This window comes from Enterococcus sp. C76 (genome assembly GCF_040886985.1).
Classification (GTDB): Bacteria; Bacillota; Bacilli; order Lactobacillales; family Enterococcaceae; genus Enterococcus_B; species Enterococcus_B lactis.
In genome coordinates this window covers 1-57,671 of the sequence record NZ_JBFOEY010000010.1, presented here as the reverse complement: position 1 = coordinate 57,671, position 57,671 = coordinate 1, and the positions used below count along the sequence as shown (strand labels likewise).

The 57,671-nt window shown below is 36.5% G+C and carries 50 protein-coding genes, 1 tRNA gene, 4 pseudogenes and 1 other annotated feature (1 of these 56 running past the window's edge); of the genes and pseudogenes, 10 read left to right on the top strand and 45 right to left on the bottom strand.

All coding sequences use genetic code 11. The annotated features are described in order from the left end of the window. Positions 1-1,659 carry the 3' portion of a GH92 family glycosyl hydrolase gene (locus tag AB3I00_RS12225; protein ID WP_368025331.1) on the top strand. It extends 495 nt beyond the left edge of the window, so only the last 1,659 of its 2,154 coding nucleotides appear in the window; the start codon falls outside the window, past its left edge; it ends in the stop codon at positions 1,657-1,659. Positions 1,660-1,871: 212 nt separating this feature from the next. Here AB3I00_RS12225 and AB3I00_RS12220 read toward each other — a convergent pair whose 3' ends face one another. From AB3I00_RS12220 to AB3I00_RS12185, 8 genes are all read right to left on the bottom strand, one after another. Beyond that, positions 1,872-3,317: a response regulator gene (locus tag AB3I00_RS12220; protein WP_368025329.1), complete on the bottom strand. Its 1,446-nt coding sequence runs from the start codon at positions 3,315-3,317 to the stop codon at positions 1,872-1,874. Between the two features lie 2 nt (positions 3,318-3,319). Further along, positions 3,320-5,044: a sensor histidine kinase gene (locus AB3I00_RS12215; protein ID WP_002292278.1), complete on the bottom strand. Its 1,725-nt coding sequence runs from the start codon at positions 5,042-5,044 to the stop codon at positions 3,320-3,322. After that, the gene (locus tag AB3I00_RS12210) at positions 5,037-5,651 is read right to left on the bottom strand and encodes a YesL family protein (protein WP_024635791.1); all 615 of its coding nucleotides are present in this window, start codon (positions 5,649-5,651) and stop codon (positions 5,037-5,039) included. The genes AB3I00_RS12215 and AB3I00_RS12210 overlap by 8 nt, the downstream gene beginning before the upstream one ends. A 255-nt stretch (positions 5,652-5,906) precedes the next feature. Beyond that, positions 5,907-7,367, bottom strand: coding sequence for an ABC transporter substrate-binding protein (locus AB3I00_RS12205; RefSeq protein WP_002310831.1), 1,461 nt, complete (start codon positions 7,365-7,367; stop codon positions 5,907-5,909). Between the two features lie 34 nt (positions 7,368-7,401). Beyond that, positions 7,402-8,322, bottom strand: coding sequence for a carbohydrate ABC transporter permease (locus AB3I00_RS12200; protein ID WP_002316111.1), 921 nt, complete (start codon positions 8,320-8,322; stop codon positions 7,402-7,404). 11 nt (positions 8,323-8,333) lie between these two features. After that, positions 8,334-9,281 (bottom strand): sugar ABC transporter permease, encoded by a 948-nt coding sequence (locus AB3I00_RS12195; protein ID WP_002341420.1) that lies wholly within the window; start codon positions 9,279-9,281, stop codon positions 8,334-8,336. Positions 9,282-9,881: 600 nt separating this feature from the next. After that, a complete protein-coding gene (locus tag AB3I00_RS12190; RefSeq protein ID WP_368025328.1) occupies positions 9,882-10,601 on the bottom strand; it encodes a pseudouridine synthase in 720 nt (239 codons plus the stop codon). Positions 10,602-10,649: 48 nt separating this feature from the next. Further along, complete coding sequence (locus AB3I00_RS12185) at positions 10,650-12,296, bottom strand: polysaccharide biosynthesis protein (protein WP_002316108.1); 1,647 nt, start codon at positions 12,294-12,296, stop codon at positions 10,650-10,652. Positions 12,297-12,474: 178 nt separating this feature from the next. Between AB3I00_RS12185 and AB3I00_RS12180 the strand changes: the two genes are divergently transcribed. The 3 genes from AB3I00_RS12180 (at position 12,475) to AB3I00_RS12170 (ending at position 15,183) form a co-directional block, all read left to right on the top strand. Beyond that, a complete protein-coding gene (locus AB3I00_RS12180) occupies positions 12,475-13,065 on the top strand; it encodes a YitT family protein (protein ID WP_002292268.1) in 591 nt (196 codons plus the stop codon). Positions 13,066-13,156: 91 nt separating this feature from the next. Further along, positions 13,157-14,662, top strand: coding sequence for a UDP-N-acetylmuramoyl-L-alanyl-D-glutamate--L-lysine ligase (locus tag AB3I00_RS12175; RefSeq protein ID WP_368025327.1), 1,506 nt, complete (start codon positions 13,157-13,159; stop codon positions 14,660-14,662). Between the two features lie 221 nt (positions 14,663-14,883). Then, positions 14,884-15,183, top strand: a complete 300-nt coding sequence (locus AB3I00_RS12170; protein WP_025477394.1) for a hypothetical protein — start codon at positions 14,884-14,886, stop codon at positions 15,181-15,183. A gap of 218 nt (positions 15,184-15,401) precedes the next feature. Here the strand turns inward: AB3I00_RS12170 and AB3I00_RS12165 are convergent. From AB3I00_RS12165 to AB3I00_RS12155, 3 genes and pseudogenes are all read right to left on the bottom strand, one after another. Then, positions 15,402-15,950: pseudogene (locus AB3I00_RS12165) on the bottom strand (PTS transporter subunit EIIC); the annotation flags it as partial. 52 nt (positions 15,951-16,002) lie between these two features. Beyond that, a pseudogene (locus tag AB3I00_RS12160) lies at positions 16,003-16,675 on the bottom strand (IS6 family transposase). 234 nt (positions 16,676-16,909) lie between these two features. Further along, on the bottom strand, positions 16,910-18,010 hold the full coding sequence (locus AB3I00_RS12155; protein WP_368025326.1) for a YhgE/Pip domain-containing protein: 1,101 nt from the start codon (positions 18,008-18,010) through the stop codon (positions 16,910-16,912). A 146-nt stretch (positions 18,011-18,156) separates the two neighbouring features. Between AB3I00_RS12155 and AB3I00_RS12150 the strand changes: the two genes are divergently transcribed. After that, the gene (locus AB3I00_RS12150; RefSeq protein WP_368025324.1) at positions 18,157-18,651 is read left to right on the top strand and encodes an Rrf2 family transcriptional regulator; all 495 of its coding nucleotides are present in this window, start codon (positions 18,157-18,159) and stop codon (positions 18,649-18,651) included. On the opposite strand, the pseudogene AB3I00_RS12145 reads toward AB3I00_RS12150, so the two are convergent. The 6 genes and pseudogenes from AB3I00_RS12145 to AB3I00_RS12120 all read right to left on the bottom strand — a co-directional run. After that, positions 18,650-18,772 (bottom strand): annotated as a pseudogene (locus AB3I00_RS12145) (IS3 family transposase); the annotation flags it as partial. The gene AB3I00_RS12150 and the pseudogene AB3I00_RS12145 overlap by 2 nt on opposite strands. Before the next feature lie 234 nt (positions 18,773-19,006). Further along, a complete protein-coding gene (locus tag AB3I00_RS12140) occupies positions 19,007-19,906 on the bottom strand; it encodes a nucleotidyl transferase AbiEii/AbiGii toxin family protein (RefSeq protein WP_368025323.1) in 900 nt (299 codons plus the stop codon). A 15-nt stretch (positions 19,907-19,921) separates the two neighbouring features. Beyond that, positions 19,922-20,515 carry a type IV toxin-antitoxin system AbiEi family antitoxin domain-containing protein gene (locus AB3I00_RS12135; protein WP_368025322.1) on the bottom strand — a complete coding sequence of 198 codons (594 nt, stop codon included), beginning with the start codon at positions 20,513-20,515 and terminating at the stop codon, positions 19,922-19,924. A 212-nt stretch (positions 20,516-20,727) separates the two neighbouring features. Continuing rightward, positions 20,728-21,237, bottom strand: a pseudogene (locus tag AB3I00_RS12130) (IS6 family transposase); the annotation flags it as partial. Positions 21,238-21,343: 106 nt separating this feature from the next. Continuing rightward, positions 21,344-23,761 (bottom strand): leucine--tRNA ligase, encoded by a 2,418-nt coding sequence (gene leuS, locus AB3I00_RS12125; RefSeq protein WP_368025321.1) that lies wholly within the window; start codon positions 23,759-23,761, stop codon positions 21,344-21,346. Between the two features lie 145 nt (positions 23,762-23,906). Beyond that, positions 23,907-24,113 (bottom strand) — a binding site (T-box leader). A 69-nt stretch (positions 24,114-24,182) separates the two neighbouring features. Next, on the bottom strand, positions 24,183-26,189 hold the full coding sequence (locus tag AB3I00_RS12120; RefSeq protein WP_368025320.1) for a LysM peptidoglycan-binding domain-containing protein: 2,007 nt from the start codon (positions 26,187-26,189) through the stop codon (positions 24,183-24,185). Between the two features lie 369 nt (positions 26,190-26,558). Here AB3I00_RS12120 and AB3I00_RS12115 point away from each other — a divergent pair, with 369 nt between their 5' ends. From AB3I00_RS12115 to AB3I00_RS12105, 3 genes are read left to right on the top strand one after another with little or no spacing between them, the layout of a single operon-like run. Then, entirely contained in the window at positions 26,559-27,215 is a 657-nt protein-coding gene (locus AB3I00_RS12115; RefSeq protein ID WP_070770624.1) for a phosphatase PAP2 family protein, read from the top strand. Further along, positions 27,215-28,171 (top strand): TIGR01212 family radical SAM protein, encoded by a 957-nt coding sequence (locus AB3I00_RS12110; protein WP_104764539.1) that lies wholly within the window; start codon positions 27,215-27,217, stop codon positions 28,169-28,171. Before AB3I00_RS12115 ends, AB3I00_RS12110 begins: the two co-directional genes overlap by 1 nt. Further along, positions 28,171-28,737 (top strand): class I SAM-dependent methyltransferase, encoded by a 567-nt coding sequence (locus AB3I00_RS12105; RefSeq protein WP_002292250.1) that lies wholly within the window; start codon positions 28,171-28,173, stop codon positions 28,735-28,737. The genes AB3I00_RS12110 and AB3I00_RS12105 overlap by 1 nt, the downstream gene beginning before the upstream one ends. Positions 28,738-29,241: 504 nt before the next feature. Here AB3I00_RS12105 and AB3I00_RS12100 read toward each other — a convergent pair. The 4 genes from AB3I00_RS12100 to AB3I00_RS12085 form a co-directional block, all read right to left on the bottom strand. Next, positions 29,242-29,574, bottom strand: a complete 333-nt coding sequence (locus AB3I00_RS12100) for a putative quinol monooxygenase (RefSeq protein ID WP_086325069.1) — start codon at positions 29,572-29,574, stop codon at positions 29,242-29,244. A gap of 465 nt (positions 29,575-30,039) precedes the next feature. Beyond that, positions 30,040-30,432, bottom strand: coding sequence for a hypothetical protein (locus AB3I00_RS12095; RefSeq protein WP_368025319.1), 393 nt, complete (start codon positions 30,430-30,432; stop codon positions 30,040-30,042). Continuing rightward, positions 30,393-31,067: a helix-turn-helix domain-containing protein gene (locus AB3I00_RS12090; protein WP_368025318.1), complete on the bottom strand. Its 675-nt coding sequence runs from the start codon at positions 31,065-31,067 to the stop codon at positions 30,393-30,395. Before AB3I00_RS12090 ends, AB3I00_RS12095 begins: the two co-directional genes overlap by 40 nt. Next, positions 31,068-31,424 (bottom strand): hypothetical protein, encoded by a 357-nt coding sequence (locus tag AB3I00_RS12085; protein ID WP_025478046.1) that lies wholly within the window; start codon positions 31,422-31,424, stop codon positions 31,068-31,070. A gap of 257 nt (positions 31,425-31,681) precedes the next feature. On the opposite strand from AB3I00_RS12085, the gene AB3I00_RS12080 reads away from it, so the two are divergent. Next, complete coding sequence (locus AB3I00_RS12080; protein ID WP_368025316.1) at positions 31,682-31,984, top strand: DUF5960 family protein; 303 nt, start codon at positions 31,682-31,684, stop codon at positions 31,982-31,984. Positions 31,985-32,522: 538 nt separating this feature from the next. Here AB3I00_RS12080 and bsh read toward each other — a convergent pair. Next, entirely contained in the window at positions 32,523-33,497 is a 975-nt protein-coding gene (gene bsh, locus AB3I00_RS12075; RefSeq protein WP_368025315.1) for a choloylglycine hydrolase, read from the bottom strand. 162 nt (positions 33,498-33,659) lie between these two features. Between bsh and AB3I00_RS12070 the strand changes: the two genes are divergently transcribed. After that, the gene (locus tag AB3I00_RS12070) at positions 33,660-33,917 is read left to right on the top strand and encodes a hypothetical protein (protein WP_086325318.1); all 258 of its coding nucleotides are present in this window, start codon (positions 33,660-33,662) and stop codon (positions 33,915-33,917) included. Between the two features lie 298 nt (positions 33,918-34,215). Here the strand turns inward: AB3I00_RS12070 and AB3I00_RS12065 are convergent. The 23 genes from AB3I00_RS12065 to AB3I00_RS11955 form a co-directional block, all read right to left on the bottom strand. Beyond that, positions 34,216-34,289, bottom strand: a tRNA-Ile gene (locus tag AB3I00_RS12065). Positions 34,290-34,483: 194 nt separating this feature from the next. After that, on the bottom strand, positions 34,484-35,548 hold the full coding sequence (locus AB3I00_RS12060) for a GH25 family lysozyme (protein WP_368025313.1): 1,065 nt from the start codon (positions 35,546-35,548) through the stop codon (positions 34,484-34,486). Beyond that, the gene (locus AB3I00_RS12055) at positions 35,545-36,081 is read right to left on the bottom strand and encodes a phage holin family protein (RefSeq protein ID WP_368025312.1); all 537 of its coding nucleotides are present in this window, start codon (positions 36,079-36,081) and stop codon (positions 35,545-35,547) included. Before AB3I00_RS12055 ends, AB3I00_RS12060 begins: the two co-directional genes overlap by 4 nt. Before the next feature lie 154 nt (positions 36,082-36,235). After that, positions 36,236-38,227: a hypothetical protein gene (locus tag AB3I00_RS12050; RefSeq protein WP_368025311.1), complete on the bottom strand. Its 1,992-nt coding sequence runs from the start codon at positions 38,225-38,227 to the stop codon at positions 36,236-36,238. A gap of 7 nt (positions 38,228-38,234) precedes the next feature. Next, positions 38,235-39,971 carry a hypothetical protein gene (locus AB3I00_RS12045; RefSeq protein ID WP_368025309.1) on the bottom strand — a complete coding sequence of 579 codons (1,737 nt, stop codon included), beginning with the start codon at positions 39,969-39,971 and terminating at the stop codon, positions 38,235-38,237. Positions 39,972-39,975: 4 nt separating this feature from the next. After that, positions 39,976-40,338 (bottom strand): DUF6711 family protein, encoded by a 363-nt coding sequence (locus tag AB3I00_RS12040; RefSeq protein WP_368025308.1) that lies wholly within the window; start codon positions 40,336-40,338, stop codon positions 39,976-39,978. Between the two features lie 22 nt (positions 40,339-40,360). Beyond that, positions 40,361-45,343, bottom strand: a complete 4,983-nt coding sequence (locus AB3I00_RS12035; protein ID WP_368025306.1) for a transglycosylase SLT domain-containing protein — start codon at positions 45,341-45,343, stop codon at positions 40,361-40,363. A 10-nt stretch (positions 45,344-45,353) separates the two neighbouring features. Then, positions 45,354-45,728, bottom strand: a complete 375-nt coding sequence (locus tag AB3I00_RS12030; RefSeq protein ID WP_368025304.1) for a hypothetical protein — start codon at positions 45,726-45,728, stop codon at positions 45,354-45,356. A gap of 23 nt (positions 45,729-45,751) precedes the next feature. Next, positions 45,752-46,159, bottom strand: a complete 408-nt coding sequence (locus AB3I00_RS12025) for a DUF6096 family protein (protein WP_121262102.1) — start codon at positions 46,157-46,159, stop codon at positions 45,752-45,754. A gap of 95 nt (positions 46,160-46,254) precedes the next feature. Beyond that, complete coding sequence (locus AB3I00_RS12020) at positions 46,255-46,674, bottom strand: phage tail protein (protein ID WP_368025303.1); 420 nt, start codon at positions 46,672-46,674, stop codon at positions 46,255-46,257. Positions 46,675-46,686: 12 nt separating this feature from the next. Next, a complete protein-coding gene (locus tag AB3I00_RS12015; RefSeq protein WP_010749493.1) occupies positions 46,687-47,049 on the bottom strand; it encodes a hypothetical protein in 363 nt (120 codons plus the stop codon). Then, the gene (locus AB3I00_RS12010) at positions 47,049-47,591 is read right to left on the bottom strand and encodes an HK97 gp10 family phage protein (protein ID WP_368025302.1); all 543 of its coding nucleotides are present in this window, start codon (positions 47,589-47,591) and stop codon (positions 47,049-47,051) included. The genes AB3I00_RS12015 and AB3I00_RS12010 overlap by 1 nt, the downstream gene beginning before the upstream one ends. Beyond that, positions 47,581-47,931, bottom strand: coding sequence for a hypothetical protein (locus tag AB3I00_RS12005; protein ID WP_368025301.1), 351 nt, complete (start codon positions 47,929-47,931; stop codon positions 47,581-47,583). Before AB3I00_RS12005 ends, AB3I00_RS12010 begins: the two co-directional genes overlap by 11 nt. Continuing rightward, complete coding sequence (locus AB3I00_RS12000; RefSeq protein WP_368025299.1) at positions 47,928-48,263, bottom strand: phage head-tail connector protein; 336 nt, start codon at positions 48,261-48,263, stop codon at positions 47,928-47,930. The genes AB3I00_RS12005 and AB3I00_RS12000 overlap by 4 nt, the downstream gene beginning before the upstream one ends. Positions 48,264-48,425: 162 nt before the next feature. Continuing rightward, positions 48,426-49,445 (bottom strand): major capsid protein, encoded by a 1,020-nt coding sequence (locus AB3I00_RS11995; RefSeq protein ID WP_368025297.1) that lies wholly within the window; start codon positions 49,443-49,445, stop codon positions 48,426-48,428. 22 nt (positions 49,446-49,467) lie between these two features. Then, positions 49,468-49,794 carry a hypothetical protein gene (locus AB3I00_RS11990; protein WP_368025296.1) on the bottom strand — a complete coding sequence of 109 codons (327 nt, stop codon included), beginning with the start codon at positions 49,792-49,794 and terminating at the stop codon, positions 49,468-49,470. Between the two features lie 18 nt (positions 49,795-49,812). Further along, the gene (locus AB3I00_RS11985) at positions 49,813-50,463 is read right to left on the bottom strand and encodes a DUF4355 domain-containing protein (protein WP_368025295.1); all 651 of its coding nucleotides are present in this window, start codon (positions 50,461-50,463) and stop codon (positions 49,813-49,815) included. Positions 50,464-50,645: 182 nt separating this feature from the next. Then, positions 50,646-50,903: a DUF6275 family protein gene (locus AB3I00_RS11980; RefSeq protein ID WP_368025294.1), complete on the bottom strand. Its 258-nt coding sequence runs from the start codon at positions 50,901-50,903 to the stop codon at positions 50,646-50,648. 2 nt (positions 50,904-50,905) lie between these two features. Next, positions 50,906-52,051 (bottom strand): minor capsid protein, encoded by a 1,146-nt coding sequence (locus AB3I00_RS11975; RefSeq protein WP_368025292.1) that lies wholly within the window; start codon positions 52,049-52,051, stop codon positions 50,906-50,908. Between the two features lie 11 nt (positions 52,052-52,062). Next, a complete protein-coding gene (locus AB3I00_RS11970) occupies positions 52,063-53,502 on the bottom strand; it encodes a phage portal protein (protein WP_368025291.1) in 1,440 nt (479 codons plus the stop codon). Positions 53,503-53,515: 13 nt separating this feature from the next. Further along, positions 53,516-54,811 carry a PBSX family phage terminase large subunit gene (locus tag AB3I00_RS11965; protein ID WP_368025290.1) on the bottom strand — a complete coding sequence of 432 codons (1,296 nt, stop codon included), beginning with the start codon at positions 54,809-54,811 and terminating at the stop codon, positions 53,516-53,518. Beyond that, positions 54,796-55,491, bottom strand: coding sequence for a phage terminase small subunit (terS, locus tag AB3I00_RS11960; RefSeq protein WP_368025289.1), 696 nt, complete (start codon positions 55,489-55,491; stop codon positions 54,796-54,798). Before terS ends, AB3I00_RS11965 begins: the two co-directional genes overlap by 16 nt. Before the next feature lie 1,420 nt (positions 55,492-56,911). Further along, positions 56,912-57,403: an ArpU family phage packaging/lysis transcriptional regulator gene (locus AB3I00_RS11955; RefSeq protein WP_368025288.1), complete on the bottom strand. Its 492-nt coding sequence runs from the start codon at positions 57,401-57,403 to the stop codon at positions 56,912-56,914. Positions 57,404-57,671: the final 268 nt, after the last annotated feature.

Here is a 57,671-nt window from a genome sequence, read left to right as displayed (position 1 = left end):
TTTGCTGGTTCAGAAGATCCTGATTTTTCTTTTTATTTCATATTGAGATTTGAATATCCTTTAACAATTGATGAGCTAGCTGTTTCCAACAAAAATAGCGATTCGATCCCGTTGTATTTTGAACAGACAAAAAAACAAACCATCCGATTCGGGACATCTTTTATCAGCCCGGAACAAGCAGCTTATAACTTGGAACTAGAACAAAACCAAAGCAAAGAGACTTACCTTGCTAACAGCCAGAAACAATGGCAATCCTATTTTAATCGTATACAGCTCACACACCATGATCAACAACAATTGCGGACGTTTTATCATAACTTCTATCGGGTGTTTTTATTTCCGCAAACATTTTATGAAATGGATCCTAGTGGGCAAAAAATCCACTATGATACGACTAGCCGATCTGTGAAACCTGGCGTTCTCTATACAAATAATGGGTTCTGGGATACGTATAAAACGGTTTATCCTCTTTATTCTTTGATTGCTGTAGAAAAGTACGAAGAAATGCTGGAAGGTTTCTTGAACAGCTATAGAGAAACTGGTTATTTGCCAAAATGGCTGTCTCCTGACGAACGTGGACTAATGCCTGGGACATTGATTGATGCAGTCATTGCAGATGCTGCTGTAAAAGGTATTCGGCCAGACTTGATGCAGGAATTTCTAACAGCAATGAAGAAAGGCGCTACAGTTCAAAGTAATCATCCAAATTATGGACGACAAGGGACAGAGGATTACTTGACATACGGCTATGTTCCTAATCACTACCATGAATCGGTCAATCATACGCTAGATTATGCTTACAGCGACTTTTGTATTAGTCAAGTTGCCAAAGTACTAGCAGAGGATGAAACGGTGAAAAAATATCAGCAACGATCATTGAACTATCAACATATTTTTGACTATGAGACAGGATGGATGCGTTCCAAAGATAAAAATGGCAAATTCAGAGAACCATTTTCTGCTCATCGTTGGGGACAAGATTATGCAGAAGGCAGTGCTTGGCAAAGCAGCTTTGCTGTTTATCATGATTTTGCAGGGTTGATCGAAAAATATGGCGGCAGTGAGAGATTCAAAGAAAAACTCATTGATTTGTGCAATCAGTCTCCGACATTTGAAACAGGAGGATATGGTTTTGAGATTCATGAAATGAGCGAGATGGCTGCGATAGAATTTGGGCAGTTAGCTATCTCCAATCAGCCAAGTTTTCATTACCCATACTTGTTCAGCTATATTGGACAACCCGAAATGGCACAGCCATTGCTTAAACAATTGATGACTCAAACCTTCGACGATTCTTCAACGGGTTACCCTGGAGATGAGGACAACGGAAGTATGGCTGCTTGGTATATCTTCAATAGTCTGGGATTCTATCCTGTCACACCAGGGACCGGTGAATATGTTATCGGTATGCCTTTAATGGACAAGGCTGTTGTGCTTTTGTCAAATGGAAAGGAATTGACGATTGAAGCCACTCCTAATCGGCCACAACAGCAATTTATCCATAAAATCAATCGGATGGACAAAGAATATACGAAATTATATTTTACCCATCAAGATTTGCTGAAAGGCGGCAAGATCTCTTACCAATTAGGTATCGTCCCTCATCCTAAGAAGTATCGATCAAAAGATTTGCCTTTTTCTTTATCAAACGATGAATAACAAAAGGTTGTGAAATCAGCGTTTTGACCTGAGTGTTAGAGAAACAAACGGCAAAATAGTTCCTCATATTTTGCCGTTTGTTGAGCTAATACTGAGGGTTAGCTGATTCAGAGGTTGTGAAAAAGCTGCCCTGCATCAAATAATAAAAACTCTCAAAAGTTAGCTTTCTAGACAAACTTTTGAACATTGATTCATTCCATACGATCCTTCTTTTAGGATTTTCCTCTCTTTTCCCGATACTCCTTAGGGGATCTGCCGACAATCTTCTTGAATAATTTAGAGAAATACGTGGTATTGTTGTAGCCAATCTCACTTGCTATTTCATTGACGTTTTGATTACTGTGCAAAAGCAGCTGCTTTGCTTTTTCCATACGTAAATGGTTCAAATAAGCTGAAAAACTTTTTTTCGTTTCTTTTTTGAACAACTGTCCTAAATACATGACATTTAAATGCAAACTTTCTGACACTTCTTTGAGTGTAAGTGGTTCTTGATAATGCTGATGCAGGATTTCGATTACTTTTTCTACATTGCCACTGTATTTTTTCTGTCTCTGGTGCTTTTGGACGAACGACAGAAGTAGCTGGTGGAGTTCTTGCACCGTTTTTGCCTGATGAATTTTTTCGATTCCTTGTAAATATTCCTCATCTTCTAGATCAATCAATTCCCGTTGAATCTCCATAAACAGTAAAAAGCTGGAGTACCGGATGTCTTCCGGCATCATGGCTGCTAACTGAAATTGCTCGAAAAAATCAGTGATCATTTTTTGGGCATCATCTAATCGTTTATTTTGCAACACACGTCTGAAACTTGAAAACTCGATGGTTTGCCCTTTTGTTGTTGCTTGTACTGCATAAAAAACATGCTCGTCTTTATCTCCATAAAATTGATGCAACTGTAGATTGTCTTTCGCTTGTTGAAATGTTTCAGGGATCTTGTCCAATGAATCTGTCTCTTCCCCGATACTGATCAGCCATTCCTGATCAGGGATGTTTTCTTGGATAAAACAGCAGAATCCATCAACTTCGTCTGCCTCCAACAACAGCGTAATCAATATACGGTCTCCGTAATTTCTTTGATAGTAAAAGATTTGCTGGTGTTCTTTCAACCATGTATTGATAAGAGGATCATGAATTCTTGATAATTGGATCAATACTATTCTATGCTGTTTCTCACTGATTTGTCCTATTATTTCTTCTTCACTTGCTTCATCTAACTCTTCATTCAACCATTGACTGAATAATAGTTCCTGATAGATTTCTTGCTGATTTTTTTGTTCATTTTGCTGGTCTAACCGTGTTTTGATTTTCTTGAGGCTTTCAATCAATTCGAACTTATTCACGGGTTTCATCAAATAATTCACCGCACCTAATTGCATGCCTCCTTTCAAATAATCAAATTCTTGGTACCCGGACAAAATCATAAATTCAAAATTATGATGTTCTTTTTGAGCTGCTTCAATAAATTCCAGTCCGTTTATTTCTGGCATCGTCACGTCCGTTACCACTAGATCAATCCGTTGTTGTTCAAGGACAGATAGTCCTTCTTTGGCATTCTCCGCTGTTGCTACTATTTGGAACCCTAAACTTTTCCAATCAATTATCTTTTTTAACCCATTCAAAATCATATATTCATCATCTACCAATAACACCTGGTACATGTTCACCCCTCCTTGAATGTAATAGAAACAGTCAGTCCACCTGTCTCATTATTCTCAAGCGACATGTAATAACTGCTGCCGAAGTTGGCACGTAAACGTTCATTCACGTTTTGCAGACCGATTGATTCGTGAAGTTCCACTTTGGGATGAGACAGTTTTTCTTCCACCTGTTTTAGCCGTTTTTCAGTCATCCCTCTTCCATTATCTTTGACGATGATCCTTACCCGCTTGTCTTCCTGTAAGACTTTGACACTTAGGGCATTATCAAATCGAGTAAAATCAATACCATGTTTAAAATAATTTTCAACTAATGGTTGAATCACAAATTTAGGTACTTCAATCTTTTCCAAATCAGGATCGATCATAAAATGATAGGCCACTCGATTAGGATAACGCATTTGATATAAATAGACATATTTTTCGCAAAAGTCCAATTCTTCTTTCAAAGTGATCGTCTTCTCTTGATTTGTGTTGTTTCGGAGCAAGGCAGAAAAAGCATATACAACATCTGCTAATTCTTCGCTTCCTTCGCTGATTGCATACATTCGGATATATTCTAATGTATTGTATAAAAAATGCGGATTGATCTGTGCTTGAAGCGCCCGCATATGTGCATCTTGCTGTTTGATTTCTAGTTTGTAGATGTCTTCGACAAATTGATTGATGCTATCCAACATTTCGTTGATACCGATTGAAAGTTCCTTTAGTTCATATTCCGTTTTTGTTGTATCAATCCGTGTTTCTAAATTCCCTGCTGCTGTTTGCTCCATTGCCTGCATGACGACGGATATTTGCTGTGAATATCGTTTGAATGTTTTATAAAGAAAGATAAGCAATATACTGTCTAAAACAATGATACCGACAATCAGAGGGGCAAGGTTTTTCCCCGTTTCGGTTTTTACGCTTTTTTTATCTAATACAGCTAATATTCGGTAATCATCTGACAGTTCTTGATGCTGAACAAAATTATTTTTTCTCAGATTAGCAATTGGCAATTGTGAATTTTTCTGAAGACTCTCTGAGATAATCGTTTCTTGTCTTCCAAATGTTTCTTTAGCTATTTTATTATCATGGAACGTATACAAGCGATTTGTCGTACCAGAAATCATGTATAAAGAGAGTCCGTTGAATGACGTTAGATTCTCTAAAATCGTATCTAGCTCTTTCTTTTGGAAACCGATAAAAATACTGCCTGACTCAGCTCCTCCTTGGGTGATAGGCAACTTGATATAAAAGGCGTCTAGTAATTTCGGCGTTCCGGCTTTTACTTCTCCGCCTTTGTTTTCTCTAGAGGATTCATAGTACTCCGGTAGCTGATTCAACACGATATATATCGCACTTAGTTCTTCATAATTTATATAAAGATCTTTGATTTGATTTGGGAAAGAAACTAATTCGTCGGTACTGTTTTGCTGCTCATATACATACATCAAATACTGATCTATGGGTTTTGTTAAGTAGGTAGTGACATTTTCGATTTTTTCGGAATCACCTACAAGCTGGTTTTTAATGATCCTACTCAAAGTTGTTTTGTCATTCAGCATTCTGCTTGTACTTTGAACGGCATCACTTGTCATGTTTTCTGCCTGCTTTTGGTTTTGATCCCACGTATGGACACTAAAAATAACAGTAGCAGTCATCGTTACACCAATCATGATAACCGCATATTTCCGTAATAGCCGATTCAGTAAGGTTCCTTTTGAAAATAGAATACGGATCTTATTCATAACTTTCCAACTGTTTATCTAACTCTTCACGCCACTGTTTCGTCATCGTACCATTCCAAACCGTCAAAAGACCAATGACACCAAATAAAATCAATCCTTTGAATTGCCAAGTCACAGCTATAATTACACTGCTACCAATAATTATTTTTAGAAAAGACGAAAAGCTGGAAAAAACCGAAATAAAACTCAGCTTTAGCAGATTAGGAACAGAGATCGTATATTCACTGTCTAAAATCATACTGTATTGATAAGTAGCAAATAGGCAAAATAAGGCAAAAAGCAAAATAAAATCAATAGCTAAAAAAATGAGCCCTTTGATTTGAACAGATAGATATAGATTGTAGCTCAATAAAGCAGTACTAGATAAAAATAAACTAAATAGCAGATTTCCTCTTAAAAAATTTCTTTTATATATATTCCAGCCTCTTTTTAACGTGATTTCTTTATACTCGAATCCATATAAATAAAATAACTCATTGACTGTTTTCCATGCCGTACCTAATCCAAAGATGATTCCGCCGACAAACGTGTATATCCAGAAATATAAGGTTAGTTTTATAACGACCCAGATCCGGATAAACAACTCTTCCAAAACCTTCCCTAACATATCTTCTCCTCCAAACATTAAGTTTATACTTTCTCATTATACAAAAAAAGGTTGGGCAATCAGCACCATGGCCTGAGTATTAAAGGTTGTAAAAGAGCTGCCCTGCATCAAGTAATAAGAACAGCCGAACAAAAATAGCTCTCTACGTTTTTCGTTCGGTTGGGCTGATTGCCGCAGATACAAGGTTTTGAACACCATTCATTCGGAACAAGAGGTTGCGACACGTTTTTGTCACAACCTCTTTGTCTTTATTCATTATTGTTCTTGTCGAAACTCGTCATATTGTTTTTGCATTTCTTTCAATACCTTGTCATAACCAGCTTTATCTAAAGCTTCTTTTAATTTCGGCAATGTTTCATCTGGATCAACAGTTCCTGTATTCAATCCATCCAAATACTGGTTCATGACATTTGAAATATTACTTAATTCTGTTTTTACATTGTCCGTGTTGAAGCTGAATCCTAAAATCGGTGAAGTTTCTGCTTCAGCAATCGATTGGTCGCGTTTGGCAATCATGTCATCCGTAATGGACTCTTGTGTATATAGAATCTTATTGTTTCCTGTATTCCAAGCAGACATATGTGTGTTTGGCTGATAACCATCTAGCAATTTGATTTTATCCTCTGAACCATCGACTTTTTCCCATGCTTCTCCTTCGATTCCCCAAACAAGTCCATTCAATAATTCTGGATCACTGTTAAGTAGGCCTAGAAGTTCTACTGATTTTTCTTTATTTTTTGAAGTATTGGATACGACAAAATTTGCCATTTGTGCTTGAGCTGTAGATTTCAATGGAACAGTAATTGCTTTTGAAACTAGTTCTTGTTTTGCTGCATTTGTCAAAATCGTATCGCCATAATCATAGGGTCCTTGTGTTTCTCCACGCATCAGCCAAGTATTTCCTTCTAGCGGATAGTCCTTATTGCTCGTTGCAGCGTCACTTGGAATGAGTCCTTGTTTGTACCAGCTATGCATCGTACGCAACAGTCCGATATACGTTTCATTGTCGTATTGGTTGATGATTTTTGAATCATCTCCATCCAGATCAATAGCAAATGGTAAAGTGTTCCCTAAAGGATAGTCAAAGTTTCCTTGGACTTTGAATCCTTGTCCAATGGCAAAAGCGGCCGTGTTTGGTTCTTTTTCATGGAATTCCTTCAAAACTTTTTCTGCATCAGCGTAAGATTGGATTCCATCAATTGAAAGATCATATTTATCTAGTAAAGCTTTGTTAAAAGTAAGTACTTGTTGAGCAAAGACATTTCCATTTACTGGAAAGGCATATAATTTCCCATTCACCAAATTTCCTTTGATATAAGCTTCATCTAAATCATTATACGCTTTTTCAGCATACTTAGGCGCTAATTCAGTCAAATCAGCAAAGGCTCCTTTTTGAGCATTGGAAACATAGTTGTTCGCAAAGGCGATATCGTAATTTTCTCCGGAAGAAATGATGACGTTCATTTTCTTTTCGTAATCGCCCCAACCAATGTAATTGATATTGACTTTTGCACCAATCTCTTTTTCGATTCGTTTGTTTGCCACTTCCATCAATTGATCGAAATTATCCGGTTTATCACCGATTTGATACATCTGCAAAGTATCCGAATCACTAGCTTCTGCTTGCTCTTTAGAACCAGAACCTCCGCATGCCGCTAATGTACCTACCAATAATGCTGAAACACCTGTAAAGGCTAGTTTCTTCCATAACTTCATTTTTCTTCCTCCTAGTTTTATGATTTATATTTTTTTATTCTTTTACTCCACCGATCGTTAGACCTTTGACAAAATGTTTCTGGAAAAATGGATAGCTGATCGCAATAGGCAACGTAGAGATAACTACGATCGCCATTCTGGCGGATTCTCCTGGAACTGAAGCTAGCCCACCTGTCAATTGGCTTCCTGCTCCTGAATTTTGCGTCAGATATTGAATATTACTTTGGATTTTCATCAAAAGATACTGTAGTGGAACTAGCTTATCATCTTGAATGTATAGTAAAGCATTGAACCAGTCATTCCAGTAACCCAATGCGGCAAATAAGCTGATTGTCGCGATACCTGGAACAGCTAACGGTAAAACGATTTGAACGAATATTCGAAGTTCGCTAGCTCCGTCGATCCGCGCCGATTCAATAATCGAATCAGAGACCGAACGTTTAAAGAATGTGCGCATCACAATAATATTGAAGGGGCTGACAGCCATTGGCAAGATCAATGCCCAAATCGTATCTTTTAACTGGAGAAGATTTGTCATAACAAGATAATTGGCTACCATTCCTGGTGAGAACAACATCGTAATCAAACAAAAAACGGTAAAAAAACGACGGAATGGAAAGTTTGACCGCGAAATCGCATAAGCATATAAAGAAGTAGCCGTGCTATTAATCAGGGTACCTAAAACAGTAACAAGTACAGTGACGAAAAGCGCTTGCAAAATTTTATCCTGCATCTGGTCGAATAAATACGTATAACCAAATAGACTGAATTTTTCTGGCCAAAAACTGTACCCGTGCGTCGACAATATGGACTCATCGGTAACAGAGATGGCAATAACAAATATGAATGGCAAAACACAGGAAATAGCAAAGAGTGCAATCATTATATTAGAGAAAAAATTGGTCGTCTTATTGAAAGAACGGACTTGGACTCTCTCCACTTTCTTTTTTTTCATTTTTTTCCTCCTTAGAATAATGCAGAATCGCTATCAAAACGACGGGCGACCGTATTTGTGATCATCAATAAGACAAAACCGACAACTGATTGATAAAGGCCTGCAGCAGCCGTCATACCAAAATCTCCTGTGGATGTCAGCCCATTGTAGATATACGTATCCAAAACTTGAGTCACATCGTACAATGCACCGGAATTCCTAGGAATGTTATAAAACAGACCAAAATCAGCTCGAAAAATGTTTCCTACGGCTAAAATCGTTAAAATCGTCATCAATGGAATCAGTTGTGGTATCGTCACATGTTTGATTTGCTGCCATTTGCTAGCTCCATCAACCATAGCAGCTTCATAATAAGTCGGATCGATTCCCATAACAGATGCAAAGTAAATGATGCTGTTATAACCAATCCCTTTCCATGTACCGATGAACACTAAGATAAATGGCCAATATTTCGGTTCATTATACCAATTGACAGCTTCTCCTCCGTGTCCAGTAATCCACTGGTTGAATATTCCTTTGTCGGGACTTAAAAAGGCGTAAACGAAGTAACTGATAATGACCCAAGATAGAAAATAAGGGAGCAACGACATCGTTTGATAAACTTTAACAAGTCGTTTATTTCTCAACTCGCTCATAATGACTGCAAATACGACTGAAATGAGCAGATTTAAAAGGATAAATGTCACATTATATAAAATTGTATTTTTAGTGATGAGAAATGCTTGGTCCGAAGAAAATAAAAATTTGAAATTTTCCCAACCCACCCAAGGACTTTCCCTCAGGCTAGCCAGGAACCCATCTGCTGAAATATGAAAATTTTTGAATGCTACGACATTCGCCATTACAGGTATGTAAAAGAAAAAAATCATCCAAAGCATACCCGGTACAGCCATCAGGACAAGTGCTTTATAACGCCATAGATTCATAAAAAAATGATTGAACCCCTTTCGTTTTTTCATCTAAAAACCCCTTTCGATTCATTCGCAACGTTATTATAGCGCTTTCAATAATGAGAATAAATAAACAAAGTATAGGGAAAATGAAACAAAGTATAGGAGAGGTTGTGAAAACAGCGCCCTGACCTGAGTATTAGAGAAACAAACGGAAAAATAGTTTCTCATATTTTACCGTTTTTTGAGCTAATACCGAGGGTCAGCTGATTGAACACCGTTTACCAAGAGGTCGTGAGCCTGCCGTTTAACTCTGAGTCACAAGGAGTAATTTCAAAAAATAACTCCTTATATTTTATGAATATTATAACTTGTGACCGAAGAGTTGGCAGGAGAACACCGTTTATCAGAGGTTGTGAAATCAGCGTTTTGTCCTGAGTATTAGACAGATCGTGACCTTGCTATCTAACTCCGAGTCACAACGAGCAATGGGGACTGTGACAAAAGTCTTGTCACAGTCCCTTCTTCCGAACAAACGGTGTTCCAGAAGTAGCTTCTACGGAAATAAGCCGAAATTTCACAAAAAAGCCATCCAAAAGTCAGACGGATAAGTCTGCTTTTCAGATGGCGCTACAACTACGCTACTTATTCTTTTAGCTATCCATTCAATTATTTTTCTCTCACTTGTTCTAGCTCTTCTTTGGTCATGGGGCGATACTGCCCTTTATTCAAATCTTTAGGAAGACAAAAATTCCCCATACGGATTCTTTTTAAATATAAGACTTCTTTTCCTACTGCTTTGACCATTCGCTTGACTTGGTGAAACTTCCCTTCATGCAAAATCAGACGGATAATTGAAGTTTCTGACTCTTGATCTACTTGATCAATTTGGAGTTTTGCCGGCAATGTCTGCTCATCGCCATCAATAATCAGTCCTTCTGCAAATAAACGGATATCTTCTTCTGTCATTATACCGCTAACCTCAGCTAGATATTCTTTCTCCACGTGTTTTTTTGGTGATAATAACTGATGGGCAAATACCCCATCATTCGTTAAAATCAGGAGGCCTTCCGTGTCTTTATCCAATCGGCCAACTGGAAAAAGATCTTCCCGATAATCTTGATCTTCCAACAAATCGATTACGGTTTGATCATGATTATCCTGAGTAGCAGAAATGACTCCTGCAGGTTTATGCAAAATATAATAAAAATCTTTTTGATACGCAATGATTTCTCCTAAATAAGTAACCGTATCTTCAAACTCGTTTACTTGCGCTTTATCGCTTTTGACCACTTGTCCATTGACTTCAATCGTTCCTTTTTTGATCAATCCTTTGACTTCTTTGCGGCTACCAAGTCCCATATCTGCTAAAAATTTATCTAAACGCATGCGTTTCCCCCATTTCAAAAGAGCATTGATTCTGCTCTTCCCATTCACTTATTTTATTTTTAATTTGTGTCGTAAACGCGCTATTCCTGGTCCTAGTAGTCTTTCTGCCAAACGGATTTTCAAAGCTAAATAACCGTACACCAATGCCCCTATACCTGCTACTGCAAGAATCAATAATAGAGACTGGAATTTGCTATCTTCATTTAAGAAAGTCCCAAAAATCATCTTTGTGATCCACGAAGCAAAAAGCATAATCAAGGTAAGAATAAAGATCAGTAATGTCCTACGCCAGACAAAACTTGGTTTAAAGCGAGCTACTTCATGGATCCTCTTTAAGATCAAGGTACAAGACACAGCAAACCCGAGCATTGTCGCTAATAAAGGGCCATACACTTCAAATAAACGAATGGCTGGATATTGAAGAAGTAGTTTCACCAGAAACCCAACAACCAAATAACTGATTGCCGCCCTGTTTTCAAACATTCCTTGCAGCATGTTGGAAACTAGCATATATAACCCTAAGAAGAGTCCTACAAAACTTGCTTGGATCAGTACATTGCTTCCTAGAGAATCTGGTGTATAAAATAATGTGTTTAGCGGATAGGCAAGTAACATGACACCAAATGTCGCTGGAAACATAAAAAATGAAAACAGTTGTAAATTTCCGCTCGTCAATTTTGCCAGTCCTACTCGATCTTTCAACGTAACAGCTTCTGTAATCAACGGTAACCCGGTAGACGCGATCGATGTTGCCAATGCGATAACTACCATTGTCAATTTATCTGGATTGGCACTAAAAATCGAAAAAAGATCTAGCAACTGTGCATTGGAATATTCAGTGGATGCAGACATGACCTTCATAAAAGTGAATTGATCGACTAATTTGAAGATTGTTACCCCTGAACCAACGATAATAAACGGTATTGCTTCTTTAATGGTATCTAACAACAATTCCTTCGTTGCAATATTTACTTTGTTTTCGCTGTAGTGGATAAATGCAGATGTATACGCTTGATGTTTCTTCAAAAAATACAAAAGGACAAGGATACTTGCTAGCATACCGATAAATGCCGCGAAAGTTGATTGCGTGACCGCCGTCACATAATCGCCATTCATGACTTTCATGATGATGAATGTAGCCAACAGCATATAAAAAATACGTGCAACTTGTTCAACGATCTGCGACAGCGCATAAGGCATCATCTCTTGGTTCCCTTGAAAATACCCTCGTATCACACTCATACAAGGAAAAACCAATACAGCGATACTCAAAGAGCGCATCGTTGGAATCAGTTCTTCTCCGCCACCAGAAGCATGAGCTAGCCAAGGAGAGGCGATGTACATGAACAAAGCGAACAACAGACCTAACCCGCCCATCATCTGTAATGCCCGGATGAACAATCGTCGTGAAGTGCCATATTCATTCAACGAATTATATCGCGCGGTTTGTTTTGCGATCGCCGCGGGTATTCCTGCTGTAGAGATCAGTAGAAACAATGCATATATATTGTACCCCATATTGAATAATCCATTGGCAGCCTTAGCATTTTCGCCCATCCAAGCATACCAAGGAATGATATAGACAGCTCCTAGCAACCTTGAAATGATATTACTGGCGGTCATCCAAGCAGAGCCTCGTGCCATTTTTTCTTGCGGTGATAATTGATCTAATGCTGGTTTTCTTTGATTATCCATCGGTCAGATTCCAACTTTCTACAAAACATTACTATCATTTTAATTGGTAAAACAGAAACTGGCAATCGATTTTATATAACTTTTATAAGAACGATTGTTTTTTTGAATTCGGTTTCGTTTTTTTGGTAAAGTAAAGAAATATACAGCCTTTTATGGCTAACATTTATAGGAGATATCAATGACACAAGAAATAAAAAAACTACCCGTTATATTTTTAGGTCTTTTCTTTATCACAGTTGGATTGAATTGGTTCTTGCTCCCTCATGATATAGCTTCCGCCGGAGTGGGCGCAATCGGACATTTAGTTGAAACGGCCTTTTCTATCCAACGCTCAGTTACTGTTTGGAGCATCAATCTTATGATGCTGCTTCTAGCCGCTGTTCTATTAGGAAAATCAATATTTTTTAAAACTGTAGCGGGAAGTCTGCTTTTTCCTGTTGTTTTAGAAATCGTTCCAAAAGTGGAAATGCTCTCCTCTCATTTCTTCTCACTGATTTCAGGAAGTCTTTTGTTCAGTCTTGGCGTTTACACATTGTACACCGTCGGAGCCTCAAATGGCGGGATAACGATACCGCCAATTATTTTTCACAAATTTTTTCGGCTTCCAATGCCGCAAGGACTGTTACTTACGAATAGCCTTATCATCTTTTTGAATTATTATGTATTTGGATGGTTGGAGACACTGTTCGTTCTCCTATCTATTACAGTCAGTTCATTGTTTATGAAAATACTCATCCGCTTGTCCCCTGTGTCAAGAAAATTTGAATAAAGCTGGATTTTGTCACAGCGGAATCAAACGATATATTGAAAAGAGTGTGCTATAATAAATCAAGAAATTGAATGAAGCGAGGGATCAATCAATGAGCTTCTCTTTAGAAGACATCCGTCATTTACTATTAAAAGAACATCTATTAAAAGAATTTGTTTCAACAAAAGGCTGGCATCTTGATGTACCAGAAAAAGCTGAATTTCTTCAGTTAAGTTATGATTCAAGAAAAGCTGATGCTTCTACTCTGTTTTTCTGTAAAGGAATGAATTTCAAAGAAGAATATTTGGATTCAGCAATCGAACAAGGTATCCAATATTATGTATCAGAGCAGCCATACGAAAATTCAGCAGTAGGAATCATTGTGACGGATATCCGTAAAGCAATGGCACTTCTTGCTATGGCCTTTTACGACTATCCACAAAATAAATTGAAAGTGATTGGATTCACTGGAACAAAAGGTAAAACAACTGCTGCGTACTTTACTAAAGCAATCTTGGATCACACAACGAATAAAAAAACTGCATTGCTTTCTACGATGAATACAACGCTAGATGGCAAAACGTATTTCAAATCCCATTTAACGACGCCTGAGTCATTAGATTTATATCGTATGATGGCAGAAGCAGTTGAAAATGGTATGACTCATCTAGTGATGGAAGTTTCTTCCCAAGCTTACAAAACACAACGTGTGTACGGGTTGACTTTAGATGTAGGAATCTTCTTGAATATCTCGCCTGACCATATCAGTCCGATCGAACATCCGACATTTGATGACTATTTCTATTGCAAGCGTCAATTGATCTTAAACTCAAAAACAGTTGTTTTGAATCACGAAAGTGACTATTTTGATTTGCTTAAAGAAACCGCCGATCTATTCCAGATCCCAACGATCACTTATGGTCGTTCGGAAAAAAGCAATTATCAAGTGATCCATTCAGACAAAGGTACCCACGGGTTTACTTTATCTTCTCGTCAAGATCACTTAGCTATCTGCGATACCGCTTATGATATTTTGCTGGCCGGAGGATTCAATCAAGAAAATGCAGCCAGTGCGATCATTGCCGCAGCACTAACAGGTGCCTCCAGTCAAGATGCACAAGCCGGATTAAAAGAAGCTCGTGTACCAGGCCGAATGGATCAATTGATCCAATCAAATGGGGCGCATGTCTATGTGGACTACGCACATAATTATCTAAGTTTGAAAACATTGCTGGAATTTGCCAAAAATGAACATCCAGACGGTCGTGTAATTGTTGTATTAGGCAGCCCAGGGAACAAAGCAATCTCCCGTCGACATGATTTTGGAAAAGTGCTATCAGAAACAGCTGACGTCGCCTTTTTAACGGCAGATGACCCGGCATTTGAAGATCCGCAAAAAATCGCGGAAGAAATCAATGAAGCAATTACTAATCCAGAATTGATCGTTCATTATGAAATGGACCGTCCTGAAGCGATTCGGCGTGCTTTAGCAGAAAGTACTTCGCAAGATTCAGTCGTCATTGCGGGAAAAGGGGTTGATCCCTATCAAAAAATCAATGGTGTAGATGAACCTTATGAAGGGGATTATGCAATCGTGAAGCGGTTGATTGAAGAGTAATGTTATTTATATTCTAGTAGACGGGACGCCATGAAAAGAAAACTTTTCATAGCGTCCCGTCTATGGAATTATCAAGAAAAGTTGCCGGAACTACAATAATTTTTATTGTTTCTTTATCACGCCTCTTAAAGATAGCGCTTTAATTCTTTTGATTACTGGCTCTTCTATCGTTGCTTTTAGTTTATTATTCCTGTCTTTTCAATAATATAAAGGTGGTTATTATGAAAAAAATTTTCAACTTAGCAAACAGTATCTTTTTTCTTTCTCTTTTTTCTGTCATTTTTCTAACTTTGGATTTGCAAAGCGGCAAAATGGGGGATGTTATTTTTAGAAATCTACATTTGCCAGTTGATGCATCGATTGTTGGATGGTTACTGCTACTTTTTTCTTACTTGATGAGTCGGAAGCATCAGACTAAGTTTTTCGCGCGCTTAGGCGGAAGGGTTGCTCTATTTTTTCTAGTCGTTTATCTGATATTCACATGTCTAGGTTTGCTTCAGTCGCTCGGTATTCTGCCTTGATACTTCGTTCGAATCATATTGACTATAATAAATAGAGGCTGGGACAGAAGCGTTTAACTCCAAGAAATAAGAAGGAATTCACGAAAATTGCTTTTCAAATTTTTGTGAATTTCAGCTTATTTCCGAAGGAGTTGCTTCTGCTTCCGCCGTTTATACGTGTTTAGAGCGTGAGACAAAAGTGTTCTTTACTTTTGTCCCACGCTCTATTTTCTTAGAAATCAGTTAGCTGACTTTTCACTAGCTAATTCTGCTGCCTTTTCTCTTTCTTCATTCAATAATTTATTATCATAAAATTTAATAAATGGGAACCAGATAATGAATGCGATGATTGCACAAAAGACAGCTAGCACAGCTGCTTTCCAATCACCCCCACTGCCGACAAATGCGCCAATTCCAACTGGTGAAGGCCACGGCATCTGTGCAAGCATCGGTTTAACGATTTCCAGCCGAATGGCAAAATAAGCGAGTGTAGCAGAAGCCATCGGTGCTAAGAAAAACGGAACCGCTAAATAGGGATTGTAGACGATTGGCATCCCGAAAATAATTGGTTCGTTGATATTGAATAGTCCTGGTACAAGAGAGGCTTTTCCTAACACTTTCAGCTGATCAGATTTCGCGAGGAATGCAATAAAGATGATCAATCCTAAGGTCGCGCCTGATCCACCAACGGTTACATAAGAATTGTTGAATTCTCCTGCCAACGGATAATTTGCGCCTTGTGCGTTAGCTGCCATATTAGCTAATACGATTGGGGTCAAGAAAGAAGAGTTCTGTTACAAAGCTAAAATAGAAAACATCTTACTTCTATTAATGAGCTATTTAAGCAAGAATTCCTAATAATATCTTGATTTCAGTGCAGAACGAAAAGCCGAAGAGAGTCCCCTCTTTTCGGCTTTTCTTGTAAATACCTCGAATCGTTTCCGTGCCCTTCATTGTAGCAGAAGCTGTCCGAAGACTTTGATAAAACTTATTTCTTCGTTTAATCGGACGATGATCTTGTTCAATTAAGTTGTTTAGATACTTGACTGTTCGATGCTCTGTCCTAATATATAGACCATATTTTTGCAACTTCTTGAAAGCACTACTAATAGAAGACACTTTATCAATGACTAGAACCTTCGGCTCTCCGAACTGTTTTTTCAGCCGTTTTAGAAATGCATACACAGCTTGTGTATCGCGCTTTTTACGTAACCAAATGTCTAAAGTCAGACCATCTACATCGATTGCTCGATACAAATAGTGCCGCTTTCTTTTAATTTTGATATAAGTTTCATCCATTTTCCACGAATAAAAGGACTGTTTATTTTTCCAAATTTGATAGAAAACTTTGCTATATTCCTGAACCCAGCGTTAAGTCGTGGCATGACAGACGTGAATTCCACGGTCATACCACGATCTCTTGGACTTCTCGACAGCTGAAATTATAGCAAAGATAGTAGCCTATAGCTACAACAATCAAATCTTTCTGAAATTGTTTGCCTTTAACCTCCATGCTATCTTTTCTTTTTATTTTACACTAAATAGATTCATACAAAAACTTTGCAACAGAACCCTTTATTTTAGTTTATCTCTTAACTTAATAGTTTTTTACCTTCATAAAAATGGAAACAATGAGATAACATTCAAAAATTTTTATTAAAAGTTGCCTCATTGTTTATAAACAAAATTATCTATTTTTTCTCTATTATATTGCTTAAGACAGCTATTGAGATAAGCTTTTGAAATATCATTGTGTTCTATACTTCGAGTGACGTTCATGCCAAAAATAAGCTAAAGCTATTAAGATTTGTCCGACAGCTAGGAAAACTAGAAGAGGCCAAATTTGTCCCCATATACCAGATAGCCCGAGATTAAAAAACTTACGTAATCCCAAAACGCCATAAGTCATAGGCAGAAACTGACTAGCATTTTGAAAAATAGGATCAGATAAAATTAGCGGATAAGATCCTCCTGCCATAGAAGTCTGCAACATCAAAAGTACCAGAACAATCAGCACACCAAAATTAGGAAATAGTCGATTTAGTGCGATGATCAGGCTATCGAATGTCCATGCTAGTAGAATAAGAAAGCCGAATAACCCCACCCAACTGACAGTTGTAAAGTGAAAAATAAGAGTAGTCAGCAGTGTAACAATAGCAGCTTGGCAGATAGACATGAAAGCTGGTCCACTAAATTGCCAAAGATAAAAAGACTTGAATTTGCCTTTTTTGCTAGCAAAAAGACGCGTAAAAATTTGGTTAATAAAGATCCCACCGACAAAGAGCGTCAACGCAAAGAAGTAAGGAGCTAGACCTTCGGCGTTGTTTTTAACTGGCGTAATGTCATGAGTTTTTAAAACAACCATATTTGTAATTTTTGAAGGAATAGGCAGTGTAGCAGCTGACGCCTTAGCAAGAGCATTTGTTGCCAGTTTTTGGTTTACTTTTTCTACAATTTCAGTTGTAGCAGTAGTCAAAATTTTCTGAGCTGAAAAATTTAAACTACTTGAAGTGTAAAGTCTAATATGAGCTGGTTTATTAGTCATAATAAATTTTTCTAAGTCATCAGAAAAATTTGGTTCAAAACTAAGGATACCATAAACTTTTCCTGTCTTAAGCTCCTGTTTAGCAGTCGCGAGATCTTCTTGTTTAAAATCAAATATTTTGGTGTCCTTAATTGACTGATAAATAGAACTCCTTTGATCTTTATAATTTGCAACCAAAGCCACAGGAATCTGGTCGGTTTTTCCATAGGGATCTCGAATAGCTCCTAGAAAAAGACCTGAATAAAGAGCTGGTAGTATGGCTAAAAAAATAAATAAGAGTGTAAAAACAACCTTTTTTTTCATATTTTCTTCTTCCTTCTAATTAAATTATTTGCTATTCTTAGGTAAGAATTATCTTGAAATATATAAACCAAAATTCCACAGATAATAATTATCCTTAGATATTATATATCTAAGGAAATTAAAAAACAACCAAAAGAGGATTTTTTATGAAACTTAGTAAAGCATTTTTTCAAACTATTGGAATAGTAACCATGCTAGCCCAGCTACCAACTGGTAAATCACTAAAATCACAAGAGATGAGTACTCGCATGCAGGTATCACACAGCTATCTTTTGAAAATCGCAAAAAAACTCAAAAACAGAGGAATTATCACTTCTTCTGCTTCAAAAATAGGAGGATATTCATTAGCAAAAAATCCTGATGATATTAGTTTTCTAGACCTATTCGATGCGGTGGAATCAAACGAATCTTTTCATGAGAATTTCAGTATAGAGGTTGCTAGTGGTTTTTTTATCACACCTAAACTAGTCGAGGAAAAATCAGAAAATCTCATTAGTTATCTAAATAAAGCGGAGAATGCTTATCGTAACGTGCTTGCTAGTTATTATTTAAGTGATATTTTACCCCATGATGAAAAAAATAACTTGGTTGTTATTGATTGGCAAAAGATTTTGTCTGATACTGACAAAGATAAAAATTGAAAAAATTCTCCATAAGAGAATTGTCTAAACAGTTCACTTTCCGAGACATGCTTTGAAAGATTTTATACTCCTTCAATTTGTTTCTATAAGCTTTCATTTAATACGCTCAACCTTGATCCGAGGAATGTTCGACGATAAGAACAATCATTAGTAATCTGGACCGCTTCCACCTTTGCCCTCCAAATAATCATGAACGATCTTTAATTTAAGTTCAAAAATATATTTAATCATAAAAAATACCGACCTCCAAAAGTTAGATTTTTTGGTCTAACTTTTGGAGGTCGGTACATCGCGGTATACCATAGAGCAGGGTCTTTTGTCAAACGTCCTACTAAAGTTACATTATTGATCAGCTTTATCTCTCTATTTCTTGATTCATTTGTTGTAATCTCTTAAAATTTTGTTTTCGTTCTACTTTCTCTTGCTCTACAATTGACTGCATCAAGGAATCAACGGAAGTTAGTGTAGATTCGAAAGAAATGTCTTTGGCAAAATAGTTTTCTTGTTGGTATCTTTTCCACTTTTCCCTCAAACCCTCATCCTTCAACAATTGAGGCATTTCTTGATCATACAAATTCTTAAACACAGATTGATTATTTCTTTCCTTGAATGTTCCTTGAACACTCTTATACAAATTTTTCTCATCAATGCGTTCTAGTTTTGGAATCATATAAAGGTCATAAAAATCTTTCATACGCGAATTATCTTTTCCAAAACTAAACGTGGCATGTAATTTTTCAGCTAGAATTTGTTCCGTAGGATAAGCTGGAATATGAATCGTTTTATCTTCAAACATTAATTTGTGTTCATACATCAATACTGCTGGAATAATAGAATCACCTGAAGTAATATCTAATTTAAAAGGTACACGTGCATTTTCAAGATAAGCAATAAACTTTGCTTGAAAACCTGGGTAATAATCGGCTTCCCTCGTCTCTGTTAATCTCTTTAATTCAAAACGAATTCCATCTTTTGTGGGATCAGCTGTTAATTCAGAAAAAACAGTTTCTAACTTTTCTTTTGTGAGTTTCGAATTTCGATAAGTCGTATCAATATCAACGGTTGAACGGTTTTCTAACCCATATTTTGATCCGATCAGAAATCCCCCTTTTAATACAAAATCATCATGATAAGGCGATTCAATAATACATTCTAATAATTTTTCCATCATATAATATCTTTGGACAATTTGTGGGTTTAAATGTTTCTCGGCTGCGAAATTTCTTGTTTTCGCTTTAAATTGTGTCGGTGTCATTCATCTTTACTCCTCTCAATAAAGTGGCAACATATACAAAGTCATTTCTTTTGGTGATTTTAAAATATCCATGTATCTTCTTAGCTTATTTGTATTTCTGCTAGTACTTGTCATATATTCTTTTAATGCTTCTTGTTTTACTTCTACACTTGCTTTGTATCTTGGATTCCACATATCACATAACGTTCGCTCTAAATCATAGACTAAAATTTTATTGCCGTAAAAGCTTTCTGTTTCTGTGATTCCCAGTTCAAAGTTTTCTTTATTAGTGTAATGTGGTTGAATAGCATACTGATCTAATTTCTCTTTTGAAACATTGTATCCTTTAGGAAACATCATATTGATCTTTTTAGGGATATACGTTCCTACTTGAAAAAGATCGAGCGCAGTCTCATGAGAAAAAATCCCTCTGGAATAGATACTTTGAGCGAGATACAATTCATCCACGAACGCATCTTTTAAGGTATAGAAACCTGGTGCTACCTTTTCTATTTTATCCTTTTGGGCTAATCGATCTAACGTCATAGGCGATAATCCTTCACTTCTAGCATCCTTCAAGGATAAATTTCCATTATGTTTATCAAAAATACACTGGATTTTGTCTTTCATTGCTCTTCCCCTAAAGTTAATATAAAACTAACACAACTATAACATGTTAGTTTTATATTAACAAGAAAGAAATTTATCGATCTAATTCTATTTCTTTTTGAATTCACTGCTGGTTATTTAATTACATCACTATTTCTTCTGTTTCCTCCATATTTTTTTGGTTCTGTTACAAAGCTAAAATAGAAAACATCTTACTTCTATTAATGAGCTATTTAAGCAAGAATTCCTAATAATATCTTGATTTCAGTGCAGAACGAAAAGCCGAAGAGAGTCCCCTCTTTTCGGCTTTTCTTGTAAATACCTCGAATCGTTTCCGTGCCCTTCATTATAGCAGAAGCTGTCCGAAGACTTTGATAAAACTTATTTCTTCGTTTAATCGAACGATGATCTTGTTCAATTAAGTTGTTTAGATACTTGACTGTTCGATGCTCTGTCCTAGTATATAGACCATATTTTTGCAACTTCTTGAAAGCACTACTAATAGAAGACACTTTATCAATGACTAGAACCTTCGGCTCTCCGAACTGTTTTTTCAGCCGTTTTAGAAATGCATACACAGCTTGTGTATCGCGCTTTTTACGTAACCAAATGTCTAAAGTCAGACCATCTACATCGATTGCTCGATACAAATAGTGCCGCTTTCTTTTAATTTTGATATAAGTTTCATCCATTTTCCACGAATAAAAGGACTGTTTATTTTTCCAAATTTGATAGAAAACTTTGCAACAGAACCACTAAAAAAAAGCAAGCAGGATAAAAAATCAGTTTCTATCCTGCTTGCTTTTTATTAAACTATATTTGTTGTGTTATTTCTGTATGATGGACAGATCAATTTTGTACGACGATATTAACTAACTTGTTTGGTACCGCAATAATTTTTCTGACTGTTTTGCCTTCGATATATTCTTGCACTGTTTCATTGGCTAATGCTACTTTTTCTAGCTCATCTTTCCCTAAGTCTCGGGGAACATTGCTTTTCGCACGAACTTTACCGTTTACTTGGAAAACAACTTCTACTTCGTCTTCCACAAGTGCTGCTTCGTCATATGTTGGCCATGGTGCGTAAGAAATACCACCTTCATTTCCAAGGATTGACCATAGTTCTTCACCTATGTGAGGAGCAATCGGTGCGAGTAGTTGAACAAATCCTTCGATATATTCATAAGGCAGAGCGTCCACTTTATAGGCTTCATTGATAAAGACCATCAATTGGGAGATTGCTGTATTGAAATGAAGATTTTCATAGTCTTCTGTCACTTTTTTCACTGTTTGATGGTACACTTTATCAAGTTTGCCGTCATTCAATGTAGTGATACGATCACGCATTTTATTGTTTTCATCAACGATCAAGCGCCATACACGATCCAAGAATTTGCGGCTTCCTTCTAAGCCATTTTCGCTCCAAGCAATCGAAGCGTCTAATGGTCCCATGAACATTTCGTACATGCGCAGTGTATCTGCACCGTAAGTTTCAACCACATCATCAGGATTGACTACATTACCGCGAGATTTTGACATTTTTTCGTTGTTTTCGCCTAAGATCATTCCTTGATTGTATAGTTTTTGGAATGGTTCTTTTGTAGGAACAACACCGATATCGTATAAGAATTTATGCCAGAATCGTGCATATAGTAAATGAAGTACCGCATGTTCTGCTCCACCAATGTAGATGTCAACTGGCAGCCAACGCTTCAACTTTTCATAATCTGCTAGTTCTTTTTTGTTATGAGGGTCGATATAACGCAGGTAATACCATGAGCTTCCTGCCCATTGTGGCATTGTATTCGTTTCGCGACGGCCTTTTTTACCTGTTACAGGATCAACGACATTGACCCACTCCTCAATATTTGCTAATGGAGATTCACCAGTACCGCTTGGCTTGATATTTTTTGTCTTAGGCAAACGTAATGGTAGCTCTTCTTCTGGGACAGCTGTGACTGTTCCGTCTTCCCAGTGGATGATTGGGATTGGTTCACCCCAGTAACGTTGACGGGAGAATAGCCAGTCGCGTAAGCGATAGCTGACTTCTTTCTTCCCTACGCCATTTTCTTCTAGCCATTCATTCATTTTGTCGATTGCTTCTTGTTTGTTCATACCGTTTAAAAATTCAGAGTTGATGTGCGTACCATCTTCTGTGTAAGCAGCTTTTTGAACATCTCCACCTTCGATAACTGGAAGAATCTCTAGTCCGAAAGTTTGAGCGAATTCAAAGTCACGTTCATCATGTGCTGGAACAGCCATGATTGCTCCTGTGCCGTAAGAAGCTAATACATAATCAGCGATCCAGATTGGGATTTCTTTGCCATTGACTGGATTGATTGCGTAAGCACCAGTAAATACTCCTGTTTTTTCTTTTGCAAGATCTGTTCTCTTCAGATCTGATTTTTTAGCTGTCTCTTCGATATAAGCTTCTACAGCAGCTTTTTGTTCAGGGGTCGTAATTTCTCTAACAAGATCTAGTTCAGGTGCGAGAACCGAGTAAGTTGCACCGAATAAAGTATCTGGTCGTGTCGTAAACACGGTATAGGATTTATCCGTACCAGCCACTTTAAATTCAATATTTGCTCCCACTGAACGCCCGATCCAATTTCTTTGCATTTCCTTGATGCTTTCTGGCCAGTCAACTAGTTCTAGATCATCCAATAAGCGATCGGCATAAGCAGTGATTTTCAGCATCCATTGGCGCATTGGTTTTCTGACTACGTCATAGCCACCACGTTCACTTTTTCCATCGATCACTTCTTCATTTGAAATAACTGTTCCTAATTCAGGTACCCAGTTTACCGCTACTTCTGCTTCATAAGCCAGGCCTTTTTCATAAAGCTTCGTAAAAATCCATTGTGTCCATTTGTAATACTCTGGATCAGTTGTATTCACTTCGCGATTCCAGTCATAACTAAATCCTAAAGAATTGATTTGGCGTCGGAATGTTTCGATATTTTTTTGGGTAAATTCAGCCGGATCGTTTCCTGTATCTAACGCATATTGCTCTGCAGGTAGGCCGAATGCATCCCACCCCATTGGATGCAGTACGTTGTATCCTTGACTTCTTTTCACACGGGAAAGGATATCCGTTGCCGTATACCCTTCAGGATGCCCTACATGGAGCCCTTGTCCGGATGGATAGGGAAACATATCTAGTGCATAAAATTTTGGTTTTTCAGGATCATCATGGGTGTTGAAGGTATTCGTTTTTGCCCAGTATTTTTGCCATTTTTTCTCTATTTCTTTATGATTGTAACTCATTTTCTGTCCTCCTGTTCTATTAAAAACGCTTGTTTCTATTATAGCGAAAAAAACCGGCAGAATCTGTTTCTTTTTGTTTTCTTTTACTTTGTTTTCTCAAACTTCACAAAAGAAATAAAAAAATCCTATAAAAAGATTGCTCTTTTTATAGGACGTAATCTACGCGGTACCACCTATTTTTACCTTAATGAAAAGGCCTCGAACGTTGTAACGGCCGTCACCGCCACTTGCTTACTCGAATATTCAGCAAGGGCAACTCAAAGGCGAGTTCAAAAGCATCCGTGCACATTCTCACCAACCATGTGCTCTCTGAAACTTCAGTCTTTTTACTACTTCCTTTTCAAGTGTTGTCATATTTAAGTAGCCTTATAGTAACAAATATTTTTGTGGAATTCAATCGTTATTTCTTTGAACAGCTATTTTATTTAGCTACAATCAATGTTTGACCTGGATAAATAAAGTTGTTTTTGATATTGTTCCATTCGATTAGTTGAGCCATTGTAATACCATGGCTGTCAGCAACACCCCAAACAGATTCTCCAGATTTCACAGTATAGGTTTTCGAACCTGCAGGTGCTTGTTGGTTTGTTGTTTGAGACGAACCTTTCTTCACGATCACTTGTTGTCCAGGATAGATGAAATTATTTTTGATATTATTCCATTCGATCAACTGATCCATCGTGATATGATGTTTGTTCGCTACGCTCCAAACTGACTCGCCTGCTTTCACGGTATACATCGTATTACCAGAGGATGATGTACTTGTTGTAGCAGACGTATTCGGTGTATTTGGTTTCGCTGCCGAAGTAGTTGAACCTGTATTGGTATTTACTGAATTGCCGCCTTTAACGATCAATTGCTGTCCTGGGTAAATAAAGTTGTTTTTGATATTATTCCATTCGATCAGCTGATTCATCGTGATGCCGTTTTTATTCGCTACGCTCCAAACAGATTCACCCGCCTTGACTGTATAAGTGCCTTGAGACGAACTGCTGCCAGTATTAGCTGAGCTGCTGTTATTTGTATTGGCTGACGAACCTGTATTGCTTGATGCGCTGTTTGTTGACCCACTGTTTGAAACAGTCAGTTGTTGTCCTGGATAAATAAAGTTATTTTGGATGTTGTTCCATTGGATCAGTTGAGCCATCGTAATTCCATATTTGTTGGAGACACTCCAAACAGAGTCTCCGGCTTTCACTGTGTATTTCGTTCCTGAAGCCGTATTAGAAGAACTTGAATTAGACGAATTTGAACCACTTGTGTTGCCAGTATTTGCTCCAGTATTAGAGGAACCGCCATTTGATACGATCAGCTGTTGTCCTGGATAAACAAAATTATTCTTGATATTGTTCCATTCAATCAATTGAGCCATCGTAATTCCGTGATCATTTGAGATCTTCCAAACAGAATCGCCAGATTGAACAGTGTATTTCGCCCCAGTTGTTTGTCCTCCGTTTGATATACCAGCATTTCCTGAAGAATTGGTATTGTTACCAGAATTATTCGTCGAAGAGCCATTTTCTTGGCTACCCTTGATCGTTAGTTTTTGTCCTGGATAAATGAAATTGTTTTGGATATTGTTCCATTGAATCAATTGATCCATTGTAATACCGAATTTATTGGAGATTCCCCAAACAGAATCGCCAGATTGAACAGTATAAGTGGTCGAAGTTGCTGAACCTGAGTTTGTATTACCAGAATTGTTTGAACCGCTAGTACTACCTGTACTTCCAGTATTATTCCCACCTGTAGTAGCTCCACCGCCCGCGTTTCCGCTAGCTGGTGTATCATATTGGGTCAATCCGTAAGTCGTGATGATATTATTTAATTTGCTTGCATAACCAGGGTCAGTTGCATAACGACCTGTCAAACAAGCTGTCGCATCTGTATAGGATCTCGTGTTGCTCTTCCAAGTACCGGCATAGTAATAACCGTTGCCAAATGAAGTATTTCTAAGTACATAGGCATTGTCATTGAACGATTCAGCAAAAGAAGGATATTGTCGGAAAGGCTCCTTTTTATTTACCCATTGATTATTTAAAAATTCAAGCGTATCCATGTAGACAGTTTGTCCTTGATAGCTGCCTTTTATCCCAAAAAGATTATAATAAGGTGCTTGCGATAACGCACTACTGCCCCAACCGCTTTCTACAACTGCTTGTGCGATCATCACTGATGCATACAAATCATTAGCTTGAGCAATTGGCTGCGCATAAGTAGCAATTTCTGTGATAAATGCCGCTGTATTGATTCTTGCGCCGAACTGAACAGGTGTTTCATCCGCTTGAACAGGAACCGGCTGTACTAATGGAGCAGCGACAGAACAGCCTACCATCGCAGTTCCCACGATTGCTGCCCCTCGTTTTGCTTTTCGAAAACGTTTGGTCTGTTCTAAACGTCTCCGTTCTTTTCTTGCAATGTTTTCCATCTTCTATCCTCCAACTTCAATTTATCTATTATTAATAATTATAACTTCTCTTAATATTTATTAAAAGTTATTTAAGAGCTTTGTTGTTTTTTGTAATCATATTGTAATTTACCGTAATGAACAACTTCTGTTCATTTTTAAGTTCTTCCTACGTCTATGTTCTTATTTACAAGGATTTCGAAAAACACTGATTTTATTTTCCTAACATTTCATTTGTATTACCAAAAAATGTCTTTCCGATTACAGTTATTTTTTTTATAAGAATATTGGTTATTCAAAGAGGGATCATACATTGGTTTTATCTCTTTACCGTTTTTTTCGCTGGACCAAAAATGCTATAATAAGTCATTGCTTCAAAGGAGGAATTGTATGAAATACAAAACATCATTTCAAGTGACTGGCAGCTTCTTTCTTGTCCTGTTTTTTATTTTGGGCTGGATCGTAAAGTTTCATCTGTCGTGGCTTTCTGGTTTCGATCAGTGGTTTACAGACATTGTCAGAGCTTCTTATCCTGATCTGAACAGCTACCAACTCTTTATGACTAAATTCGGTAATCCTCTTACCGTCATCATTTTATTTGCTTGTACGGCTTTATGGATGTGGTATAAGAAAAAAAGGGCAGAAACAGTTTGGTTCGTTTCTGGATTTATTGTAATTGCTGGAATCATCAACCCGTTGATCAAACTATTTTTCATGCGAGAGCGCCCTTCATTGACACACTTAGTGGTTGAAACAAGTTACAGTTTCCCTAGTGGACATGCAGCAGGCAGTATGATTCTTTACGGCTCTTTCCTATTTCTGCTGCCAGCTTTTGTTCAAAAAAGAACCTTACGTACATTGCTTCAATTGCTGATGGTGTTTATTATAGTAAGTGTCGGGATAAGCCGCATTTATCTGGGTGTTCATTTTCCTACCGATATCATCGGCGGCTACTTACTCAGTCTTTCTTGGCTGTGCCTGACTTATCCAGTGTATAGAGAAAAAAGAAAACAAATAAGTAACTCTTACAGAAAGAAGGACTTTTAATGACTTTTCCTTATTCAGAAGGAAATAAAAGATATCATTCTTGGAATTATGCTTTACGAAATGAGTTTGGCGGGAAAATTTTCAAGGTGCCGATCGATGGAGGGTTCGACTGCCCGAATCGAGATGGGACTGTTGCCCATGGCGGTTGTACTTTTTGCAGTGTATCTGGTTCGGGTGATATGATCGTTGCACCTGAAGATCCACTTCCAATCCAATTCCAGAAAGAAATCGACATGATGCATCAAAAATGGCCTCATGTCCAACAATACATCGTTTATTTCCAAAATTTTACAAACACCCATGCGCCAGTTGAAATAATCAAAGAACGATTTGAGCAAGTAGTCAATTTACCAGGTGTCGTAGGATTATCAGTCGGTACACGACCGGACTGTCTGCCAGATGAAGTAGTTGATTACCTTGCTGAACTGAACGAGCGGATGTATTTATGGGTAGAACTTGGATTGCAAACAACTTTTGAAGAAACTTCAAAACTGATCAACCGAGCACATGATTATCAAACTTATTTAGATGGCGTGGTTAAATTACGCAAACATAATATCCGTGTTTGTACGCATTTGATCAACGGATTACCAGGCGAAAGTTTAGAAATGATGAAAGAAAATGTCAGACGCACTATTTTAGATTCCGATATCCAAGGAATCAAGCTCCATTTGATGCATCTGATGCGCAAAACGAGAATGTTGCGAGACTATCATGAAGGTCGACTTCAATTAATGAGCCGTCCTGACTATGTCAATGTCATTTGCGACCAGCTGGAAATGATACCAAAAGAGATCATCATCCATCGTTTGACAGGGGATGCGCCGTGGGATTCCTTGATTGGACCAATGTGGAGCTTGAAAAAATGGGAAGTCTTGAATGCAATTGATGAAGAACTTCTTCGCAGAGATAGCTTCCAAGGAAAATATGATGTACGGAAAAAGGTGAGTGTCTGATGTTGCAAACTGCTTTGTATTTCAGCCATACATTACTGCAAGAAATCTTGCAACCAGGAGATCACGTCGTAGATGCAACGATGGGCAATGGCCACGATACGGTTTTTCTAGCAGAACACATCGGAAAAACTGGTCATGTCTATAGTTTCGATATCCAGCAACAAGCAATCGATGCTACTCGTGAAAAGCTAGAACAGCATCAGTTAGAAGAACGTGTCTCATTGTTTCTACAAGGCCACGAAACGTTAGGAGAAGTAATAGCTGAACAACAAGATCTTAAAGCAGGGATCTTCAATCTAGGGTATCTCCCAAAAAGTGATAAAGCAATCATCACTATGCCAGAGACTACACGCACAGCTATGGAAGAAATATTGAAACGACTTGTGCCTCGCGGACGATTGATCCTTGTTGTCTACTATGGTCATGAAGGCGGAGAAAAAGAACTGGATATGGTTGATTCTTTTTGTTCCAAACTGCCACAGGAAACATATAATGTGCTGAATTATCGGTTTATCAACCAAAAGAACCAGCCGCCTATTTTATATTGTATTGAGAAAAAAAGATAAATAAAAAACGCAAAACATAAATGATATGTTTTGCGTTTTTTTCTCTAGCACTCAGGTTAGAGCGTTGATTTCACAACCTCTTTATTCCCGGTGCTCAAAAGCTTGCATCTGCGGTAATAAGTCCAACCAAATCAAAAACATGAGAAGCTGTTTTTGATTGGCTGTTCTTATTACTTGATGCAGGACAGCTTTTTCACAACCTCTTTATTCAAATACAAATTGAAATTGAATACATTTTTTTGACATATAACAGATATATAAAAGAATAACAAAAACATTGATATATAAACAATTTAAATGAATTTTATATTTTTGTATGTCATTCATATATCGCTAATTAACTTAATATCAGTCAATTTCTGCCCCTTTTTTGCCTCTAAATGCTTAAAAATAACCACCCGAAGGTGGCTGAAGAATAAGCTTTTATTTGTAAGTTTCCTTACGAATATTAACACAAGTAATCTTCTCAATCTACAGGAAATCCTATCTAATAAAATAAGCTCTCTACTTTCTTATAAACGCAGAATCTTTTGTAAAACTATTATCTATATCTGCCATATATCTTTCCACTTTCATATGCAAATCATATTTTTCTCTAAGTTCTGCAATCTGGGACATCATTGAAGATTCGTGATGTTTATCCAGTGCGTCTTGGTCTGTCCAACTATCAATCAGAAGAACAGTGTCCTCATCATCCATTGGAAAAAAGTATTCATATTTAATATTACCTTTTTCTGCACGTATATCTTCTACTATTCCAGTTGAAACCATTTCTTTCGCAAATTTTTTTGCATTCCCTTTTACGCCACTATAATAAATGTTCACAGTAATAGCCATTTCTCTATCTCCTTAAATGCATTTTTATGTACCCTGTAGGACTGACTCGAACCTACGACCGGACGGTTATGTTGCGATCAACTGAGCTAAGAATAATGAGAAGCCACCACAACTCCTGCAAACAAAAAGAATGGACATAGACTGAACAATAATGGGTTTCATTCTTTGTTGTGATGGCATATTTATTATTACACATTTATTAGAAAAAAACTACATTGTACTTATTCTTTGTAAAAGATATTATTTTATGCTATTATTTCCAAGTCATAAAAAGAAAAAAGCTTCAGATACTTATCTTTTTGGGGAAAGACTCTAGGGTGAGGGAGTATCTGAAGCTTTTTTCTATGTTCATTATCTCACATGGTTATTTTTTAGTCTATTATTTACTTAATTTTTCAAAAAATGAAAAAAGCCCTCAACTGATTATTCTAGTTGAGGGCTTTTTTAAGATATATCCACTACATATCAAGTTTTTTCAATATTCTCTAAAATCTGTTCAATCGGAATAATTAAAGGAATTCGAGCTGCCTTTTCTGTCAAATTAGCTATAAACAAACTCAACTCTGATAGTAGAGGCTTCATAAAGTAAATCTGATCATCTAAATTGAAATTTGAAAAATTATTTTTTTCGGCTTCCTCTTCCACCAGTTGATTTTTAAATATCGTTCGCATTTTTACAGATCCAATTACCTTGTCATCCGCAAGAAAATCGACAGTTCCCTTAATAATTATATCATTTGTTTTATTAAACTTTGGTTTTGCAGAATAAGAAATTTCCAAATCCTTCTTCAATATGCTTTTTTTAAAATCTACACTAATCAAGGTAGTGGCAATATATTCGTAATTTTTCCTATCCATGTGCTTTCTCCATTTCTTTTCGAACTTGTATTGTCATTAGAATGATTATTATCATACTCAAGCAAGTTAACTCTGTTTAACATGGAGTTAGTTTGCTCTTGCAGAATTGATATTAAAGAAGCGATTTCTTCTTTCAGCTCAGTTACACTTTCTTTTTCGCTAATACACAAAAGGTCTAACTGTATCAAGAAACCATCAAAATTTTCTTTGAGATATGGTTCTCTACTCTTAAAGACAGTTCTTAATGCAATTGGATCTTGTATCGCTAATAAAGCACTGTTTAATAATTTACTTTGAATGCTCCCATTTTCAATCCCACTTAAAGTACTGTAACTAGTTCCTAAAAGTTCTGCCATTTGCCTTAATGATAAATCATAGTAACGTCTAATTTCTCTCACTTTTTCGGAACTCAACAATCCTTTTAGTTCTTTATATCTATCAAAATCAAGTTTTAAATTGTAATCTGGATTATCAAACGGCTCAAATAATTCATTACACTCACTACATTTATAGTAGATATGTTCATTTTTAATTTTCAAGTCTTTGACTTCTACTTCTTCAACTAAAGTTACTTGTTCAAAAGTTGCCATATGCTCACATTCAGAACAATATTTTTTTAGTATCTTATTATCCATTTATTTCATCTCCCTTAAAGGATAGTTCATAGGTCGTTCAGCAGGGTGAAAAGACATACATCCACATTTTTCTTTATCAATTGAGATCTTGATATACAATTCCTCTCCCTCTAAATGCAAGCCAAAAACAGCGACCATGGTATCGTCTTTAAAATGATGCGGACTGGGTCCCTCGGAATAATTTGAAATATCAATATGTTCTCTTGCATATCTAGCTGCATGGGTATTGACCCAACCAATTTTTCTAAAGTACAATGAAGATTTTCTATTAAATTCATAACTTATTTTCTTTGAATCAAAAAGTTCTCTAAAACTTAACAAAAACAATTCGACTTGTGTCTTTAAATCAAGATCCATTTTGCTTCCTCCGAAATAATATATATATTTAGTTTTCGGTAAAAAGCAAATTTTGTCAACAAAGATTTTGTTACTATCTAGTAACATTATACATACAGGTTAAAAATAAAAGCAAGCAGTTTGGAAAAATTATGGAAATAAAAATATTTCCATAATTTTTCATCGTTTAGGAATCGTCAAAACATATTCAGGAAAATCTAGTTCAAGGTTTACAAAAGGAACACTCGTTCGTATACTGTTTTTGAGGTGAACTTTATATGTTAATGGAAGGAAAAACACAATTATGGTTTAAATTTGATCCTTCGAATAGATTTATCAAAGATTTTTATAAAGTATGGGATTCAGAAGTTTTCTTTTTAGCAATCGAAGATAACTTATTAATCAATCTCTACTATTCTAATAAGAACTACTTTAAAATTCCTGCTGCGAAAACTAGAATGAAGAAAGATGTATATTTTTTGTTTGATATCGTGACTGACGTGACTGACGCACGGAGCGATCATCGGCGTTACGATTATATAAAGTATACTTTCGTTGATCCAGAAAGATATAAAGATTAAAATAAGTTACCTAAAAAGGACAAATACAAATTTTATTATCTTATTCATAGTAAGAAGATAATTTTAAGATTGCGAAATACGATACTATTTGTAATCTATAGTATCAGTCCTATAAAATAAACATCTAATTAATTACTCTAAATCCTAATTATAAGCCTTTTTTCTCACTTTTTTTCAAAAATATGGTATGCTTCTTAGTAAATTCAAATATAAAAGAGTTTAAAGCGTAATACACTTATGAGGAAGTGGTTTGGGGTGCGCTTTAAACTCTTCTTTATTATTATCTCACAGCATACTTAAAAGGTCTATGGATTAAGTTATGTAAAAAAGTGCCTCTTTAAACGTCCTAAAATCCAAAAAAGAATAGCATAATATACACTATCGTTGATCCAGAAAACAGGTAAATAAATTTTGCAAAAGCAATAAGTTAAAAACACTACAAAAAAGACAAGGATATCACATCAAGAAAAAATGTTTTGAAAATATCTTTGCCTTTTTGTATTATATCTATATTAAATACTCAACCACAAGATACTAATTAATTTATATATTTAATTTGTTGTTTTTCTATAATTGGATAACTAATTAACTTATGACTATCTAAGTCTTCTTTATTCATATCAATTGCAGTAATTTGGCTGTCTTCATATGTCCGATAATAATAGATTCCTTTGTCAACATTGCAACAAGAAGAATAAATTGTATATTCATATTTTCCATCACCAACATCACACAAACCTTTTTGTTGTTCTACTGAACCTAAGATATGGAAAAATTGACTAATACTTTCTGACTCTGAATCTCCAGATACAGAGTTCAGCTTCGTAAAAGTCGCTTTAACAAAACGAGAAACTGAGGACAAATCTCCAGGCAAGCCTATCCCTCCCATACCGCGGCTATAGGCATTCAAACTTATTTGATTTGAAAAATTATTTTTAGGAGTTTCACTCGATAAGACACGATAATTGTTTAAATTAAATAATTGATAGTCAAATGAAGGATTATTGGTAAGAACACCCACAGGGTTATCATATATATGAAGTCCATCTTTCATATTTTCAATGACAATTGATTTTTCTTTATCAGCTAATAGCCAATGTAAAGGGGATAAAGGAAGTTCGTCACTATAATTTATATTTGCTAAATTGATATTTTTTAACATTTTTTTAGCTTCTCCTACTGTTGAGCATTGTCCTAAAATCCAAGGAATAAATTCAAAAGGAGATACATTGTCTTTCCCTTCTTGTATTTCTTTATAATCAGCATACCCAGAAAAATTTAGTCCAGCCATACTCAATCCTTTTTCATTTGTCGCATCGTAATAAAGAGGGTAGTCAGCTATACCAGCGGCAATACCAATCATTGCATAATGAGTATCCAAATCATTTACCTTTCGAAAATTCAAATTATAATTTCTTGGAGTAACAGTGACTACTTCATTGTAAGATATTTCATAATCAAAATTCCTTCCAAAATAATGATCACTTGTTACATAAGTAATAGACGTACACATAGTTTATTCCTCCTAAATATTGTTCTGTCCACGTTCATATTACTCCAAAGTTTTCCTCATTCCAAAAGAAAAGCACAGAATACACGAAGAAGCGTTTTTATTTGTATAAACTATATCAAAGTTCTATACTTAAATTATCAAATAAAAAGGACGTGAAGATAAATGTCAAATTTAGAAAACAAAGAAGAAAAAGTTGTAAACAAAATTGTTTCTGTTGTCAATAAACTGGATAAAGAGTTAGACGAACTTGATACGTTATCTGAAAATCCAGAAAAAAAACATAACCTAAAAAAATGGTTAATTGAACGAAAGGCTATTCATGAAATTAAAAAAGTTCTTCATGAAGCTGATAAATATGAAAAATATGATGAAAAAGAACTTGATAAAGAATTTAAAGAAATTAACGACTTATTACTCTGATTTATTTAAACGACTCATAATGAGTCGTTTTTTTGTACAAAATCAATAGCAAAAAGACTGCTCTTTCGAGCAGCCTTGAACGGATGTCATCATCTTGTAGGTTTCAGAAAATATTCGTTTTTTTGATTGTGTTTGATGACGACATACACTATTTTGCCATATTTAAATTATTACTTTTTCTTTTTTTTACTCATTAAATCAAAATAAAAAAAGACCACCCGAAGGTGGCTGAGGAAAGCTTTTATTTGTATGATATCCTTCAAAAAAATTCTAGCATAGAACTAACTTAATTACTATATGTACCCTGTAGGACTCGAACCTACGACTGGACGGTTATGAGCCGTCTGCTCTGACCAACTGAGCTAAAGGTACGAATTGTTGCCACGAAATGTTAAAAGAAACGAGGATTCTTACATCTTCGTGACAACAACCAAAGATAGAAAAAGTCCCAAAATCTGAAGTTGTCGCATGAGTAGTTTACTAGATTGTGGTAATGATTTGAATGGACTCATACGACAACGAGAAAATATTAACATGCCTTATTCCTTAAATTGTCCATTTTTTTGTTATAAAGTTAAATAAATATTGGATATACGCACATCGTTCACCATACCTTCACCATTTAATTGATTACAACGACGGAAAATGACATCGATTTTCGTACCTTTTTTCACCCAACTTAAATCCACTGTGACATCCATTCCTAAAGCGTCACCACCTTTGTATCCATAGTTTTTCTTCACGTCAGGACGTTTGATGCCTTGCGAAGCTATACGAGTGATTTCTTTAGTTGTCCCATGCTCCATAATTAAAACTTCCGCATACTTACCTATTGGGCCTTCTGGTTTATCTGGCACTAACCAACCAGCCACGCGAAGTTTATTTTTCGCGACCAAATTAAAAAATTCAAGTTTTCCCCATGCATTTCCTTGATGAACTGCCTTGCTCGCTGCAACTGCTTCGTTATGATCAGACAGCGTCCTTTGTTTTTTTGGGATTTTAGATATTTTTGCTTTTGCATAGGCATCCCATGTAGCCTCATCCCCATAAAATACATCTAAATCTAACGAACCATTCCAATTATCTAATCTACCATTAGAAGTATATTGATACATTGCTACATTGGTTCCCCATTCTCCGCCATTTGGTGGACTAGGCTGTCGATAACCAGTCGGATTCATATTAGGATACGAAGCTAACCATAACCCATAATCTGCGTTACGAATACAACTAAAATTATGTGCTGCTAAAACACTCGTACTCATATAAATTAATGGCTTAATCCCTGTTTTTGCTTGTACATAATCTAACCATCGTTTCGCCCATGCTATATCCCCGCTATTATCGCTTTCCCAGTCTAGCATCAAAATAGCTTTACCAATATATCCTTGAATGTTATTTAAGAAAAATTCTGCTTCCTGTTCAGTGGTTCCTTGATAGCCTTGTTCATGGGCAAAATGATAAACACCTAATTTTTTCCCAGCTTTCAGTGCTTGTTGAAAAGCCCGATCACAATCAGGATTAATATATCCCGTTCCACCAGTCGCTTTGATAAAAACAAAATCTGCAGGAACAGAAGATAAGTCAATACCCGATTGAAAGCTTGATATATCAATACCGTTCAACGTCATTTTTCATCGTCTCCTTTTGAATCTATTTCTGGAAAATATTTGTCTACTTTTGCATGTAGCTCATCGTGAATCCATTTCAAAACAGGATTAAACAACCACAAAGGTATCCAACGATCCCATCCTAAAGCAATAAAATTCGCTACAACAGAACGTAAATTATGATAAATGAACGCAAATGTTAAACTAGCAAAGATGATTGAATGGCTATTCAATTCCCGATCCAGTAAAAAACCTAAAAAACAAAAAACTAATATCATCCCGTCCCTTATGACAGAATCAATCGCTACATTAGTTTGATTTCGCATTACTTTTGATTTTTTGGACAGTCTTGAACCTGCCAACCAATCCATAATCAAAACAAGCAATAGAATAACAACTAACAACGTATGCGAAATCGTCCAACAATCCGAAAATACCCAAGCAGGGATACTCACTCCAACTCCTGCAACAAGCCCTACTGTCCAACTATGATCTTCCGCCATCTTTTGTAACTGTTTATAAAACAAATCGAAAATGACATTTAAAGTATTCATTAGATTTCCTCCATTCAAAAAAGCGCACTCGAAAGAGTACGCTTTTTTACTATTTATCAAAATGATTAGACATAATAATTTTTTCATATTTTTATATAGAATTCGTATTAAACATAAAGCTAACAATTTAATTAGTTGCTCGCTTAATCAGATTCTATGATAAAGCATTCTTATGATATAATTTATACTTACCTCGACAATGAATAATGCTTCCTTTCTCAAAAGCAATCGGATTTCCTTTGCTTTGAATCAAGTCAAAATAACCTTTCCCATACGACCGATAATGCCAAGAATGTTTACCAACATTATAGAACAACCGACCAATTCCATATGTTGAATCATAACTCATCTCAAATACATCATTAATACCATCAAAAATCATTTTAGTTACTTGTGATTCTGACATATTGCTGCCATAAATATCGATATCATAATCCGAAATACGCTTCGAATAGTTCTCATCACCAATTACAATAAAAGAATCTCGAAACATGTCTGTCCGTTGAAATTGCAAGAAATAGTATTCTTCAATCGTCACATCTTCCAACATTTCTGCTTCTACTCTAACTGAAATTCCCGCATGATCAAACTCATATTGAATGATTTCTTTTAAGACTGCCCTACCTGAACCATCCTTTTTCTTTGTATTTATTGCTTGAACAAAGTTGGTAACTACGGCTCGAAACTTCTTGCAATAACGTTGCTGATTACCAAGCACTTTGATGTCGTCACAATAATACTCAACTTGTTCTGTCCACGCAGTAGGCATACCGCTGTTAGCATTATCATATGCATGCCATCCACCTGTATATCCACCTGCTCCAGGTTGATCACCGTCAATATTATTTACTGCCCGTAATCCTCCCCATGGTGCAACCATATCTGTATATTGCTCATATAAAACATCAGCATCATCTCCAAAATCATTTCCAACCGTTTCTTCTTGATTTTTCACAAGATAAAAATTACCCAGTTGAACAATCTGATTAGCAGAAATCTTTTGTAACGTTCGCTTCAAATCTTTATCAGACGAATATTTAGTCAGAATTTCAACACAATCCTCAGAAATTCGAACGTGTAGTGTATCTTGTGGTAATTGCATCTCTTCTTCCTTTTCTTTTAAGTACCTCACATTATCATTCAACTCCTGAACATCAATTGTTTCTTTCATTTCAATTAAAGGATCCGTGTTTTTTCTGCTAGTTACTGTTATAAAAGAAGTTCCTTCAGGTACTACTATTTCTTGTTGTACATATTCCTTAACCAATCCTGATACAATAGAAATCCTTTCATTCTCATTTCGCCAACAAATACATGCCCCCACATAAACGGTGTCTGCATTTGCAGAAAATACTATCCTTGCACCTGCTTGAGGAGAATTATACTTAGCTGTTTTATAATTAGAAGATGGATAAAAATTACTATCTAAACTTGAATAAAAACCGCTCAAAATTTCTGTTTCTAAATTTTTTGTATATTTTAATTGTTCAGAAATATTTTGGATACTTAACACCGTACCCATTTCCAACACAGGCTTTTCTTCATAAGAAGATATTATAAGGCTTTTAGCTTTCATAGGCACACAAAATCGAAAATCAGTAAAAGTTCCTTCACTACCAATACCTATCGAACTTAAATACTTACTATAATTATCATCTGAAAAGAAATGAACAATGGCATTATACTCACCTTTTACAATCGTATAACAACTATATATTGAATTTGGTTCAACCATTTTTTTTATAGAATAATAATTATCTGCCACATGATAGGAATTATCATATGTGGAATAGTAACCAATCGAAACAGGTAATTCTTGTTTAGTAAACTCCACCAAACTCTCTTGGATTGGTCGCTCTAATTTTAAAGCAGTAACCGAAGCATCTGTATAGTTTTCCGTTGTTACACCATTTACGCCAACAACTGCTACCTTATTTCCAGAAATTTGTTCTCTAGCATCTTGGGCTAACATCCCCCATGTAACTTGTGACGCACCACCTTTATCAACTTTATTATTTTCTAAGCCTACCATCCCAACTTCCATTTCATTTAATTTTTCTGTTGTTATAACAGCTCCCATTTCAATATTTTGTGTTTCTGTCTTGCTTTCATCATAATCTCTCCAATAATGTCTTTGATACACCACTTAATCATCACCTATTTTCTTCAAGAATTTCAATTCTTTTTTCTAAATTTTTTACAGCAGACAAAAGTACATAAATTAGTTGTGATTCTGAAACTATTCCTTCTGAATTTATTAACAAAGGATCTGCCATAAATTCTTCAGAAAAAAATACCCCTAACCCACTTTTTTTGATAGCATTATATTCAAATGAAACAATATCTGTATTCTTGATAGCTTCTATCGCCAAATCGCTATTAAATATAATCGGATTGCTTATCTCATCAATTGACTTCTTTGAAATAATTTCCCCTGAATTATGCAAAGAAATAACCCCCGTAGACAATTCTACTTTATTATTATCATCAATTTTTGTTTCCATATATTGATTATCAAAATTTATCGAAAATCTATCTCTACTATAATTACCAGTTATTTTCGATGCTTTTAATTCACTAATTTTTTCTCCAGAAATAGAATTATCATCAATTTCAGTATTATTATTGATTTTAATTTTACTTGGGTTAATTCTTAATGGTTCATTATCTGGATTTTTCTCTTCAGATAAATTGATCACCTCAATTATTTTTTCTTTGTTGATCATATTTTCTTTAATATTAGCTATTTGAGTAGCAACTGCTCTAACCCCAGAATCAGTCTTACTCCGATAAGCGGTCGCCACACTTGAAACAACTTGTGCTTCAGCCGAACTAGTAGCTTTTAATCCACCATTATACACAAGGCTATATCCAAAATTTGGAATCTTGAATTGATTTCCCTCGATATCTTCAACTATCAGCCAATCACCAGCTTCGATGGAAGGAATTCCACGCCATTCAATCGAATGAGGATAATATTCAATCACATTTAGTAAAGAAAAAATATCATTTAAATCCTTACTACTTAAAAAAGGATTATCTATTTCCACTTGATTGCCATTAACAGATCCAACTGAAATACTTTTAGAATCTCCGCTGGGAGTATTTACTAACCCATCAATTCTATATTTCAATTCGTTTTTGCTAAAGCCTTTCGAATAATATAAATCCGGATTAATAATTTTTACTGTTTTATTCCCACTCTTCAACTGGAGAACATCGTATTTAGAAAATTTGATGTATCCAGCTACATATTGGGAAATATACCCTAACATTTGCCTATTCGTTAAATTTGTTGGTTTCGAATTTATTTTTTTATTGGGTAATTGTAAAAATGATTCAACATCCATCATAATTCCCGCTTGATAACAAATATCAGCAGCAACATCAAATATTTTAGCTGGAAAAGTTATAGAAGGGCTGTATGTACCTTCTAAAAACAAAACTGAATCCATACAGTTTACAGTCGTTGTTTTCTCGTTCTCATCTACATCTACATGCTCACTCACAAAAAAAGTACCAAGTCTAACATATTCTATCGGTTTTTCATAAAATATTTTATTCAGATAACCACCTGTTCTCATTTTGTTAGTCTTAACTTCATATTTTCGAGCCTCAAAGCTTTTTTTTTGCTCCCTTTCGATACCTAACTCAACAATTACTTTATCTAATTCGTTAATCCCATAAATAATTTGGTCAAAAGTTATCGAAACATAGTCAGAAAAAACAGACCCGATTTGATAACCAGGTCCGTTTATACTTCCAGATTCGAATTTTATGTCAAAAATGTCATTTTCTGTAAAAGATTGATTATTGATAGTAACTCGTGCATATATTTTACGTCTGTTTTTCTCAAATGCCTCATTGAATTTGATACTTGATTTAAGCATACTGTCACTCCTCAATAAAACTGAGAGTCAACCCCTCCCACTTCATTTCCTGGAACTTGTCATTCCAAGAATATGAAGCGGCAGTCCTATCCCCTACATAGAATCTTTTCGTTGTATTTCCACCAACTTGTGGATCTGGATAAGAAACTGAAAAGAATTCCCCTGATATTTTTGTAAGAATTTGCGATATTTCATCATCTGACAATGGTCCCCAAGTAATATCAAGTTTGATCTTCTCTGAAACTATATCTCTTATCATTTTACCGTTAGCGTTTCGACCTGTAGAATCAGCATCAATTGTTTGGATACTTGCTGAAAATGTTTTAGGAGTTTTAACTACACTCCCATTTATACTTAAGTTTGTCATCTTATCATCTCTGTTTCCGTTCCTATTTTCCGATTACTGGATTAATACCAGTTTGCTTTTCAATTTTTTTAATTTCTTCTAAAACGACTTTGGCCAATGTAGCACGGTCTACTTTAAGATTGATTTCTGTTCGATTAGGTGTTTTATTATCCCCTCTATTGTTACTAGAATTATTCAATAACATCAATAAAATACGATAAAGTTCATCTGTTCCCATTGATTGAGAAGGTGCACTTTGATTATTGAAACCTGAAGATAGACCAGAAATTTTAGTCGCTTCAGCAAATATATTTGGCAATACAAGATTCGAACTGAATATATCCAGCCCAAGATACTCCACAGCTTGTTGTACCAATTCAGCAGCTCGTTGTGGTTTTTCAAGAGGTATGATCATTTCTTTCTTATTGCCTTCGCCCATTCGATATAAACCATCTTGAGTAATTAATCCACCATTTTCATATCCGACCCCTCGATACGCTGCAGCAAGTGATCCGTAACGACTTAATGCATATCTCATTGATGCCAATATGTTCGACAGGGGATCCCAAATGTTTTTATTATATGGGCTTTGAGCATATGCTCGAAAAGTCGGATCAATAACCTGCATTAATCCTTTCGAAGGAGTTCCATTCTTAGCATTAATATCCCAATTATTAATTGCATTGGGATTCCCATTTGATTCGGTCTTCATCTGATAGAGCGTTCTGTTGGCATTGGCAGTTGAAGCAATACCAAGTATATTCAAAGCACGATTTACAGTTGATCGCCATCTCTCAACAGATTGTCCAAAGGTTACAGATGTAGCAACTCCTCCAATAGCTCCAAAAGAGGCATTCTTGTCAATATCATTCGCTCCAAGCGATCCATTTATATGCAGATGGTCATAGTGATCATTTGCTGGCCACCTTACCCAAATTCCGCTTGCCCCAGTACCGGACATTCCTTTACGGTCTCGAACTTTACCTTGAGTGATTACGTAAGCTACTCTTGAAGCAAAGTTATCAAACACCCAGTTAGCTGGTGCAAAATACTTAGATGAACCATTCATACTTGCCGGATAAGCAATGTCAATTGCTTGATGTTTCCCATGCGAATACGGATCCCCAGATCTAAATCCAGAAGTTATACGCATGCCCGGGTATCGATTAATGACTTTTTGGGCAATTTCATAAAGATATTTATAAACACCCCATCCTCCCATGGAGCCATCGAAAGAACTATTTTGCGCCTCATAACCTGCATCAAATTTTGATTTAAACCATTTATAAGCTCCTTCTGCAATTGTACCAACAGCGCCCTTTGCCATCGATAACGCTGGTTCAACAGCATTTTTTAAATTTACGAATTTAGAAATTGCAACATTTAACAGTTTTTTTGGATTAGAAGCATACGACCAAATATCTGAAGCAATTTCTTTTGCTCCATCCCACTTCTCTTTTAGCCATTCTCCAACACCATTTGCATATCGTGGAATTGACTTTCCATACATAGCCGCTGTCTTAGGACCACTCAATACAGAAGTTCCTTTGGGCAAATTAACTAAAAGATTCCGCTGCGCTGGGAAGATACCTATTTTTCCGTCTGGTGTGCGATATGCTTCTTGATAGTTTGAGCCTAAACCATCGTTAACTAGCGCCATTCCACCTGGATGATTTCCGACACCTTGAGCATATTTAGGTATCTTCCACTTAGCTAACTTACTACTTCCTGCACCCACTTTTTCTAGTACCCAGTTAATACCATTGATTACACCATTCACACTTTTTCCAATAATACTAACCATTCCATCGAAGATCTTTCCAGCACCCTCTTTTACGGCTTCAACGCCATTACTTAACCCTTTTCCGATTTTACTTCCAAGACCACTTGCCCACTCGCCAATTTTTTCAAAAACACTCGAAGCAGTAGACTTCATCGAATTCAAAGAACCACTCATATTCGTTTTCAATGTGGAAAAAGCATTACTAGCGTTAGTCTTAGCTACTTCGGCTTGATTTGAAACTTTATTTTTAATTTCGTCCCATTTTTCAGATGTAGCTTTTTTTACATTTGCCCATTTTTCACCAACATTTGTAGCAATCTCTCTTGCCTTACCGGTAACAGTATCCTTTGCAGCACTCCATTTTTCACTAGTCCACTTAGAGACTTTTCCCCAAGATTCAGAGGTAACTCTTTTAATGTCCTCCCATTTCTCGCTAATCCATCCACCAAGTTTCCCAGCTGTTTCTTTAATTGTATCCCAATTTTTCCAGAGCAAAACGCCAACAGCGATGATAGTACCTATTGCTAAAACTGCTAGTCCGATTGGGCTCATCAAAAATCCAATAGCAGCACCTAATGCCGTTGTAACTCCTATAGCAATCCCCGCCACAACATTCCAAGCTGTTAGAGCTCCGCTAACAATAAGAAATGCCGTGCCAAACGACCCAATAATAAGCGCAAAATTAGAGACACTTTCTGAATGTTCAGATATCCAATCACCTATATCAGTGAGAATATCGCTGAGATTTTCTAAAACAGACACAGCAATACCACCAGTCCACTCAGCTATTGGTTCCAACACATTATCCCACAACCATTTAAAAGCTGGTTTTATCCCCTCAATAATACCGTTTAACAAATCCAGAGCACCACTCAGTAAATCCAAAAAGGCTGGTATTAGATCCTCAATGGTGTAAGAAGCCAATGGTAATAAAACCTTCTCGTAAAACCAAGCTAGTCCAGCTCCTATATTTTCTGTAAGAGGTTGTATAGACTGAAGCAAACCATCAATAGATTCAAGTAGCGGAGTGAAATCTAATTTCTCAGCCCATTCCACTGTTGCGCCAGTAATCTTGTTAATAGTTGTGAGTATTGTATTTACAATGCCTAAAATCCCAGACATGATTGAATCACCAGTTTTTCCTGCATCCCATGCCTTACCGAATTGTTTCGCTAAACCACCAATTACATTAAAAATATTTGTAAATATTTCTAAAAGATTCGATGCTATAGCTTCTCCTGTTCCATCATTCCATGCATTTCTAAAAGATTTAGCTATTTTATGCAAAACAACCAATATGTTGTTAAACATATCAAAAATTGATTGAATCAGCCTTGTTCCGCGTCCATCATCTTCCCATGCGCGTCTGAACGCACCGGCAATATCACCAATTATGCCAAGTACATCTGCTAATAAAATCAGGATATTTTCAATGAATAATTGACCCGTTCCGTTTGTCCAAACTTCCATAAATGACTTGCCGATAGCAGAAGCTAACCCTATCACTTCACCTAGTGCGTACTTCCAAGCATCAATCACTCGTTTGCCTTGATTTTTCCACGCATCCTGAAACGGTTTGAAGAAATTCTTCAGAATACTTTGTATTTCTTTCATCCATTTAGGCGTAGAATAAGTACCTGTTGCAGATCCAAAATCAATACTAGGAGCAGAATCTTCTTCCTTTTCATCCCCCATATCCATCGTTAACTTGTTAATTTGGTCAAATCCCATAAGAGATTTTTGTAGTTTCTTGACTTTCTCATTCGCTTTATTTGCAGAAGAGCCAGTATCATTTAACGCTTGAATATTATCATACAATCCACTAGCGCCTTGTTTAGCAGCATCATAGGTTGTTCCGAATAGCATCGAAATAAAGGAAGCCAGCTGCCCTGTGAGTTGCGCTACTGTACTCATTAAAGTATTTAATGCTGGTAAGATTGCCGTGTATATTGGATAGAATGCCGTCATAAGATTGACTTTAATCTGATTCAACGAAGCACTGAATTGATCGTTCGTTTTTAACGCTGCCATAATACCACTAGCTAGTTTGGTAATTGCGCCACCTAACAGCTGATAAACGACCAATGAAGGTAATAGATATTTCATCGACTGTGCAAAAGCATTCGTGCTTCTTGTCATTCGATTTGTTCCAGCTGTAACTTTGTTAGAATTACTAGAAAATAGACTTCCGAACTTTCCAATAAATCCAAGAGAGTTCCTCAAACTATTTCCGACGCTCCCAAATCCGTGTGAAACTGCATTGGACATACGGTTGAATACTCCGCCATATTTAGAAACAGCTCGCTCAGATTGCTTCAACCCTGTGCCTGTCATACTTGCACCGTTAAAAACATTACCAGTTTGAATTGAAGATTGTCCCAAAGCAGAGTTAACTCGTTGCAGAGCCTTTCTCAACGCATCTGCTCTGTCTTCCGTTTGTGCGTATTCCTTTTGCAAACGATCATTGTCACTTATAAGCTTATTCATCTTGATTGATTGTTTTTGAATCTCTCCAGACGTTTTCAGTGATTGGGGAGTATCTTCATAATTCTTAAATCCAGAACTAAAACTACCAGTCGGAACACGCTGATCGTTGTATTCCGCTTTTAAAGTCCGAATTCGTTTTCTCATAGCTTCAATCTGTGCTTCGTTTTGGCTCATGCCTTTAGTTATATTTTCCAAGGAAGACGGCACAGCGTCTAATTCACGCTTAATTGTATTGCCCATTCCTTTTGCCTGATTTTGGAGTTTTGTCATCTGAGCTTGCGCTCGAGCGATTTGTTCATCGTATTTAACGACTTTACCTGTATCTCCTTGACTGGATGCCGTTTGCCTTTGTGATTTCAGATAAGCAACCTTTTCTTGTGCTGCTTTTGCTTGTCCCATCTTAGCGTTGATCTCATTCACCATCGCATCGATTTCCTTGGTAACCTTCGGACGTGCTTTGCGCACCCCGGTTGCGAAGTTATCTCCAGCAGCTTCAGACGACTGCTTTGTCGATCGCTCAAAGTTTGCTAATGTTTTTTCTAGTGCTTGATTCATTTTTTCTAGTTGTTTCGTGAAATTGCTAGCGCCTTTTTCAATATCCATATTTTTCTCTGTGCGATCCATTGAGTTACCGGACATTTGTTGGATTCTACTCATTGCACCCTCAATTTTTGGCAATACACTCTCTAGGGATTGCTCAACTCGAGCAGTATTGATATCTAACAAGACTTCAAGTGTTTCTAATTCTAATCCCATGCTTTCTCACCTACCTTTCTTCTATGAGTTTTCTTCTTTCTCTTGTTGCTTTGATAGCCTGCGCTTGGGCCAAGAACATTTCTTGCTCACGCTGTATAGTTTCCTGCTTTGTTTCTTCCTCCGTTTTTGCTTCTTCAACGGCTTGTTCAATTTGTTTGAGAAATGGATAAGCATCTTCAAATTTTGGAAACTTCTTCGGATCATTAAATGCAAAAACGGCTAGCCTTTGCTGAGAATAGTCGAATAATGCTTTTTCTTTTAACTCATTCTCCTTGATTTTCTTGTTGGCTTGAACTTGTATCATGATTTCTTCAAGCGTCATTCCCCAATATTCAGTGGCAGGGATTCCTGATTCGACAGCTTGCGGGTACATGAACTCAAGCATTTCGGATAGATTATCAAAGTTTTTTATAGAAGACTGTCTTCGCTGTTCGTTTGATCCAAAGATTCCCCATCTGTCGCTTCGTTCGCCGTTTCTTTCTTTCCGAAAAAACCAGCTTCATCCAAGAAGTCATTGATTTCGCCAAATAGATCCATCGTTGTTTTTCCTGATTCAATGTATTGCTCGAACGCATCAACGATTGCTTTATCTGTCACGCCGCTTGTTTTATTGGCGCCTTGTAAGATAATCAATAAACTGTTGGCTGGTGGTAATTTGATTTCACCTTGTTTTTTAACAAACAGTCCCATGATCCCTTCATCTAAGCGCTTTTCGATTGCTAAAATCGATTTACCGTCTAAACGAAGTTGTAAATTTAGCTCTCCTAATTGAAATGATTTAGTGTTTGGCATTTGTACTACGTTGTTTTTTGACATGTATGTTTCCTCCTAATTTATAAAAATAGAGACTAAGGATTATCCCTCAGTCTCTGATTCGTCTGCATTGTCCCCTGTGATATCTTCAGGGGTTGTTACTCCCCCGGCGCTGGTGCCGGAGTAATATCTGGACCGTCACTTACAACGATACCTAAGTTAAACCCAATCGCTTGGTTAACTTCAGCTCCATCAAATTTGTAGTAAGGCTCGCCAGTGAATTCAGCTTTCAATCCGTCTGGATAAGTAATCGTCCATTCAACTGATTTGTTTGCTTCTACCAACGCATGAATATCACGGAAGTTATCTCCTTGATATACGATCGCAAATTCTAGATTGTCAGTATCTTCTATACCTTTGATATAAGCTTTCCTTTCTGATCCTAAGTGTGTTACATCCACTTTCTCCGGATCACTCCCCAATGCTGGAATAGATTTAACTGCTGCTACAGTTTTAGTTGACTCACCATCTTTGTACGTTAAGACAGTTCCTTTTGACAATAGTCCTGCAAAATCCATGTGTAATTCCTCCTATTTTTTGTATACATATTTCGTAACATTATCAACTACTGCTGTTACTTCAACAATGATTCGCTTTAAATCAGCCGTGTTAGCATCTTTAGCGGTACCAGAAAAACCAATACTACCGAATGTGCTTAAAACACTTTCAGCAATACTGGTCTGGCTTTTGTCTCCGTATAATTCAACCGTGATTGTCCAATCTGTTTGTAACTCATTACCTAACGAATCAATTTGATGTGGCTTGTTGGCCGTTCTGTAAATGGCTAGCGGAAAAGTATTCCAAGTTGAAGGATAGTCCGTCGCAATCTTTTTGATGTCAGTGACGGCTTGTAATACTTCAACAGTGACCGTCTTCATATTCACTCGTTCCATCACTTCAACTCCCTTAACTTGCGTTGTACATGTTCTTTGTAGATTTCTGGTGCTTCACCGATCAAATCTACTAAAGAAGGATACAAGAACGGTCGTGCTGGCTGTCCTTTGGTAATGTAGAAGTCTGTACCTTGAACAGTCACACGAGGAATACCGTATATAGCTTCCAAATCAACCGCAACATCTTTCACAGGGATGAACCATGCTGTTTGCGAGTAAACTGGTGTAAATCCTTCTGGTAAATCTTTTTGACTAGCTTCACCGACAGGACCAGTACCAACTTCACGAAATAGCGCTTCTTGCTTGTCAGACCAGACACGTCCAACAATTTGGTTTTGCGCATTAATAACAACTTCATTCTTCAAACTACCCAATAATTCTCCACTAGAATATTTCATGCTAGACGACACTCGCAATTCGGCAGCTTGTTTTATCAATTCGGTGATTTCAAAAGTCGCGTCCCACATCGCATCATCCAAGATTTGCGGTATTGCTTTGACTTTTCGTCGTAAACTTTCAAAACCTTTGATCTCAACTCCCAAGATTATCATTCCTTTCTAGCATAATATTCTTGTGCGTGGAAAATGTTTGGATAGATTTGATTGTGAAGTCTGGTTCTTCATCTTTGCCAACGTATACGCAAACACCATCTAATTCGTTTTGTGTTTCGTTGATTTTGTCACCTTGGTATTTACATGCTTTCATTGTTTCAAGCTTGCTACCATAGATTTTGGCATTTACCGTACCGCTTGCCGCTTGTATATTCATTCGTAACTCAATCGGATCATACGGGTATGTGATTATTTCTTCTGCTTCTTCGTCAAAAGTTACTTTTCGCTTTTTTAGATAGACAGTTTGTAAATCTCGTTCTCTAAGTCTCATTTGAACGACCTCACTTTCGCCACTCTATAACGGTTGAGTTTCGATTTAATTTTGGCAGGAATACCAATTTCGAATGATTGAGACACCCCGCCTTCAGTCCTTGAAGTTTCACCTTCATTCCCTTCAATATTCCTGCGAAAAATATATAAATCTTTAACAGAAGAAGACATATTGCCCACAAGCACATCACGATTGCAATAATCTAACGCATCATACATGGCATCTTTGATATCATCTTTTAATACATCGATTGCCATGGGATCCGTAATAGAAAACTTACGCCCTAGTTCGATCGCAAGCTTATCTAAGGCGATTTGATTTTGTTCGTTCATAAACTATCACTCCTTTGAGTTAGCTTTTTTCTTCTGTTGTACTTCTTCAAAGAGAGTTGAGTTAAAATACTTCTTGTCGATTTGAAGTGTTTCTCCTGATTTATACCGGTGTCCATCATAGAACACCGGGGTATCTTTAACTTTTACCTTCATAAGCTAGACCTAAATCGGTTGTGCTTGGAACACTTCATCAGCAGCTGCAAATGAAGGCAATGCAGTTGCAACAGCTTTTGTCCAAGTTCCAACTGGGTCACGTGTTTCGTCATATACCGAAGCTAGTACATTTCCTACTAAGCTTGTATCAACAGATGGATCACGAGTTAACCGAGTTTCTTCTGCAGTTGGCCCATATAATGTTTCACCTAGTAAGTCGTCATTGAACATTGCAAATTTGTTTTCCGGGAAGTATTTCTTAGTAGTATAGGTTCCATTAGTTTCCTGCACTTTGTATTTTTCATCGTAGGTACGAATCACTGGATAACCATGAGTTTCCATAAATGCATCCAGATCAGCTTGAGAAACTACCCGACCAGAATCTTTGCCAAAGATTGCAGCAATGATTTTAGGATGTGTAGCAAGCGCCCGATATATTTTCCGAGAGGTTAATGCACGAGTTGGCTTAGTATCCAATGCATCAATCCAACGTTCGATATCTGCCAATGGATCAGATTTTTCATCAGTCCAAACGTTTGTACCAGTCAAAGCTTCTTTGTGTTCAACAGGTACGTGATAATCAAGTGTAAAGTTCAAGCCGTTTTCTTTAACGGTGATTTGCCCGGAAGCTAAAACCTCCATGCGCATTGCTTCGATACGAGCACGCACGCCTGCAACTAAATTGTCAATATCATTGTAGACTTGCCCTATAAGATAATCCTGTTCTGCTTGTGTACGTGGATTTTCCAAAGCAATGATATCTGTTTCTGTTAATTGCATTTTACGTTTGATCAGCGTAAGTTCTAACTCAGATTTAGAAGCAATACGGCTGCCAATTTCCGCTTCAGTATCGAAGTCGTGAATAGATGCTGCGACAGGGATACGACTACCACCACTTAATTGATCTAATTTTAAAGAAGGTTGTTTACGTTCTGGGAAAAGTGTTTCGCCTAGTAAAGGTTTATATTCGCGATCACGAATATAGTTTAAAACTTCATTCTGTGTAAATAATTCCATAATTGTTGGCATATTTGGTTCCTCCTACTTTCTTTTATTCTCCGCCACCAGCGGCTACTTTTGGTTTTTTATTCGCATCTAAGAAAGTAATATTCTTCAATGCAGTGATTGCAGCATCCGTAGGTGCTTCTGGTAAACGATCAGCCAATACATAACCATCTACAAGGATTGCTACTGGTTGTGAGCCTGTTTCAGCATCCACAGTTACTGAATTAAAAACAACTCCTAAAGCTGTGTCGTCATTGGCAGGATAGATTTCACCAGCTTTGAAAGATTTATCAGCTTGATAAGTAAAGTTTTGAAACTTTGCACTTGCTAAAAAGTTGATATGTTCAGCTGTTTTATTTGGTTTTACATACATGTGTGATTCCTCCTATTTTCATTTCCAAAAATCGTTATTTTCTGTTTTTGTACGACTGTTTGCATTTTTCGCAAATTGACTACCGATAGATTCATTTGTAGAACCGCTATTATTTCCTGCAGGATTGTCCGCTGAATCAGCAAGACGAATATTTACAGCTTGTTCAACTGCATTACGGAATGCCTTAGATATACTACCATAAGCTTCTTCCAGATTATTTTCATCACCACCGAACAAAGGTGCCAAAACAGTTGAGAGCGAATCAGGCAATTTATCGGCAGCTAAGCGTTTGATTACTCCCGCTTCATCTTTATCACGCTTCAAAGCCAAACGATCAGCTTCTATCTGTTCACGCTCTTGTTGTAACTCATATTGCGCTTTTTCTTCAGCGGACATCTGACCTTTTTTTTCAGCATCTTTAATCTTTTTATCTGCTTCTACTTGCCATTTAGCCTGTGCAGTTTCAATAGCTTTAGAAATACGCTTATCGACTACAGAATCAAATTCAGATTGGCTAGCGAAAGAAATCGGCTTGCTTTCACCATCTTGACTACCGTCTGCACCGTCACCCTCGCCACCATCAGCAAAGAACTGCAAATTCATCTCAATCAATCGATTTCTACATGACTGTCCTACAAATTGGTTCATTAACAATTTATTCTCTTGCATAAACTTTTCTCCTTTACCCATGCACATTCAAAACAGACATAACAAAAAGCACCCCATCCACGTTTTCGCCCAGACACAGTGCTTTACCTTTGATATTCCATTTTGAACCCACACACGTTATTAGATTTACTTAGCTTTTAATGTCTTCGAAGTGTTGGACATTATAAAAATTTTAGTAGGTGCTAAGCTTTAATGCATTTGTTTTCAAATTTCTTATACGCATCAAAATAAAACTCTTCTTTGTCGCCATTGTATGTGATTTCGTAATACATTCCGTCAAAAAGTGTAGTACTCAGCAACGCTTTATTATTTTGCAACGTTTTGCATGACCAAACCACGAAAATATCAAATTCTTTAACCTTATCACTTTTGTCTAAGTGATCTAGCGCGTATTCCTTAACCAATTGTTCGCATCGACTAATAAATTTTTGATTGTCCATACTTATCTCACTCCTATTATTTTTCTCTTTTGCTCTTTAATCTCTTCTTCTGAATACTTTTCTATCAGCTTATCCATCCATTCGTTATAGGTTGTGTCACCTCTGATAGGAATGACTTTACCACTGATAGGATCTAAAGCATTCCTCGGTAGCTTAAGAGTGCGTTTGCTGTACATAACCGCTATTGTTCTACACCAAGGATGAAACGGCGGATACGTTCCGCTTGCACCGTTTACCTTAGCTTCAGAAACTGGATAAATTTTGTGATCTTTGCCTTTGCAGATTTCAGACGTTCGCAAGTCCAACACAGCTACTAGCATGTACTCTTTTATGCCGTTATCTTGCCAAGCTTTGAGTTTCGCTTGGTTAGCCATGTAATTAGCTTCTGTACGAATCAAACGCCTAGTGACACCAATAGAGCGGTCAAATTCACTAGCTATTGCCTTAGCCATTTCAAACTCCGACATGCCAGTCATAGATTCAACAGTGAACAGTTCTTCTAACCTTGTTGCTAAAGCTTCAGTATCACCCCAGATCCGTTTAGAATAATTCGATCCATGCCAGTGGCTATCGAGGATGTTCTTTGTATACCTGGTCGATAGTTTCTTAAACTGATAATCCTTCTTGTTCCATACCTCAATGACTACGCCATTCTTGGCATTCTCTTGTGCCTTTCGGATAACTGATTCAGCCGTTGCCTCACGATACGATTCGTGTATAGCATCTACATAAAATTCCGTCTGTTTTTCTAACTGAACGTCTGCAACTTGCTTAGAAACTAAAAAAGACTTGGCTTTCAATTCTTCTGCACGAGTGATACGCTCTTTAAATGCTAATGCTTGCAATCTGTTCTTTGCTGCAACTTGTAATTCAGGATCTTTAATCTGTTTAGATAGCTTTCTCAATTCTGCTAACTCTTCAACTGATGTTGTTTGGTTCAGTATCCGTTTAGCTTCATCCTCAGACAGCCCAGATCGTTGTTGAGAGCGAGCAAACAACTTCCTGACCTTTTGGGTTAAATATGTTTGTGCTTGCCTGTAAGCCTTGGCTACGGCTTCCTCAACCTTAATTGCACCATCATTTATCTTTTGCTCTGCGTCGAGATTGCGGCGTTCCCAATAGGATAGCTTACGCTTCTTTTGAGCCATTTAATCAGCTCCTAGTCTTCCTGAACATCATCTTCAGGTTGATCATCCAAATCTGAATGACTGTCTTCAGCTTGAACACCCAATGCTTTTGCTTGTAGCTTCATACTTTCTACTTTTTGCTGATTCAACATATCAACCACTTCCTGAGGATTGTCGATATCATCCAACCAACCCAAACTTATTAATAGAGGAATAAACTCTTGTGATTCTTTAATTTGATTGATGATATCTGAACGATTAATCGGCAAATTAGGTTTAAACTTGATCGTGGTTCCTTCGACATCAACATTATGACCTTTTACATTCAAAATATTCTGCAACAATTCCAAACGTTGCATGATACCATCTTCAAAATATCCAATTTTGATTGATAACACAAGCAACAAACCGAATAACTTGTATTTCATTGCTTCTCCGGATTGTGTACCGGCAAAGTTTTCATCATTGAGATTCGGTACATAAGTAGTTTTGTGAAAATCATCTAGTAAAGAATCTGCTAGTGTTTGAACTTGAGTTTCATCAAACGTATTAGTAGCATACTGGAAATCTCCACCATCTGATTTCGATGGCGCTTCAATGGCCATTGTTCCATTTATCTCATCTGGCTTTTCGTCAGGCAAACCAAATCCGAACATTATCATAATAGCTTTGACGAAGTTCTTCTTATCTTTGATACGATCAGTCTGCAGAATGTTATATCCATCAATCTGAGACAGTTGTTGCTCATAGTCGCCTTGTTTTTCTTCGTTATTTCTAAATTCAACCACAGGAACATCCTTGTAATAATGTGGTTTAAAGTTTGGATTGAGATTCCTCTTTATTAAACTACTCTTATCTAGACGTTTTGTTTTAGAGTAGTAAGTAATTACTCCTTTTCTAGTATAAACTGATATTTCCCAGAATATCTTACGGTTCAAATCACGCTTCTTGACCATACGAACAGCAAATAATTTAGTTCGATCAATGGTGTCATCAACTACTAAAAACATCCCTCTTGGATCAATCCACGCAATCTTAGGAATGGTTTCAGGAACATCACTATTCTCAGTGCCAGGCTTAATTGCTAAATAATGCAATTCAAGACCTACACCCATTACTGACAAGCCTTTTTCCAATTCTTTATCATGTTTTTTAATTTTCATTTTTTCTAACGCATCCGTAACTGGAGTAATGTCTTTCCCCTTTGCACTAGCATATGAGATAGGTGCGCCTACAGTAAAACCCACCATCATATCCGTTACATATTTAGCATTGTTTACGAAAATTTCATCCATGTCGTGTGGCGTTCGAATCTTCTTTTGTCCAATTTTATGCGGTTTCCCTTCATAGTAATCAAACAACATATCAAGCCTCGGGATTTCTTTTTTATGCTCATCTATGCAGAAATTGATTACTTCCATACTAGGATTGTTAATATCACCAACTAACTCACGATCAATAGCAATTGCCATTCTTTCACCTTCTTTATTCCATCCATGAAGGACGATTAGTAATTTTAACTTTGTTGCTCTTAAAGATAATTGTATATACGAAATATCTCACTGCATCCATAGCGTGGTCATTTTGCTTTATTGGTTTATCTTCTCCACGGTCCATTGCTTTAGAATCCCAGATATAAGAACTAAATTCCTTGAATGTATTCACGCAAGAGGAATTAAATGCTATTTTCTCTTCGTTAAGTAAAGTACTCACAAATCGAATACCATCCAATACATCATTTTTTGCTTTCCTGATTTTGAAGTTGCGTTTCTTCAACTCGGCAATAAAAGAAGCAGCGGACGGATCCACAATCACTTCTTTAATGCGGATGCCTTCTGTAAACCCCTCTAATTCATCAGCGAATTCACAGTCAGTCTTTTGTTTCTTGCTATCACGTCCAGAATAATAGAATTCTTTTGTGCAATACCATATACCATCTTTACCCCTTTGCCACAATAAAAATACGGTAGCATTCTGCGTACCGTAGTCAATGCTTATATAATTATCACCGAAGATGAAATCAACTAATGTATTGTAGACATGTTTTGATTGATCAAACATATCGTAAATGATACCTTCAGCAACTGTCCATAAACCAAGAATATACCGTTTATAGAAGACACCTGAATACATGTTACGATATCTCTTCTTAATCGATTCATCTAAACTAAGGTTGTCATCCATCGTAAAGTGAAGATACACCAGATTCTTTTCCTTAATCTTATCAATCCAATTAAGCTTGAACCAATGATACGGACCGTCTGGGTTGCAATTAAACCAAAACTTGGAACCTTTCTCGGAACAACGCCCAGTTGCTTGGTTAACAAACGATTCAGGCATAAGCGCTACCTCATCAAAGAACATACCAGCTAATGTAATACCTTGAATTAAGTCTTGCGAACGTTCATCTTTACCGCCGAAAATATAGAAGTAATTGGTCTTACCTTTTTTTGTGACTTCCAACATATTATCAGCACGATGATCTTTATATCGATAACCTCGTGATAGAAGCATAAGTTTGAGCCAAAACAGTACGTTTCGCCGAAACGAGCCGATCGTTTTACCTGCCATCCCAAGATTCTTGCTATTGAATGTAAACATTGCCCACATAACATAAGACAAGCACATTGAAATAGTCTTACCGGAACGAATAGCGCCATCGGCTATAATTCCGTCTTTATTTTTAACGGCAGATTTTTTAGTCCACCAAGTAAGAATCATCTTTTGTTTTTTGCTGAAAGGTTTGAACTTAAATACTGTCTGCTTTACTCTTCTGGCCATAATTCTTCACCTTCAGCTTCCAATGCTGCTAAGAATCCGTCATCATCTATTTCTTCTGGATCCAAATCTCCGGTTTGCATCTTAAGACGACATACTTCTAACTGTGATTTTTCAATCTGATTACTCATTAAATCTAGTTTTATTCTTCTTTCATCCTGTTCATCAGCAATAGCTACAAACTGCTTTATCAAATTAGACAACGTACCCATCGCTCTTGACTGCGCATTTAAAAAGTTTGCTTGTTTATCCCATGCATATTGAATAGCATATTCTTCTGAGCTACCAATATCACTTGATGACCATTTAGAAACCTCTTTTGATAAGCTATCATCATAAGCCACATACATAATTTTTTGTGCTCTAATAATAGCTGTATACTGAATCATGATGTTATTCCAGATAATCTCTTCTGGTTTAGAGGTTGCAACCTCATTCATGATTTCTAACGTTTCAGAAGGTAACCAATTGGCGAAAAGCCCATGTTTTATAGCGTTTTTATTTCTATCAGGCGCTCCCCTGTTATTAGGTATGGTTGCGTCCTTGATTGCAACCTTTTCTTGCGACCAATAACGAGATTTCCATGACTTTACTGTACTAACTGATACGCCATATTTATCAGCTATTTCCCTGTATTTTAAGCCTTTTTCATAATCTTCTTTGGCTAATTCGTATTTTTTCACATGTGACACCACCTCGCTTGTTTGCAACATTTGTTTTGTAATCTATATACTTTGAAAGTTTTTCCTCTATGTGTTTATCTGAATAGAAACCATGACCGCAATAACAAGTTTGCATTTATCAATCTCTTTCAGTGTAGATTCTCTAGTCATTTCAACAACGGAATACTTCTTTTAATAGATACTAACCACATTTTTTTATATAAAAAAATAAAAAAATCTGGACAACCTGTAAAAATAGATTTGTTATGATTTTAGTTGGGTAATGGTTCTCCTTTTAGAATGATGAATAGGATAATTAATAATCGTTTTTTATCACAACTCTTGCATATATTAAAATGTACACAATCAAATTACATTACCCAGCCCATGAAGTTACCCACCATTTCTTCATGGGTCTTTTCATATCAAAAACTACTTCATTGAATAATCTATAATACAGTTAAGAAAGGAAATACAATGCCTAATTATGTTATTGATACACTCTCAACAAAAGAAGAAATCAAATTATTGCATGAATCAGACTGTCCTTATGCGCCACTTAAAGCATATTCCATTAAATTAGGGTTCTTTACAGAATGTACCTCCGCTCTTCGATACATTCGTTTAAAAGATTCAATGTCTAATTTTTATGGATGTAAATATTGTTGTCGTTCTTGCTCGAATAAAAAGCGTTAATATTAATTAACTCAGCTAACTAATACTAATATTCTTCATTTTTCCATTAAATAAATTTATTAGCAGTGTTTTGAATAATAAAAAAGAATGATATGGAGGTATAAACATTGCCGTATTACATTATTAATGCCAATCCTAATAAAAACGGTTTTCATGAATTACACATTAAAGATGATTGTAAATATATCCCCAATGAAAAAGAACAAATAAAAGTTGGGTATTTTTTTGAATGTTCTGCTGCAATTCGACATCTACAGATACTATATCCAGGAATAAATTTTGATAGTTGTGATTACTGTTGCAATACATATCACAGAGACTAATAATCATGAGAAGCAGTTCTATCTGCTTCTCTATTTTTTGCACAACTGATCCATACTTTTTACTGAATAACACTCAATAACTGTCTCTAATAATTTTGGTAAACTTTTAAAGTCTCTTTCAGATGCTTATTTTATTCTAGCAAGATTGGTTTTCTTATTCCAACTCCATATCATTACCTCCAAATACATAAAAATAGACAGCAACCAATCGAAAGAAAAACGTTGAACAATTCATAGGAGCTTTTACACATCCTTTTCGTTTATTTTTTGTTTAGTTGCTGTCTATCTGAGAAGAAGTTTAAAACGATGAGAGAGATTGCCTCCCTTCGTTTATTTGTCGAAGTCCTGTTTCCTAATCTTTCGACACTATCATAATAACTCGTTTTTTAGTCCATTTTCCCTACTAAATCCCTAAAAAAACCCTATTTTTTTAGAGCAATCAGAATCCCTCCAGAATATGCTTCGGCAAATTCAATTAAAGCTTGGGATTTCAGCCTCTCAATATTTTTTTCGCTGTATATTACTCTTTCATATTTTCCATCGCTGTTACGCTGATAAATATCAAGCTTATATGCAATATCACGAACAGTTAATTTATTAGGCTCACAATAACTCAACTGAATGATCTTCTTTGAAATATTCGAGAGACTTTCAATCGCTTTGTCGATTTGTTGAATTTCTCTTGAGTAAAGTTCTATTTGACTTACATTTCTTAATTTATGAGCCATCATTTTTTCTACGCCATTGACATTGCTATGGTATACAGGTCCATCTGTTATCTCCGAAGAACGGACTAAAGAATAAGGGTCAACACTTGCACCAACAATCCGTCGTTTTATTCTTCTATATGTGGATAGTAATTTTCTCGCATTTGCTCGTGTCTTATTTTCATCAATTTCGGGTACTAATAACATCAAACCGTCCACCTAGCCTTCCTCGTATGATATAATAAAGTGTCAAATTTATTATGCGAGGTCGGAGAAATCCGGCTTTTTTTATTTTCTGTAATCATTTACAAATCACTTCAAGACATGTTAGACTGATGATAGCGTTTATTGTTACGACACAATATTCTATGTACAAGACAGCCTATCTCGGCTGTCTATTTTTATGTTCTAAATAACTGTTCGTGTCGAGTTAACTGATGGATTTCCAATCTCACAACTGAATCAATCTCATAAC

Coding starts and splice junctions, on each gene's coding strand:
- AB3I00_RS12220 (WP_368025329.1), bottom strand. CDS start 3,317: ATGTACCAGGTGTTATTGGTAGATGATGAATATATGATTTTGAATGGG.
- AB3I00_RS12215 (WP_002292278.1), bottom strand. CDS start 5,044: ATGAATAAGATCCGTATTCTATTTTCAAAAGGAACCTTACTGAATCGG.
- AB3I00_RS12210 (WP_024635791.1), bottom strand. CDS start 5,651: ATGTTAGGGAAGGTTTTGGAAGAGTTGTTTATCCGGATCTGGGTCGTT.
- AB3I00_RS12205 (WP_002310831.1), bottom strand. CDS start 7,367: ATGAAGTTATGGAAGAAACTAGCCTTTACAGGTGTTTCAGCATTATTG.
- AB3I00_RS12200 (WP_002316111.1), bottom strand. CDS start 8,322: ATGAAAAAAAAGAAAGTGGAGAGAGTCCAAGTCCGTTCTTTCAATAAG.
- AB3I00_RS12195 (WP_002341420.1), bottom strand. CDS start 9,281: ATGAAAAAACGAAAGGGGTTCAATCATTTTTTTATGAATCTATGGCGT.
- AB3I00_RS12190 (WP_368025328.1), bottom strand. CDS start 10,601: ATGCGTTTAGATAAATTTTTAGCAGATATGGGACTTGGTAGCCGCAAA.
- AB3I00_RS12185 (WP_002316108.1), bottom strand. CDS start 12,296: ATGGATAATCAAAGAAAACCAGCATTAGATCAATTATCACCGCAAGAA.
- AB3I00_RS12180 (WP_002292268.1), top strand. CDS start 12,475: ATGACACAAGAAATAAAAAAACTACCCGTTATATTTTTAGGTCTTTTC.
- AB3I00_RS12175 (WP_368025327.1), top strand. CDS start 13,157: ATGAGCTTCTCTTTAGAAGACATCCGTCATTTACTATTAAAAGAACAT.
- AB3I00_RS12170 (WP_025477394.1), top strand. CDS start 14,884: ATGAAAAAAATTTTCAACTTAGCAAACAGTATCTTTTTTCTTTCTCTT.
- AB3I00_RS12155 (WP_368025326.1), bottom strand. CDS start 18,010: ATGAAAAAAAAGGTTGTTTTTACACTCTTATTTATTTTTTTAGCCATA.
- AB3I00_RS12150 (WP_368025324.1), top strand. CDS start 18,157: ATGAAACTTAGTAAAGCATTTTTTCAAACTATTGGAATAGTAACCATG.
- AB3I00_RS12140 (WP_368025323.1), bottom strand. CDS start 19,906: ATGACACCGACACAATTTAAAGCGAAAACAAGAAATTTCGCAGCCGAG.
- AB3I00_RS12135 (WP_368025322.1), bottom strand. CDS start 20,515: ATGAAAGACAAAATCCAGTGTATTTTTGATAAACATAATGGAAATTTA.
- leuS (WP_368025321.1), bottom strand. CDS start 23,761: ATGAGTTACAATCATAAAGAAATAGAGAAAAAATGGCAAAAATACTGG.
- AB3I00_RS12120 (WP_368025320.1), bottom strand. CDS start 26,189: ATGGAAAACATTGCAAGAAAAGAACGGAGACGTTTAGAACAGACCAAA.
- AB3I00_RS12115 (WP_070770624.1), top strand. CDS start 26,559: ATGAAATACAAAACATCATTTCAAGTGACTGGCAGCTTCTTTCTTGTC.
- AB3I00_RS12110 (WP_104764539.1), top strand. CDS start 27,215: ATGACTTTTCCTTATTCAGAAGGAAATAAAAGATATCATTCTTGGAAT.
- AB3I00_RS12105 (WP_002292250.1), top strand. CDS start 28,171: ATGTTGCAAACTGCTTTGTATTTCAGCCATACATTACTGCAAGAAATC.
- AB3I00_RS12100 (WP_086325069.1), bottom strand. CDS start 29,574: ATGGCTATTACTGTGAACATTTATTATAGTGGCGTAAAAGGGAATGCA.
- AB3I00_RS12095 (WP_368025319.1), bottom strand. CDS start 30,432: ATGGATAGGAAAAATTACGAATATATTGCCACTACCTTGATTAGTGTA.
- AB3I00_RS12090 (WP_368025318.1), bottom strand. CDS start 31,067: ATGGATAATAAGATACTAAAAAAATATTGTTCTGAATGTGAGCATATG.
- AB3I00_RS12085 (WP_025478046.1), bottom strand. CDS start 31,424: ATGGATCTTGATTTAAAGACACAAGTCGAATTGTTTTTGTTAAGTTTT.
- AB3I00_RS12080 (WP_368025316.1), top strand. CDS start 31,682: ATGTTAATGGAAGGAAAAACACAATTATGGTTTAAATTTGATCCTTCG.
- bsh (WP_368025315.1), bottom strand. CDS start 33,497: ATGTGTACGTCTATTACTTATGTAACAAGTGATCATTATTTTGGAAGG.
- AB3I00_RS12070 (WP_086325318.1), top strand. CDS start 33,660: ATGTCAAATTTAGAAAACAAAGAAGAAAAAGTTGTAAACAAAATTGTT.
- AB3I00_RS12060 (WP_368025313.1), bottom strand. CDS start 35,548: ATGACGTTGAACGGTATTGATATATCAAGCTTTCAATCGGGTATTGAC.
- AB3I00_RS12055 (WP_368025312.1), bottom strand. CDS start 36,081: ATGAATACTTTAAATGTCATTTTCGATTTGTTTTATAAACAGTTACAA.
- AB3I00_RS12045 (WP_368025309.1), bottom strand. CDS start 39,971: ATGCTTAAATCAAGTATCAAATTCAATGAGGCATTTGAGAAAAACAGA.
- AB3I00_RS12040 (WP_368025308.1), bottom strand. CDS start 40,338: ATGACAAACTTAAGTATAAATGGGAGTGTAGTTAAAACTCCTAAAACA.
- AB3I00_RS12035 (WP_368025306.1), bottom strand. CDS start 45,343: ATGGGATTAGAATTAGAAACACTTGAAGTCTTGTTAGATATCAATACT.
- AB3I00_RS12030 (WP_368025304.1), bottom strand. CDS start 45,728: ATGCTTGAGTTCATGTACCCGCAAGCTGTCGAATCAGGAATCCCTGCC.
- AB3I00_RS12025 (WP_121262102.1), bottom strand. CDS start 46,159: ATGTCAAAAAACAACGTAGTACAAATGCCAAACACTAAATCATTTCAA.
- AB3I00_RS12020 (WP_368025303.1), bottom strand. CDS start 46,674: ATGGATTTTGCAGGACTATTGTCAAAAGGAACTGTCTTAACGTACAAA.
- AB3I00_RS12015 (WP_010749493.1), bottom strand. CDS start 47,049: ATGGAACGAGTGAATATGAAGACGGTCACTGTTGAAGTATTACAAGCC.
- AB3I00_RS12005 (WP_368025301.1), bottom strand. CDS start 47,931: ATGAGACTTAGAGAACGAGATTTACAAACTGTCTATCTAAAAAAGCGA.
- AB3I00_RS12000 (WP_368025299.1), bottom strand. CDS start 48,263: ATGAACGAACAAAATCAAATCGCCTTAGATAAGCTTGCGATCGAACTA.
- AB3I00_RS11995 (WP_368025297.1), bottom strand. CDS start 49,445: ATGCCAACAATTATGGAATTATTTACACAGAATGAAGTTTTAAACTAT.
- AB3I00_RS11990 (WP_368025296.1), bottom strand. CDS start 49,794: ATGTATGTAAAACCAAATAAAACAGCTGAACATATCAACTTTTTAGCA.
- AB3I00_RS11985 (WP_368025295.1), bottom strand. CDS start 50,463: ATGCAAGAGAATAAATTGTTAATGAACCAATTTGTAGGACAGTCATGT.
- AB3I00_RS11980 (WP_368025294.1), bottom strand. CDS start 50,903: ATGGACAATCAAAAATTTATTAGTCGATGCGAACAATTGGTTAAGGAA.
- AB3I00_RS11975 (WP_368025292.1), bottom strand. CDS start 52,051: ATGGCTCAAAAGAAGCGTAAGCTATCCTATTGGGAACGCCGCAATCTC.
- AB3I00_RS11970 (WP_368025291.1), bottom strand. CDS start 53,502: ATGGCAATTGCTATTGATCGTGAGTTAGTTGGTGATATTAACAATCCT.
- AB3I00_RS11965 (WP_368025290.1), bottom strand. CDS start 54,811: ATGGCCAGAAGAGTAAAGCAGACAGTATTTAAGTTCAAACCTTTCAGC.
- AB3I00_RS11955 (WP_368025288.1), bottom strand. CDS start 57,403: ATGTTATTAGTACCCGAAATTGATGAAAATAAGACACGAGCAAATGCG.